The sequence below is a fragment of the Halobaculum sp. EA56 genome, from assembly GCF_051195075.1.
In the GTDB taxonomy this organism is placed as follows: domain Archaea; phylum Halobacteriota; class Halobacteria; order Halobacteriales; family Haloferacaceae; genus Halobaculum.
In genome coordinates this window covers 54,025-108,444 of sequence record NZ_JBNTJX010000008.1, presented here as the reverse complement: position 1 = coordinate 108,444, position 54,420 = coordinate 54,025, and the positions used below count along the sequence as shown (strand labels likewise).

General features: G+C 71.8%; 56 protein-coding genes (2 of these 56 cut by a window edge). 14 read left to right on the top strand and 42 right to left on the bottom strand.

Features of this window, described 5'->3' with window-relative positions:
• On the bottom strand, window positions 1–286 hold the 5' end (the start) of the coding sequence (gene ligA, locus ACQUQ1_RS14315; protein WP_435064983.1) for an ATP-dependent DNA ligase LigA. Its footprint begins 1,601 nt before the window's first position; only the first 286 of its 1,887 coding nucleotides appear in the window; it begins with the start codon at window positions 284–286; its stop codon lies off the left edge, out of view.
• Window positions 287–358: 72 nt separating this feature from the next.
• The gene (locus ACQUQ1_RS14310) at window positions 359–868 is read right to left on the bottom strand and encodes a DUF6884 domain-containing protein (RefSeq protein WP_435064982.1); all 510 of its coding nucleotides are present in this window, start codon (window positions 866–868) and stop codon (window positions 359–361) included.
• A 112-nt stretch (window positions 869–980) separates the two neighbouring features.
• On the opposite strand from ACQUQ1_RS14310, the gene ACQUQ1_RS14305 reads away from it, so the two are divergent.
• Window positions 981–2,549, top strand: a complete 1,569-nt coding sequence (locus tag ACQUQ1_RS14305) for a hypothetical protein (RefSeq protein WP_435064981.1) — start codon at window positions 981–983, stop codon at window positions 2,547–2,549.
• Window positions 2,550–2,618: 69 nt separating this feature from the next.
• On the opposite strand, the gene ACQUQ1_RS14300 is transcribed toward ACQUQ1_RS14305, so the two are convergent.
• The 5 genes from ACQUQ1_RS14300 to ACQUQ1_RS14280 all read right to left on the bottom strand — a co-directional run bounded on the left by ACQUQ1_RS14300 (window position 2,619) and on the right by ACQUQ1_RS14280 (window position 4,829).
• On the bottom strand, window positions 2,619–3,035 hold the full coding sequence (locus tag ACQUQ1_RS14300; RefSeq protein WP_435064980.1) for a Rieske (2Fe-2S) protein: 417 nt from the start codon (window positions 3,033–3,035) through the stop codon (window positions 2,619–2,621).
• 112 nt (window positions 3,036–3,147) lie between these two features.
• A complete protein-coding gene (locus ACQUQ1_RS14295) occupies window positions 3,148–3,360 on the bottom strand; it encodes a hypothetical protein (RefSeq protein ID WP_435064979.1) in 213 nt (70 codons plus the stop codon).
• A gap of 28 nt (window positions 3,361–3,388) precedes the next feature.
• Window positions 3,389–4,114: an archaeal proteasome endopeptidase complex subunit beta gene (gene psmB / locus ACQUQ1_RS14290; protein WP_435064978.1), complete on the bottom strand. Its 726-nt coding sequence runs from the start codon at window positions 4,112–4,114 to the stop codon at window positions 3,389–3,391.
• A 64-nt stretch (window positions 4,115–4,178) separates the two neighbouring features.
• A complete protein-coding gene (locus tag ACQUQ1_RS14285; RefSeq protein WP_435064977.1) occupies window positions 4,179–4,400 on the bottom strand; it encodes a hypothetical protein in 222 nt (73 codons plus the stop codon).
• 249 nt (window positions 4,401–4,649) lie between these two features.
• A complete protein-coding gene (locus ACQUQ1_RS14280) occupies window positions 4,650–4,829 on the bottom strand; it encodes a DUF7317 family protein (RefSeq protein ID WP_435064976.1) in 180 nt (59 codons plus the stop codon).
• 261 nt (window positions 4,830–5,090) lie between these two features.
• Here ACQUQ1_RS14280 and ACQUQ1_RS14275 point away from each other — a divergent pair, with 261 nt between their 5' ends.
• Together ACQUQ1_RS14275 and ACQUQ1_RS14270 are read left to right on the top strand one after the other, a co-directional pair.
• Window positions 5,091–5,459 carry a DUF555 domain-containing protein gene (locus ACQUQ1_RS14275; RefSeq protein WP_435064975.1) on the top strand — a complete coding sequence of 123 codons (369 nt, stop codon included), beginning with the start codon at window positions 5,091–5,093 and terminating at the stop codon, window positions 5,457–5,459.
• Window positions 5,460–5,517: 58 nt separating this feature from the next.
• Window positions 5,518–6,057 (top strand): CBS domain-containing protein, encoded by a 540-nt coding sequence (locus ACQUQ1_RS14270; RefSeq protein ID WP_435064974.1) that lies wholly within the window; start codon window positions 5,518–5,520, stop codon window positions 6,055–6,057.
• Between the two features lie 46 nt (window positions 6,058–6,103).
• Here the strand turns inward: ACQUQ1_RS14270 and dnaJ are convergent, their stop codons facing one another.
• The 5 genes from dnaJ to ACQUQ1_RS14245 form a co-directional block, all read right to left on the bottom strand.
• The gene (gene dnaJ, locus ACQUQ1_RS14265; protein ID WP_435064973.1) at window positions 6,104–7,261 is read right to left on the bottom strand and encodes a molecular chaperone DnaJ; all 1,158 of its coding nucleotides are present in this window, start codon (window positions 7,259–7,261) and stop codon (window positions 6,104–6,106) included.
• A gap of 397 nt (window positions 7,262–7,658) precedes the next feature.
• Entirely contained in the window at window positions 7,659–9,584 is a 1,926-nt protein-coding gene (gene dnaK / locus ACQUQ1_RS14260) for a molecular chaperone DnaK (RefSeq protein ID WP_435064972.1), read from the bottom strand.
• A 198-nt stretch (window positions 9,585–9,782) separates the two neighbouring features.
• Window positions 9,783–10,484 (bottom strand): hypothetical protein, encoded by a 702-nt coding sequence (locus tag ACQUQ1_RS14255; protein ID WP_435064971.1) that lies wholly within the window; start codon window positions 10,482–10,484, stop codon window positions 9,783–9,785.
• Window positions 10,485–10,554: 70 nt separating this feature from the next.
• Window positions 10,555–11,181 (bottom strand): nucleotide exchange factor GrpE, encoded by a 627-nt coding sequence (locus ACQUQ1_RS14250; protein WP_435064970.1) that lies wholly within the window; start codon window positions 11,179–11,181, stop codon window positions 10,555–10,557.
• 82 nt (window positions 11,182–11,263) lie between these two features.
• Window positions 11,264–11,464, bottom strand: a complete 201-nt coding sequence (locus tag ACQUQ1_RS14245; protein WP_435064969.1) for a hypothetical protein — start codon at window positions 11,462–11,464, stop codon at window positions 11,264–11,266.
• Window positions 11,465–11,664: 200 nt separating this feature from the next.
• Here ACQUQ1_RS14245 and ACQUQ1_RS14240 point away from each other — a divergent pair, with 200 nt between their 5' ends.
• Window positions 11,665–12,447: a YihY/virulence factor BrkB family protein gene (locus tag ACQUQ1_RS14240; RefSeq protein WP_435064968.1), complete on the top strand. Its 783-nt coding sequence runs from the start codon at window positions 11,665–11,667 to the stop codon at window positions 12,445–12,447.
• Window positions 12,448–12,458: 11 nt separating this feature from the next.
• On the opposite strand, the gene ACQUQ1_RS14235 is transcribed toward ACQUQ1_RS14240, so the two are convergent.
• Genes ACQUQ1_RS14235 through ACQUQ1_RS14225 form a run of 3 tightly spaced genes read right to left on the bottom strand, consistent with a single transcriptional unit; the run spans window position 12,459 to window position 14,000 of the window.
• Window positions 12,459–12,794 (bottom strand): HalOD1 output domain-containing protein, encoded by a 336-nt coding sequence (locus tag ACQUQ1_RS14235; RefSeq protein WP_435064967.1) that lies wholly within the window; start codon window positions 12,792–12,794, stop codon window positions 12,459–12,461.
• Entirely contained in the window at window positions 12,791–13,204 is a 414-nt protein-coding gene (locus tag ACQUQ1_RS14230) for a DUF7344 domain-containing protein (RefSeq protein ID WP_435064966.1), read from the bottom strand. Before ACQUQ1_RS14230 ends, ACQUQ1_RS14235 begins: the two co-directional genes overlap by 4 nt.
• Window positions 13,205–13,259: 55 nt before the next feature.
• Entirely contained in the window at window positions 13,260–14,000 is a 741-nt protein-coding gene (locus tag ACQUQ1_RS14225; protein ID WP_435064965.1) for a winged helix-turn-helix transcriptional regulator, read from the bottom strand.
• A gap of 150 nt (window positions 14,001–14,150) precedes the next feature.
• Between ACQUQ1_RS14225 and ACQUQ1_RS14220 the strand changes: the two genes are divergently transcribed.
• Window positions 14,151–15,539, top strand: a complete 1,389-nt coding sequence (locus ACQUQ1_RS14220; protein ID WP_435064964.1) for a DEAD/DEAH box helicase family protein — start codon at window positions 14,151–14,153, stop codon at window positions 15,537–15,539.
• Between the two features lie 55 nt (window positions 15,540–15,594).
• Here the strand turns inward: ACQUQ1_RS14220 and ACQUQ1_RS14215 are convergent, their stop codons facing one another.
• Entirely contained in the window at window positions 15,595–16,008 is a 414-nt protein-coding gene (locus tag ACQUQ1_RS14215) for a hypothetical protein (RefSeq protein WP_435064963.1), read from the bottom strand.
• Window positions 16,009–16,132: 124 nt separating this feature from the next.
• Here ACQUQ1_RS14215 and ACQUQ1_RS14210 point away from each other — a divergent pair, with 124 nt between their 5' ends.
• A complete protein-coding gene (locus ACQUQ1_RS14210) occupies window positions 16,133–17,653 on the top strand; it encodes a DUF790 family protein (RefSeq protein WP_435064962.1) in 1,521 nt (506 codons plus the stop codon).
• 11 nt (window positions 17,654–17,664) lie between these two features.
• Here ACQUQ1_RS14210 and ACQUQ1_RS14205 read toward each other — a convergent pair whose 3' ends face one another.
• From ACQUQ1_RS14205 to ACQUQ1_RS14195, 3 genes are read right to left on the bottom strand one after another with little or no spacing between them, the layout of a single operon-like run.
• Window positions 17,665–17,991: a hypothetical protein gene (locus ACQUQ1_RS14205; RefSeq protein WP_435064961.1), complete on the bottom strand. Its 327-nt coding sequence runs from the start codon at window positions 17,989–17,991 to the stop codon at window positions 17,665–17,667.
• A gap of 44 nt (window positions 17,992–18,035) precedes the next feature.
• Complete coding sequence (locus tag ACQUQ1_RS14200) at window positions 18,036–18,575, bottom strand: DUF7122 family protein (RefSeq protein WP_435064960.1); 540 nt, start codon at window positions 18,573–18,575, stop codon at window positions 18,036–18,038.
• 49 nt (window positions 18,576–18,624) lie between these two features.
• The gene (locus ACQUQ1_RS14195; RefSeq protein ID WP_435064959.1) at window positions 18,625–19,572 is read right to left on the bottom strand and encodes an RsmB/NOP family class I SAM-dependent RNA methyltransferase; all 948 of its coding nucleotides are present in this window, start codon (window positions 19,570–19,572) and stop codon (window positions 18,625–18,627) included.
• A gap of 111 nt (window positions 19,573–19,683) precedes the next feature.
• Here ACQUQ1_RS14195 and ACQUQ1_RS14190 point away from each other — a divergent pair, with 111 nt between their 5' ends.
• Window positions 19,684–20,427: a proteasome assembly chaperone family protein gene (locus ACQUQ1_RS14190; RefSeq protein WP_435064958.1), complete on the top strand. Its 744-nt coding sequence runs from the start codon at window positions 19,684–19,686 to the stop codon at window positions 20,425–20,427.
• 118 nt (window positions 20,428–20,545) lie between these two features.
• Window positions 20,546–21,349, top strand: coding sequence for a polysaccharide deacetylase family protein (locus ACQUQ1_RS14185; RefSeq protein ID WP_435064957.1), 804 nt, complete (start codon window positions 20,546–20,548; stop codon window positions 21,347–21,349).
• A gap of 51 nt (window positions 21,350–21,400) precedes the next feature.
• Here ACQUQ1_RS14185 and ACQUQ1_RS14180 read toward each other — a convergent pair whose 3' ends face one another.
• Genes ACQUQ1_RS14180 through ACQUQ1_RS14170 form a run of 3 tightly spaced genes read right to left on the bottom strand, consistent with a single transcriptional unit; the run spans window position 21,401 to window position 24,121 of the window.
• Window positions 21,401–22,249 (bottom strand): ABC transporter ATP-binding protein, encoded by an 849-nt coding sequence (locus ACQUQ1_RS14180; protein ID WP_435064956.1) that lies wholly within the window; start codon window positions 22,247–22,249, stop codon window positions 21,401–21,403.
• A complete protein-coding gene (locus tag ACQUQ1_RS14175) occupies window positions 22,246–23,046 on the bottom strand; it encodes an ABC transporter permease (protein ID WP_435064955.1) in 801 nt (266 codons plus the stop codon). The genes ACQUQ1_RS14180 and ACQUQ1_RS14175 overlap by 4 nt, the downstream gene beginning before the upstream one ends.
• A 4-nt stretch (window positions 23,047–23,050) precedes the next feature.
• Window positions 23,051–24,121, bottom strand: coding sequence for an ABC transporter substrate-binding protein (locus tag ACQUQ1_RS14170; protein ID WP_435064954.1), 1,071 nt, complete (start codon window positions 24,119–24,121; stop codon window positions 23,051–23,053).
• 247 nt (window positions 24,122–24,368) lie between these two features.
• Between ACQUQ1_RS14170 and ACQUQ1_RS14165 the strand changes: the two genes are divergently transcribed.
• Window positions 24,369–25,487 carry a pyridoxal phosphate-dependent aminotransferase gene (locus ACQUQ1_RS14165; protein WP_435064953.1) on the top strand — a complete coding sequence of 373 codons (1,119 nt, stop codon included), beginning with the start codon at window positions 24,369–24,371 and terminating at the stop codon, window positions 25,485–25,487.
• Between the two features lie 73 nt (window positions 25,488–25,560).
• Here ACQUQ1_RS14165 and ACQUQ1_RS14160 read toward each other — a convergent pair whose 3' ends face one another.
• Window positions 25,561–26,742 carry a redox-regulated ATPase YchF gene (locus ACQUQ1_RS14160; protein WP_435064952.1) on the bottom strand — a complete coding sequence of 394 codons (1,182 nt, stop codon included), beginning with the start codon at window positions 26,740–26,742 and terminating at the stop codon, window positions 25,561–25,563.
• A 233-nt stretch (window positions 26,743–26,975) separates the two neighbouring features.
• Between ACQUQ1_RS14160 and ACQUQ1_RS14155 the strand changes: the two genes are divergently transcribed.
• Window positions 26,976–27,170: a DUF5800 family protein gene (locus ACQUQ1_RS14155; RefSeq protein WP_435064951.1), complete on the top strand. Its 195-nt coding sequence runs from the start codon at window positions 26,976–26,978 to the stop codon at window positions 27,168–27,170.
• 48 nt (window positions 27,171–27,218) lie between these two features.
• Here ACQUQ1_RS14155 and ACQUQ1_RS14150 read toward each other — a convergent pair whose 3' ends face one another.
• Window positions 27,219–27,494 carry a hypothetical protein gene (locus ACQUQ1_RS14150; protein ID WP_435064950.1) on the bottom strand — a complete coding sequence of 92 codons (276 nt, stop codon included), beginning with the start codon at window positions 27,492–27,494 and terminating at the stop codon, window positions 27,219–27,221.
• A gap of 102 nt (window positions 27,495–27,596) precedes the next feature.
• Window positions 27,597–28,388 (bottom strand): ribonuclease H-like domain-containing protein, encoded by a 792-nt coding sequence (locus ACQUQ1_RS14145; protein ID WP_435065040.1) that lies wholly within the window; start codon window positions 28,386–28,388, stop codon window positions 27,597–27,599.
• A 313-nt stretch (window positions 28,389–28,701) separates the two neighbouring features.
• Here ACQUQ1_RS14145 and ACQUQ1_RS14140 point away from each other — a divergent pair, with 313 nt between their 5' ends.
• Together ACQUQ1_RS14140 and ACQUQ1_RS14135 are read left to right on the top strand one after the other, a co-directional pair.
• The gene (locus ACQUQ1_RS14140; RefSeq protein WP_435064949.1) at window positions 28,702–29,436 is read left to right on the top strand and encodes an SOS response-associated peptidase; all 735 of its coding nucleotides are present in this window, start codon (window positions 28,702–28,704) and stop codon (window positions 29,434–29,436) included.
• Window positions 29,437–29,500: 64 nt separating this feature from the next.
• The gene (locus ACQUQ1_RS14135; protein WP_435064948.1) at window positions 29,501–29,914 is read left to right on the top strand and encodes a DUF2391 domain-containing protein; all 414 of its coding nucleotides are present in this window, start codon (window positions 29,501–29,503) and stop codon (window positions 29,912–29,914) included.
• 486 nt (window positions 29,915–30,400) lie between these two features.
• On the opposite strand, the gene ACQUQ1_RS14130 is transcribed toward ACQUQ1_RS14135, so the two are convergent.
• The 11 genes from ACQUQ1_RS14130 to ACQUQ1_RS14080 all read right to left on the bottom strand — a co-directional run bounded on the left by ACQUQ1_RS14130 (window position 30,401) and on the right by ACQUQ1_RS14080 (window position 45,499).
• Window positions 30,401–31,465, bottom strand: a complete 1,065-nt coding sequence (locus tag ACQUQ1_RS14130; RefSeq protein ID WP_435064947.1) for a tyrosine-type recombinase/integrase — start codon at window positions 31,463–31,465, stop codon at window positions 30,401–30,403.
• A gap of 10 nt (window positions 31,466–31,475) precedes the next feature.
• Window positions 31,476–31,937: a DUF5805 domain-containing protein gene (locus ACQUQ1_RS14125; RefSeq protein WP_435064946.1), complete on the bottom strand. Its 462-nt coding sequence runs from the start codon at window positions 31,935–31,937 to the stop codon at window positions 31,476–31,478.
• A gap of 193 nt (window positions 31,938–32,130) precedes the next feature.
• The gene (locus tag ACQUQ1_RS14120; protein WP_435064945.1) at window positions 32,131–33,111 is read right to left on the bottom strand and encodes a methyl-accepting chemotaxis protein; all 981 of its coding nucleotides are present in this window, start codon (window positions 33,109–33,111) and stop codon (window positions 32,131–32,133) included.
• A gap of 272 nt (window positions 33,112–33,383) precedes the next feature.
• Complete coding sequence (locus tag ACQUQ1_RS14115) at window positions 33,384–35,834, bottom strand: DUF2309 domain-containing protein (protein ID WP_435064944.1); 2,451 nt, start codon at window positions 35,832–35,834, stop codon at window positions 33,384–33,386.
• Window positions 35,824–37,305 carry a proton-conducting transporter transmembrane domain-containing protein gene (locus tag ACQUQ1_RS14110; RefSeq protein WP_435064943.1) on the bottom strand — a complete coding sequence of 494 codons (1,482 nt, stop codon included), beginning with the start codon at window positions 37,303–37,305 and terminating at the stop codon, window positions 35,824–35,826. The genes ACQUQ1_RS14115 and ACQUQ1_RS14110 overlap by 11 nt, the downstream gene beginning before the upstream one ends.
• Before the next feature lie 241 nt (window positions 37,306–37,546).
• On the bottom strand, window positions 37,547–38,032 hold the full coding sequence (locus tag ACQUQ1_RS14105; RefSeq protein WP_435064942.1) for an Lrp/AsnC family transcriptional regulator: 486 nt from the start codon (window positions 38,030–38,032) through the stop codon (window positions 37,547–37,549).
• Between the two features lie 199 nt (window positions 38,033–38,231).
• Window positions 38,232–39,563: an ABC transporter ATP-binding protein gene (locus ACQUQ1_RS14100; RefSeq protein WP_435065039.1), complete on the bottom strand. Its 1,332-nt coding sequence runs from the start codon at window positions 39,561–39,563 to the stop codon at window positions 38,232–38,234.
• Window positions 39,564–39,661: 98 nt separating this feature from the next.
• Complete coding sequence (locus ACQUQ1_RS14095; RefSeq protein WP_435064941.1) at window positions 39,662–40,741, bottom strand: ABC transporter ATP-binding protein; 1,080 nt, start codon at window positions 40,739–40,741, stop codon at window positions 39,662–39,664.
• Entirely contained in the window at window positions 40,741–42,201 is a 1,461-nt protein-coding gene (locus ACQUQ1_RS14090; protein ID WP_435064940.1) for an ABC transporter permease, read from the bottom strand. Before ACQUQ1_RS14090 ends, ACQUQ1_RS14095 begins: the two co-directional genes overlap by 1 nt.
• 4 nt (window positions 42,202–42,205) lie before the next feature.
• The gene (locus ACQUQ1_RS14085) at window positions 42,206–43,252 is read right to left on the bottom strand and encodes an ABC transporter permease (RefSeq protein ID WP_435064939.1); all 1,047 of its coding nucleotides are present in this window, start codon (window positions 43,250–43,252) and stop codon (window positions 42,206–42,208) included.
• A gap of 93 nt (window positions 43,253–43,345) precedes the next feature.
• Entirely contained in the window at window positions 43,346–45,499 is a 2,154-nt protein-coding gene (locus tag ACQUQ1_RS14080; protein ID WP_435064938.1) for an ABC transporter substrate-binding protein, read from the bottom strand.
• A 194-nt stretch (window positions 45,500–45,693) separates the two neighbouring features.
• On the opposite strand from ACQUQ1_RS14080, the gene ACQUQ1_RS14075 reads away from it, so the two are divergent.
• On the top strand, window positions 45,694–46,659 hold the full coding sequence (locus tag ACQUQ1_RS14075; protein ID WP_435064937.1) for a metallophosphoesterase family protein: 966 nt from the start codon (window positions 45,694–45,696) through the stop codon (window positions 46,657–46,659).
• Window position 46,660: 1 nt separating this feature from the next.
• Window positions 46,661–47,656: a carbohydrate kinase family protein gene (locus ACQUQ1_RS14070; RefSeq protein ID WP_435064936.1), complete on the top strand. Its 996-nt coding sequence runs from the start codon at window positions 46,661–46,663 to the stop codon at window positions 47,654–47,656.
• Window positions 47,657–47,755: 99 nt separating this feature from the next.
• Here the strand turns inward: ACQUQ1_RS14070 and ACQUQ1_RS14065 are convergent, their stop codons facing one another.
• The 6 genes from ACQUQ1_RS14065 to ACQUQ1_RS14040 form a co-directional block, all read right to left on the bottom strand.
• On the bottom strand, window positions 47,756–48,571 hold the full coding sequence (locus ACQUQ1_RS14065; RefSeq protein ID WP_435064935.1) for a BtpA/SgcQ family protein: 816 nt from the start codon (window positions 48,569–48,571) through the stop codon (window positions 47,756–47,758).
• 233 nt (window positions 48,572–48,804) lie between these two features.
• Window positions 48,805–50,649 (bottom strand): response regulator, encoded by a 1,845-nt coding sequence (locus ACQUQ1_RS14060; protein ID WP_435064934.1) that lies wholly within the window; start codon window positions 50,647–50,649, stop codon window positions 48,805–48,807.
• 96 nt (window positions 50,650–50,745) lie between these two features.
• Complete coding sequence (locus tag ACQUQ1_RS14055) at window positions 50,746–51,645, bottom strand: hypothetical protein (protein ID WP_435064933.1); 900 nt, start codon at window positions 51,643–51,645, stop codon at window positions 50,746–50,748.
• Window positions 51,646–51,705: 60 nt separating this feature from the next.
• The gene (locus tag ACQUQ1_RS14050; RefSeq protein ID WP_435064932.1) at window positions 51,706–53,475 is read right to left on the bottom strand and encodes a hypothetical protein; all 1,770 of its coding nucleotides are present in this window, start codon (window positions 53,473–53,475) and stop codon (window positions 51,706–51,708) included.
• A gap of 123 nt (window positions 53,476–53,598) precedes the next feature.
• Window positions 53,599–54,045, bottom strand: a complete 447-nt coding sequence (locus ACQUQ1_RS14045; RefSeq protein ID WP_435064931.1) for a universal stress protein — start codon at window positions 54,043–54,045, stop codon at window positions 53,599–53,601.
• Window positions 54,046–54,178: 133 nt separating this feature from the next.
• Window positions 54,179–54,420, bottom strand: partial view of an MBL fold metallo-hydrolase gene (locus ACQUQ1_RS14040; RefSeq protein ID WP_435064930.1) — the end only. It continues 610 nt past the right edge of the window; only the last 242 of its 852 coding nucleotides appear in the window; the start codon falls outside the window, past its right edge — the gene reads right to left on this strand; its stop codon occupies window positions 54,179–54,181.

Genomic DNA, 54,420 nt, shown 5'->3' with positions numbered 1-54,420 from the left:
CGGCGACTGCGCCGATCTCGCCCGTCTCCGCGAGCCGCTCCTCGACGTCGGCGGCCGTGACGTTCGCGCCCGCGGCCCGCGCGAGCGCCGCGTGACACAGCGACGGGCCGACCGACAGGGTCCGGCCGTCCCACCCCGGGAACACCGCCCCGCGGAGGAACCGGGCGACGATAGCGAGGTCGTCGCCGGCGGCCGCGAGCGCGTCGGCGACGAGCGCGACGGTCGCGAGGTCGCCCTCCTCGGCGGCCATCGCCTCCGCGCGCTCGGCGAAGGTCGCGAACTCCATGCCCGACCGGAGTCGAGCGGGGCGAATAACTCCGACGACTCGCCGCCGCCCCCCGGGTCCCCCGGCCCTCGCTCAGCCGGCCTCGCCCAGGTCCGCCTCCAGGTCGGCGTCCGCCGGCTCGCCGTCGCCCGTGCGGATCTCGAGCTGCTCGTCGAGCCACCGCTCCTGGCGCTCGCGTCCCCCGATGCCGGCGAGGGGCTCGACCGTCTCGGCGCCCGCGGCGGCCACCCGGCTCAGGAGGCCGCCGCGCTCCTTCAGCGCGTTCCGCATCGGCCGGTCGGCGAACACGACGACGCGGTCGTACTCGTGCTTCCGGACGCGGGAGACGACCTCCGCGACCACGTCCATCGACCAGCGGGCCCGCGCGGCCGGCTCCAGCTCCGTGAACTCCCGGTCGACCCCCTCGACCTCCTCGTCCGGGTCGATCACCCGGTGGCGCTCCGAGAGGACGACCCACTCGTCACAGACCAGCTCGGCCAGCTCCGCCTTCTTCGTGAAGAAGGCGGTCGCGTACCGGTCGGCGGCCCGTCCGCGTCCCCGGAACGGGCAGGCGCCGGCCTGGACGAGCCCGAACGTGTCCATGCGCACCGATCCGGACTAGTATTTATAAATCTTGGTTCTCGGATCGGATATCTGGATCTCGATCGGCGGCGGACGCGACGGCTTCAAGTCCGATGCGCGAGCAGGCGGCCACATGACCGACGGCGACGACGACCTCGCGGCGCGCGTGCGGGACGTGCTGGCGGTCGACGCCGAGGAGTTCCGTCACCGGGCGGCCGCCGACGCCGAGACGGTGAAGGCGGAGCTCGGGGAGGGGACCTTCGACAACCACCAGTCCATCGTCGGCCTCGAGTACGAGTTCTACGCCGTCTCGGAAGGCCGCTGGCGCGAGGGCGACCCCGGCGCCGGGCCGCCCGCGGACAACGAGGCGTACCACCTCAGCCGGGTGCCGCGGCGGCTCCTGGAGCTCATCGGCTTCGAGAAGGAGCTGGGGCTGCACAACGCCGAGATGACGACCAGCCCCCAGCCGCTCAACGAGGACGGCCTGCGCGCGCAGGCCTCGGAGGTGCGCGCCCGGCTCCAGGCCGCGCTCGACACCACGAGCGCGGAGGGGATGCGCCTCGTCTCGGACGGCCTGTGGACCATCCCGCCGGTCGGGGAGACCGCGCGCGAGTACCTCGCCGACTCCATCGAGGACGACGGCGTCCGCGTCGCGACGAACATGAGCGACGCCGTCCGCTACCACGCGATGGCCAACAGCGCCGACGCGGACGCCTTCTCCGTCGAGGCGCCACACGTCGACCTGACCGCCGACACGGTGATGCCCGAGAGCCTCATCACCTCCATCCAGCCGCACTACCAGGTCGCCCGCGCCGAGGACATCCCCGTCTACCACGACGTGGCGCTGCGCGTCGCCGGGCCGCTGCTCGCGCTCGGCGTCAACGCCCCGTTCTTCCCGCCGGACCTGTACGAGGCGGACGCGACGCCCGAGGATATCCTGCGTGACGGCTGGCACGAGAACCGGGTCGCCGTCTTCGAATCCGTGCTCAACGAGGAGGGCGCCGAGAAGGTGACGTTCCCCGGGGACCTCGACAGCGTGGAGGAGGCGGTCGACCGGGTCGCCGCCGACCCGGCGATGGTGCCGATGCCGGTCGAGGCCGGCGACCGCTTCGACGACGCGTTCGCGACGCTCCGCCGGAAGCACGGCACCTACTGGCGGTGGGTCCGCCCGGTGTTCGACGGGGCGACCCGCTCGGCGGCGAACGCCCGCATCGAGTTCCGTCCCATCCCCGCCCAGCCGACGGTCCCCGACTCGATCGCGTTCCTCGCGGCGTTCGCGGGCCTGATGGAGAGCCTCCCCCGCCGCCGGCACCCGGTCGCCGAACTCGACTGGGAGACGGCCGAGGCGAACTTCTACGCGGCCGTCCGCGACGGCGTCGACGCGGACCTCTCGTGGGTGACGACCGACGGCGTCGAGACCGAGGACCGGGGCGAGATATTCGACGACCTGCTCTCGCACGCCGAGGCGGGCCTCGAGGACGCCGGCCTCCCGGAGGCCGAGGCGGAGTCGTACCTCGCCCCCCTCCGCTGGCGGGCCGACCGCGGCGTCACCCCCGCGGCGTGGAAGCGCCGGCAGGTGCGGCGCCGGCTGGACGACGGGGCCGACTTCGCCGACGCCGTCCACGCGATGCAGCGCGCGTACGTCGACAACCAGACCGAGACGCTGTTCGACGGGACGCTGGCGGACTGGGTCGGGAACTGATACCCGAGGCGGGACGTCGCCGACGGGACAGACGACGCCGCCGCCGGCGGCTCCGACCGACCGTCCGCCTCAAAACGACAGGTGGGAGGTCGAACTCGGCCCGCCGCCGTCGTCGATGCCGCCCTCGTGACGGAAGGTGTAGTCGTCGTCCGCGAGGAACACCTCGCCGTCCTCGACGGCGACCTCGACGGCCGGGAGCGTCGTCCCCGCCGCCTCGCCGTTGTCGCACTCGCCCGAGCAGGCGTCGAACATGGAGCCGTGCTTCGGGCAGATGATCTCCCCGTCGCGCATCGCCGCCCCGCGACCCCGGTCGAGGCGCTGGAACTCGTGGGGACAGGTGTTGATCCACGCGCGCACTCCCGGCTCCTCGTCGCACCTGACGAGGATCACCTCCCGGTCGGTGGCGTGGCGGTCGGCCGCGGTGAACAGGTACGACCCCCGTTCCGGGACGTCGTCGAGGGACGCGACTCGCGTGCCGGTGGCCATCGTCGCCGGCTACTCCCTCCCGCAAGAAAACGATGACGACGCCGGGGCCGGAGCGCGAGTGACCCTCGGAGAGGGGACCCGCGACGACGACGGCGTCGCGGCGACGGTCCCCTCAGCGCCGCGGTTCGTACTCCGGGGCGTCGCCGACGCCGTATCCGAGGGCGGTACACGCCGCGTACGCGAGCACCGCCCAGGCGACGGCGACGGCCACGCCGGCGACGACGACGGGCGGACGGTCGAGCGCCGCCCCCGCCGCGACCCCGACGGCGATACTCGTCAGTGCCGGCGCGACGGTTATCCAGAACCTGGTCTCGAACTCGAACATCGCCGCCGGGCCGGGAGTCGGGCCCCCGTTACGCGGTCAGCTCGTCGATGTCCTTGTGCTTGGTGACCTCGACGCCGTCCGCGGTCACGACGCACATGTTGATGCCGTTGCCGGAGGCGGTGTCGCGCTCGACGGCCGACTTGATCGCGCGGGCGGCGACGCGCTCGGCCTCCTCGATCGACAGCTCCTCGTCGTACTCCTGCTCGAGCACGCCCAGGGCGAACTGGGAGCCGGACCCGGTGACGGTGTACTCCTCCTCGGTCATGCCGCCGGCCGCGTCGATGGAGTAGACGTGGGCGCCCTCGTCGTCGACGCCGCCCAGGATGGGCTGGACGATGAAGAACGCGCCCGAGCGCAGGAGGTTGCCGGTGAGCGTCGACAGCGCCTGCATGCTCATGTCCTTGCCGCGGCGGGCCTCGTAGAGGTTCGTCTCCGCCTTCAGCGTCTGGATGAGGTTCTGGGCCGCGGAGACGGACCCCGCGATGGTGAGCGCGCCCGTCGGGTGGATCTGCTCGACCTTCTGGACGTCCTTCGAGGAGACCATCCGGCCCAGCGAGGCGCGCATGTCGGTCGCCAGCACGACGCCCTCCTCCGTTCGGAGGCCGACGGTCGTCGTGCCGGTCTTCATCTCGCCCTCGCCGGTCGCCTGGGCGCGGCGCTCGTCTGCGTTGGGGAACTCCCCGAGTTCCGGCCCGAACACGGTTTCGTCGGCCCCGGTGGCGTCGAAGTCCGCGAGGTCACTAGATGGTCGCATTGACTCGCGGTAGGGCTCGGCCGCTGATAAATGCACCCTTTCAGGAACTCGGCCGACGGCCGCGCTATCGCTCGGTCTGGTCGCCCTCGTCGGCGGTGGGGGTCGCGCCGTCGGCGGCGGCGTCGTATGCCTCGTGGATCCGGGCGACGACCCGGCCGATCGGGAGGGTCACCCCGGCCCGACGGCCGAGGAGTGCGACGGGGAACGCGAGGATCCCCGCGAGGACGGTGAGGTGGTGGAGCGCGTTGAGTCCGGCGTGGCGGACGGCGCGTGCGGCGTGCGTCATGACCGTTGACGGGGAAGGGCCGTCTCCCGGTAATAAGCGTTTCGGGCCGTGGATCCCGGTGTATCCCTCCGCAGTCGTGCGGTTTCCTCGATATCCGTCGAACGCGACGCGGGCGCCGAGTCCGGCCCGCGAGAACCGGCGCTTTCGGAGGACCGACGCGGGGGATTCTCATAACTTACGGGAAACTCCCGAGTGTCGTGCGGGTTCCCATCCCCGCCGCTCGGCGGCGTCGGGACGGGGCGTCCGCGGTCAGTTGGGCGTGCGCTCGGTCGGGGACCCGCGCTCCCCGTCCGGGGTCCGGATTCCCTGTGCGCGGAGGTGCGATTCCAGTTCGGCCGGCGGGATGCCGCTCTGTGCGGCCGCCCGGTCGACGGTGAGCGACGTGCCGCGATACAGCGTCAGGGCCGTGGTCAGCGATCTCAGGGACATCGGTTGCGTACACGCTCACGATACGGTTCGTGGTATTAACTCTTTCTAGAGAATATCTGTGCCAATAGAATAGTGATCGCGCTGAAAAGACGACGTTATGGGTATAAAATACGAAATACACGAACGATTGTTCGGACACGGGTGTCGGGGAGGTCCCTCGCGGAGGCGCTCGCCCCGGTCGATCTGACGACGGCGCGATCCCCGCGGGCGGCCGCCCCCGGAATCAACGGGTTATTGTCCACAGGTCGGCGATGGTGGTGTATGAGCAACTATCTCGTCGCGCTCGAGGCGGCCTGGTTGGTCCGAGACGTCGAGTCGGTCGACGACGCCATCGGCGTCGCCGTGAGCGAGGCGGGTCGCCGCCTCAACGAGGCGGACAAGGAGTTCGTCGACGTGGAGGTCGGGGCGACGCCGTGTCCGGCCTGCGGGGAGCCGTTCGACTCGGCGTTCATCGCCGCCTCGACGGCGCTGGTCGGCCTGATGCTGGAGATCGACGTCTTCAACGCCGACAGCGAGGAGCACGCCACCCGGATCGCCAAGAGCGAGGTCGGCGGCGCGCTCCGCGACGTCCCGCTCGACGTCATCGACGTGATCGAGACCGAGGCCGACGAGGAGGAGGAGGACCGATAGGGCGTCCGGGGGCCGGAGCGACCGAACGCTTTTTAATTACCTCGGGTAATTCCACGGTATGGAACTCCCGACGCCGCAGGACCTGCGCGAGCGGCGGACCGCGCTGGACCTCACCCAGAGCGCGCTCGCCGAGCGCGCGGACGTCTCGCAGCCGCTGATCGCCCGGATCGAGGGCGGCGACGTGGACCCCCGGCTGTCGACGCTCCGGCGCATCGTCGAGGCGCTCGACGAGGTCGAGGGCGACGTGGTTCGCGCCCGCGACATCATGCACGAGGACGTGATCAGCGTCGCCCCGGACGACTCGGTGCGCGAGGCCGTCGAGCTGATGGAGAGCGAGGCGTACTCGCAGCTCCCGGTGATCCAGAACGGGACGCCCGTCGGCTCCATCTCGTTCTCGGACGTGAACCAGGCGGGCGACGACGTCGCGGAACTGCCGGTGAGCGAGGTCATGTCCGAGTCGTTCCCGCCGGTGAGCCCCGACGCGACCGTCGACGAGATCCGGAACCTGCTGGAGCACTACAAGGCGGTCGTCGTCACCGAGAGCGGCGAGGCGGTCGGGATCATCACCGAGGCCGACCTGGCGGCGCAGCTGTCCTGAGGGCCGAGTCGGGACCGCGGCTGCCGAGGGTCCGTCGGCCGCCAGCCTACAGCGACTTCCTGATCTTCTCGAAGAACCCCTCGTTCACGTCCACCTCCTCGCCGCCGGCCTCGGCGAACGCCTTCAGGGCCTCTCGCTGTTCCTCGTTGAGGTCGTCCGGGGTGACGACCTGCACCTGTACGTAGAGGTCGCCCTTCCCCCGGCGGCGCAGTCGGGGCATCCCCTTCCCCTTCAGCCGGAACGTCTCGCCGCTCTGGGTGCCGGCGGGCACCTCGAACTCGACGGCGCCGTCGAGCGTCTCCAGCTGGATCGTGTCGCCGAAGACCGCCTGCGGGAACGACACCGGCTCGGTCAGGTAGAGGTCGGCGCCGTCGCGCTCGAAGCGCTCGTCGCCCTCGACGCGCACCTCGATGAGCAGGTCGCCGTCGCGGGCGCCGGGCTCGCCGGGGGCGCCCTCGCCGTCCATCCGGAGGGTCTGGCCGTCCTCGATGCCGGCGGGCACGTCGACGGTGAGGGTGGCCTCCTCGCGCGTGACGCCCGAGCCGTCACAGACCGCGCAGTCCTCGGAGTACAGTTCGCCCTCACCCTCACAGCGCGGACACGTCCCGGTCTGCTGGACGCGCCCGAGCGGCGTCTGCTGGACCTGTCGGACCTGCCCCCGTCCGTTGCACTGGGGGCACGTCCGGACGTCGGCGTCGGCGGGGTGGCCGTCGCCGCCGCACTCGTCACACCGGGTCGGCCGCGCGACCGAGAACTGCTTCGTGACGCCGTCGTGGGCCTCCTGGAGGTCGATCTCGAGGTTCGTGCGGAGGTCCTTGCCCGGCCGGGGGCCGCCCCGGCCGCGGCCGCCGCCGCCGAAGAACTCCTCGAAGATGTCGCCGAGGCCGCCCATGCCGCCCCCGCCCATCCCGCCGCCCATGCCGCCGAACGGGTCGCCCCCCATCCCGCCGGCGCCGTCTTCGAAGCCGCCGCGCTTCTCGGCCTGCTCGAACTGCTCGTGGCCCATCCGGTCGTACGCCTCGCGCTTCTCCTCGTCGGTGAGGACCTCCTTGGCCTTCTTCACCTGCTTGAACTTCTCCTCGGCGTCGGGGTCGTCGCTGACGTCGGGGTGGTACTCGGTGGCCTTCTGGCGGTACGCCTGCTTGATCTCCTCCTCGGAGGCGTCCCGCGAGACCCCCAGGACGTCGTAGAAGTCCTCGCTCATTGGTTGTTCGTTGGTTGGTCGCTCGTGCTATTTCAATCGCGTGGCTCGCGGGAGGACTGATCGGGACGGGTCGCGCGGGGCGTGGGCCGCCACGAGGGCCGGCCGGGACTGGCGCCCTCGAATCGCGCGTGGAAACGGAAAAAGGGGTCAGCTGGCTCCGGCAACGCGCTCCTCGTCGTCCACGTTCACGAGAGCGACGCTCTCGTGAGCAGACGAGACGAGTCTACGACTCGTCTTCGTCCACATTGAGAAAGCGAGCAAAGCGAGCTTTCTCAAACTACGGAAGACTCACTCCGTTCGCCTTCCGAGTTGACGACTCGTCAGACTCTACGAGTCTTCCTCGTCGTCGACTACGTCGGAGCAAGCTCCGACGAGTCTCGGACGATTCCTCGGACGCTTACGCGTCCTCGTCCTCGTCCTCGACGTCCTCGAAGTCGGCGTCGACGTACTCCTCGCCGTCGCCGTCGGCGGCCGCGCCAGCGCCGCCGGGGCCCTGACCGCCCATGCCGCCCATGCCGCCGGGTCCGGCGCCCGCGGCGCCCTCGGGGCCGCCGGCGCCGCCGGGCCCGGCCTGGGCCTGCTGCTGGTACATCTGCTTGCCGATCTCCTGGAGCGCCTCCGAGAGCGACTCCGTGGCGTCCTCGATCTCCTCGGTCTCGGCGTCCTCGTCGGCCAGCACGTCCTCGAGGTCCTCGATCTCCTCGCGGATGTCGGACTCGAGGTCGTCGTCGATGTCCTCCTCGTTCTCCTCGAGGAGGGTCTCGGCGCGCTGGACCGCGCTCTCGGCCTCGTTGCGGGCCTCGATGCGGCGGCGGCGCTGCTCGTCCTCCTCGGCGTGCTGCTCGGCCTCCTGCTGCATCTGCTCGATCTCCTCGTCGGAGAGGCCGACGCCGCCCTCGATGGTGATCGACTCGGCGTTGCCCGAGCCCTGGTCCTCGGCCTCGACGTTCACGATGCCGTTCTCGTCGATGTTGAACGACACCTCGATCTGGGGGGTGCCCGCGGGCGCCGGCGGGATGCCGGTGAGTTGGAACTCGCCGAGCAGCTCGTTCTCCTCGGCGATCTCGCGTTCGCCCTGGAAGACGCGCACCTGCACCGACGTCTGGTTGTCGGCGGCGGTGGTGAAGATCTTCGACTCCTCGGTCGGGATGGTGGTGTTCTTCTCGATGAGCCGCTCGAAGAGGCCGCCCTTCACCTCGATACCGAGCGAGAGCGGGGTGACGTCGAGCAGGACGAGGTCGTCCACGTCGCCCGAGAGCACGCCGCCCTGGATGGCCGCGCCCAGCGCGACCGCCTCGTCGGGGTTGACGTTCTTCTTCGGCTCGGTGCCGAGGATCTCCTCGACCTTCTCTTGCACCTGCGGCATCCGGGTGGAGCCGCCCACCAGGATCGCCTCGTCGATGTCGGAGGCGTCGTAGCCGGCGTCCTCGAGCGCCTGCTCGGTCGGACCGACCGTCCGCTCGATGAGGTCCTCGGTGAGGCTCTCGAACTTCGCCCGCGTCAGGGAGGTCTCGAGGTGGACCGGCCCGGAGTCGGTCGCCGTGATGAACGGGAGGTTGACGTTCGCCTCCTTCCGGCTCGACAGCTCGATCTTCGCCTCCTCGGCGGCGTCCTTCAGGCGCTGGAGCGCCTGCCGGTCCTCGCGGAGGTCGATGCCGTGCTCGTCCTCGAACTCGTCGGCGAGGTGGTCGATGATCGCCTCGTCCCAGTCGTCGCCGCCGAGGTCGTTGTCCCCGTTGGTGGCGACGACCTCGTAGACGCCGCCGCCCAGGTCGAGCACGGACACGTCGAAGGTGCCGCCCCCGAGGTCGTACACGAGGACGGTCTGGTCGGACTCGTCGTCGAGGCCGTACGCCATCGAGGCGGCGGTCGGCTCGTTGACGATGCGCTCGACCTCGAAGCCGGCGATCTCGCCGGCGTCCTTCGTCGCCTGGCGCTGCTTGTCGTTGAAGTAGGCGGGGACCGTGATGACCGCCTTCTCCACGTCGTCGCCGAGGTACTCCTCGGCGTCGCGCTTGATCTTCTGGAGGATCATCGCCGAGATCTGCTCGGGCGTGTACTCCTCGTCGTCGATCTCGACGGTGTACCCCTCCTCGCCCATGTGGCGCTTGATGGACTGGATCGTCCGCTCGGGGTTCTGCACCGCCTGGTTCTTCGCGGGCTTGCCGACGAGGCGCTCGCCGTCGTCGGTGAACGCGACGACCGACGGCGTCGTCCGGTCGCCCTCGCCGTTGACGATGATCTCGGGGTCGTCCCCCTCCATCACCGCGAACGCGGAGTTGGTGGTCCCGAGGTCGATCCCGAGGATCTTGTTTGTCGCCATCTTGGCCCGTGATAGCGCCGCGAGTCCGTTAAACGTTACTAGACAGAGCGTACCGCGGACGCCCCCGATATCGACGCTGTCTTGCGATTAGCCGCGATCGACGCTCGGCCGAGTGGCAACGCTTATCACGAACCGCGAATCCAGGCGACCCGACCGTCCGCCGCTCCCCTCGGGGTACCCCCGTCGCCCCGCCGGACGCTACCGCAGCGCCGCCGGTCCCTCCCGGAGCGCCGCGACCGCGTCGTCGATCACCGCGTCCCGCCCGGACGACGCGAAGCACTCGTGGCCGCCGTCGTACAGCCGGATCCGCTCGGCGGGGAGTCGCTCGCCGATGGCGTCGGTGCCGACGAGACCGTCGGTCAGCGTGCAGAAGGCGACCTCCTCGGGCCCGGCCGCCGGGAGCGACGCCTGTCCGCGGCGGATCTCGCGGACGAACGACGGGGCCAGGCCGGTGTCCTCGCGCGAGCCCGCGTCGGCGAGGTCGCCGAGCACGTTCGGGTCGGACTCGGTCGAGATCAGCGCGCGACTCGTCGGGATCCGCCCGAGGATCCGGAACGGGATCCGCTGGCTCGGGTGGAGTCCCCACCACGGGCTGAGGTGGACGGCCCGTCCCGGCAGGTCGCCGCGGCGGATCGCGTGGGCGGCGATCAGCCCGCCGGTGCTGTGCGACAGCGTCGCCGTGAAGTCGGGTGCGTCGGCGACGTACTCCGAAAGCGGCCGGAGGTACTCGTCCTCGAAGCTCGTCACGGTCGTCGGGATCTCGGCGGCGTGGGTGCGGAAGCCGGCGTCGCCGAGGGCGTCGAGCAGCCAGCGGACCGCGGGCTGGTTCGGCGCGTTCCCCCACCCCAGCACGAGACACAGCGGGCCGCCGTCGGCGTCGCCGTGGACGGTGAACTCCATGGGGACCGCTCGGCCGACCGCGACAAAACGCTACGGGCACCCCGCGTGTCGGCGTCCGGCCCCGCCCCGCTCACTCGTCGTCGCTGACGGTGACCTGCGCCTCCTCGATCACCTTGTCGGCCATCTCGTACCCCTGCTTGTACACGTCGGCGACCGTGCCGGCCGGCTGGTCGGAGTCGACGCGCATCATCACCTCGTGGCGCTCGGGGTCGACCTCCTCGCCCGGGTCGGGGTCGATGACCGAGACGTTCTCCTCGGCGAGGACCCGGTCGAACGTCTCCAGCGTCGATTCGACGCCCGGACGGATGTCGGCGTCACCGTCCTGGTCGAGCGCGCGCACCAGGTTGTCCCTGACCTCGGTGAGCCGGCTCACCAGCGACTCGGTCGCTCGGGCCTTCTGCTGCTCCTGGCGCTTCTTGGCGCGCTTCTTGTAGTTCTGGAAGTCGGCCTTCGTCCGCTTCAGGCTCGACTCCAGCTCCTCGACGCGCTCGGCGGCCTCGGCGGCCTCCCGTTCGAGTTCCGCCACCTCCTTCGCCAGCGCCTCGTCGTGCTCGGCGACGGCGGCCGCGAGCGCCTCCCCCTCCGCGGCGTCCGAGCCCGCGGCGTCCGCGTCGGCGCCCTCGTCGGCGGCCGCGTCCGCCGGCTCGTCGGTCGGCTCCTCCGGTTCGTCGTGTGCGGCGTCGACCTCGTCGCTCATACCCGTTCGGAGCGGGCCCGCGGAGATACGGATTGCGGATCCGGGCGCGCCGGCGGGAGCCGCGGACGCCGGTCCGCCGGCGTCACTCCTCCCCGTCGTCCTCGGCAGCCGCGCGGAGGTCGTCTATCCGGCTCGACAGCACCGAGAGGGCGGCGTCGGCGTCGACGTACCCCCGGTCGTACTCGTCGTACACGTCGTCCGCGCCCGCGAGGAAGGCGGCGACCGCCTCGTTCAGTTCGGCCCCGTTCGACCCGGTCGCGTCGCCGTCGGCGTCGTCGCTCATGCGCGTCGCTTCGGCGGTCTGCCTTGTGTGGCTTGCGGGCGACGCGGTAGGCTCGGCGGTTCGTCCGGTAGGGTCGGCCCGACGCGGCGTACGACGGCCATAACCAAGGCCGGCGGTCGACGGACGCCGGACACGGGGATGGACGTGTTCGGACGGCCCGGACGACCCGGGACGAGGACGTCGCCGGCGGGTGCCCCCGGATGAGCGTCGACGCCGTTCGCGACGCGTTCGCCGCGCTCCGGGCGGTCGTCGCCCGCGGTCGGAGCGCCGGGGTCGGGTTCCTCGCCGCCGCCATCGCCTACTACGCGCTCGTCTCGCTCGTCCCGCTGACGGCGCTGGTCGCGCTCGCAGTCGCGGTCGTCGCCGGCGACCGGGTGGCCGGCCTCGTCGTGACGCTCCTCGGCGACTCGCTGTCCGGCGCCGGCCGCGAGGCGGTTCGCGAGGTGCTCACGAGCGCGACCGGGCGCTCGCGGGCCACGGCCGTCGGCCTGGCGGTCCTGCTGTGGGGCGCTGGCCGGCTGTTCCGCGGGCTCGACCGGGCGTTCGCCCGCGTGTACCGGACCCGCGACCGCGACGGCGTCCTCGGGCACCTCCGCGACGCGGTCGTCACGCTCGCCGGCGTCCTGGCCGCCGCGGTCGCCCTCGCCGGGATCGAGTTCGTCCCGGTGGTCGGGACGGCGGGCGGGGCCGTCGGCGCCGTCGTTCGGGTCGCCCTGCTCGGCCTCCTGCTGTTCCCGGCGTACTACGTCCTGCCCGACGCGCCGGTCGGGGTCCGGGAGGCGGTCCCCGGGACGGTGCTGTGCGCGGTGGGGTGGGCGGCCCTGTACGCCGCCCTCGACCTGTACGTCGCGGCCACGGGCGGGCGTGCCCTCTCGGACATCGTCGGCGCCGTCGTGCTCGTCGTCACCTGGCTGTACGCCGCGGCGTTCCTGCTGCTGGTCGGCGCGACGGTCAACGCGGTCCTCGCGGACCGGCGGGACTGACGGTCAGCCGGTCAGTCCTCCGTGCCGGCCACGCGCAACACCCCGGTTCCGTCGAGGGTGAACCGGTACCCGGCGTAGGCGAACGTCGCCTCCGCTCCGGTGTCCGGGGTGCAGATCCCGTCGAGCGCGGTCGGGTCGAGCGAGTAATGGAGGGCCGGAAGCGTCTCGGGGGCGGCGTCGCGGAGCGCCGCGACGGCCAGCGGGACGAGCAGGCTCGGCGGCAGCGCGGTCGGGTCGAACTCCGCCCGGTAGGCGCCCGTCTCCGGGTCGTACCGGAGGACGGTGTCGCCGTCGACCGGCAGGTCGGTCGGGTCCGACCGTTCCCCGTCCGGCTCCCGATCGGTCATCCGGAGACGCGAGTCGAGTCGCCGGCGGCGGCGAGTTCCCCCGCCAGGCACTCGATCCGCCTGAGCGACTCGACCGTCCCGGGACCGAACCCCTCGAACCGGACCGTTCCGGCGTCGGGGTCGTAGTCGACCACGCCGCTGTCCGCCAGTTTCGGGAGGTGAACGTGCGCCAGCGCGATCGACACCTGCTCGACGACAGCGGGGCCGACGGAGCCGTCCGTGGGGGCGGCCTCTGTGCTCCCCTCGCCCCCACGGGCGGCCTCCATCGACGCGACGGCGGCGGCGAGCCGTTCGACCTCGAGGTCGCCGATCCCGTTCCTGCTCCGGAGGTACCGGAGGACCGCCCGCCGCCGTCGGTGTCCCAACAGCGCGAACACGTCGTCGGTCGTCTCTCCGCGTGCTGTCGTCACACCCGGTTCGAGGGTACCCGCCGAAAAAGTGGTTCTGACGGACCCGTCGAAAGGGTCAGTGACGGCGTCGGAGCACGTCACGGACCGCGTCCGTCAGCGCCGTGACGACCCGTTCCCCGTCGCGGTCGCGGACGACGAGGTCGTCCTCGGCCAGCCGGCTCAGGTGGTGACAGACCGTGCTCGGCGCGCGGTCGAGCCGCTCCGCCAGTTCGCTCACGGTGGTCGGCTCGTTGTGCCACACGGAGTGCAGCACGGTCCGGCTCGCGCCGTCGGCGAGCGCGGCGTCCAGCGTCCGGCTCCGTTCCCCGCCCGTCGCGGGGAACAGCCGCTTCTTGCCGCGGATCTTCTCCGTCTCGATCACGTCCTCGCGTTCGAGGACGCGGCCGTGGTACCGGACGGTCGACACCGGCTCGTCGACGGCCTCGGCGAGGCCGGCGAGGTGAATGCCGGGCGTCTCCGCGACCGTCTCGTGCATCCGACGGCGCGTCTCGTGGTCGAGCGGGTCGGAGCTGTCGCCCCCGAACCGGCTGTATCCCGCGACGGGGAGCACCACGTGCGGCGCGTCCGTGGCCGCCGCCGTGGCCTGCGTCCCGAGCGCCCGCACGTCGACCGTCCCGTCGTCGACGAGGCGTTCGACCGCCCCGACGCCGTCGGTCGCGCCGCCGGCGTCGACGCCGACGGCTCCGGCTCCCGGAACGGGTCCCGTGGGGACCGCGGTCGCCGGACCCGCGGCGACGAGGCCGACGGCGACGAGCACGAGCACGAGCGTCTCTCGTGGCCGCGTTGGTCGGGTCATGGTTCGTTCCCGGACGGAGCGTCCCGTCCGATCGGGACGCCGCCCGGAAGGGGGGTATCGGACGATGTGAGAAAAGCGACCGTGCCGAACGGCTTCCGATCGGTTACCGGTTGGTTTCCGTTCGCACGGTCGGCCCCCGACGGCGGACTTATGCGCCGCGGGGACCCACGCCCGGCCGTGTCGTCGGTCACGCTCACCTACGAGGACGGGACGGTCCGGGTCGACGCCGCGGCCGACGCCGACGTCGACGCGGCGGCCCTCCCGGGCGTGGAGTCCGACCCCCGCACGGGCACCCTCCGGGCGCCGGCCCACCGCTACCGCGAGGTGCGCGAGGCCCTCCGGGACCGCGGCCGCGACGTGACCGACAGCGTGCTCGACCTCGCGGACCTCCCGCCGCTCTCCTCGGGCTACGTCCTCCGCGACTACCAGCGCGAGGCGCTGGACGCCTGGGAGGGGAACGGCCGCCGCGGCGTGCTCGAACTCCCGACGGGCAGCGGCAAGACCGTGATCGCGCTGGCGGCCGTCGCCGCGGCCGGAACCCCGACGCTCGTCGTCGTCCCCACGGTGGACCTCCTGGAGCAGTGGCACCGCGAGCTCTCGTCGACGTTCGACGTCCCGGTCGGCCGCCTGGGCGGCGGCGAGCAGACGGTCGAGGCGCTCACCGTCTCGACGTACGACTCGGCGTACCTCCGCGCCGACGACCTCGGCGACCGCTTCGGCCTCCTCGTGTTCGACGAGGTCCACCACCTCGGCGGCGAGGGGTACCGGGACGTCGCCCGGCTGTTCGCCGCGCCCGCCCGGCTCGGTCTCACCGCGACGTTCGAGCGGCCCGACGGCGCCCACGAGGCGGTCGCCGACCTCGTCGGGCCGGTCGTGTACGACCTCGACCCCGACGACCTCGCGGGCGAGCACCTCGCGGACTACGAGGTCCGCCGGGTCGAGGTCGAGTTGACCGACGAGGAGCGCGAGCGCTACGAGGAGGCGCAGGGAACGTTCCTCGAGTACGTGCGCGAGGCGGGGATCACCTTCCGGTCGGGTTCCGACTACCGGGAACTGGTGAAGCGCTCGGGGACCGACCCCCGGGCGCGGGAGGCGCTCCTCGCGAAACAGCGCGCCCGCGAGGTGATGATGAACGCCGACGCGAAGCTCGCGGAGCTGGCGCGGATCCTCGACCGCCACCGCGGCGAGCGCGTCATCGTCTTCACCGCCCACACGGACCTCGTGTATCGGATATCCGAGCGGTTCCTGATCCCCGCGATCACCGCCGAGACGGGTGCGAGCGAGCGCCGGGAGGTCCTCTCGCGGTTCCGCGAGGGTTCGTACTCGCGGGTCGTCGCCGCGAACGTCCTCGACGAGGGCGTCGACGTGCCCGAGGCGAGCGTCGGCATCATCCTCTCCGGCTCCGGGTCCGAACGGGAGTTCACCCAGCGCCTGGGTCGGATCCTCCGCCCCGGCGCCGGCGGCGCCGGGACCGCCGTGCTGTACGAGCTCGTGACGAACGAGACGGCCGAGGAGCGGGTCGCGCGGCGACGGCGGTAGGCGACGGCCGGCGACCCGGCGACGACTGACGACGAGCGGAAGCGGGACCGTCGGCTCAGTCGATCTCGACGCGCATCGACCCGCCCCGGCTGAACTCCTCGTACGACAGCGAGGTGGCGAGCGTCACCTTGACGCGGTCGCCGGCGGCGACGCTCACGTCCTCGGAGACGGTCTCCTCCTCGCTCCCGTCCTCGCCGTTCACCCTCGCCCTGACGACGACCGTGCCGGAGCGCTCCTCGCTGCTCCGGTTCTCGACGGTGACGCGCACGAGCAGGTTCCCCTCCTCGCCCTCCACGTCGGCGAAGTCGACGACGACGAGCCCCTCGTCGCCCGTCGCCGTCGCCTCCGGCGAGCGCGGCGGCGTCCGCGGCCCCGACGGCGACGCCGGGGACGTACAGCCGGCGACGCCGACGGCGCCGGCCGGGACCGAAAGGCGGGCGAGCGACCCGAGGAACCCACGTCGGTTCACGTCCACCCGATTTCGGGGATCCGGTATGAGCCTTGTCCATCCACGCCGGCGGCGGAGAGGGTCCACCGCCCGACCACACCGTCGCCGCTTTACCGTCCGCCGGCGTAGCCGCCCCCGAACGGCCGTGCTCAGGAAGGACCTCCTCCGGGTGAGCCGCCGCGGCGGCTACCGCCCGCAGTTCGTCGCGGGCGATCCCGACGCCCGCCGGCTCGCCGCCCGCCTCATCGGCGTCCACCAGGGACACGTCGGCGAGCGGCGCGCCGCGCTCGACGACGCCGTGACGGACCTGGAGCGGGAGGCCGACGACTACAAGCTTGTCCGGGGGCTCGCGTCGCTTTTGGAGCGTGAGGCCGCGTTCGAGACGCGCGCGCCGGTCCCGCCCGAGCGCGCCCGCCGCGTCGCCTTCGAGAGCGCCGAGGCGGTCGGCGTGGCCGGCGACGCCGAGCGCGAGGCGGCGCTCGCGCGGGCGGCCGACCGCCTCGGCGTGGGCCCCGCCGACATCGAGGCGTCGCTGTACGCCGACCGCGACGCGAACCGGGTGCTCGCCGGGTTCGACCCGCGGTGGGACCCCGAGGAGCTGCTCGTGCAGTACGACCTCTCGCTCGCCCAGACGGCCCTCTTCGACGCCACCGAGGTGCGCGTGCGCTCGACGGACCCGAAGGCGCTCGTCTCCGCGGCCAAGCGCCTCGGCCTGCTGTACGATATCAGGGTGCGCGAGGACGAGGGACCCACGGATCGCGAGGTGGTACTCACAGGCCCGGACGCCCTCTTCCGCCGGACGCGACGGTACGGCACCGCCTTCGCCCGCCTCCTGCGAACCGTCGCCGCCACCGCCGGCGAGTGGACGCTGGAGGCGGACATCGACGACCGCGGCCGCGAGTACCTGCTCGAACTCTCCGACGGCGACGTGTCGGTCCCGGGGGTCGAGCCGCTCGCGGAGCCCGCCTTCGACTCCGGCGTCGAGGCGGACTTCGCCGCCCGCTTCCGCGCGCTCGACCTCGACTGGGACCTCACCCGCGAGCCGGAGCCGCTGCGCGTCGGCTCGCGCGTGATGATCCCGGACTTCGCCTTCGAGTACCGCCACGCCGACTTCCGCGTGTTCTTCGAGGTAATGGGGTTCTGGACGCCGGAGTACGTCGAGAAGAAGCTCGGACAGCTGGCCGACGTGGAGGACGTCGAACTGGTCGTCGCCGTCGACGAGAGCCTCGGCGTCGGCGAGGAGGTGGCCGCCCGCGACCACCGCGTCGTCACCTACTCGGGCACCGTCCGCGTGAAGGAGGTGGTCGACGTGCTCCGCGAGTACGAGGCAGACCTGGCGGCCGAGGTGACCGCCGGCCTCCCGGCGGAACTCGTCCCCGACGCGGACGTGGTCGCCGTCGAGGACCTCGCCGCCGAGCACGGCGTCCCGACCGACGCCCTCGACGACGTGGCGTTCCCGGAGCACGAGCGCCTCGGCGGAACGTTCGTCCGACCCGAGGTGCTGGCCGCCGTCGGCGACGACATCGAGGCCGGGATGGCCTACGGCGACGCGGAGGACGCGCTCGCGGACGCGGGCCTCACGGACGCGAGCGCGGCGCTGTCGGCGCTCGGCTACCGCGTCGAGTGGGAGGGGCTCGGCGGCGGGACGGTCCGCGAGAAGGGGTAGCCGGGGGTCGGCTACCGCCCGTCCGCGTCCGGTTCCGCTCCCGTCTCCCCCTCAGCCTCGGCCCCGTCACCGTCCCCGCCCCCGGTCGCGCGTTCCCCGCCGCCGTCGCCGCCCGGCGCGGGCGAGGCGTCGGTGGCGTGGGAGGCGCCGTCCGCGACGAGCGACTCCCCCTCGGCGGCGCGGAGCCGTTCGCCCGCCCGGTACAGTTCGTAGCCGAGCAGCGCCATGCCGAGGACGGTCGCCGGCGGGACCAGCAGGACGACGCCGAGGACAAGCCGCCACCGCGGGACGTACGCGATCCGCGCCTCGACCTCCTCGATCACGTTTCGATCGCTCATCGCCGATCGATCCCGCCCCGGCGTCGAAAGCGTTCCGGGCGCGCTCACTCCCCGAGATCCGGCAGGTCCTCCCGGTACCCCTTCGGGATCACCGACCGGAGTTCGCCGTGGAGGTACAGTCCCACCCCGATCGGCACGCGCTCGCCCGCGAGGCGGTGGGTCGCGATCAGGTAGCCCCAGTCGCCGTCCCACGCGGGGAGGTCCTGGTCGTGGCCCGCGGCGAAGGCCGTCGCCTGCCCCGGCGAGAGTTCGATCACGTTCCGCGTCGCGAGGTGGCCCCACTTGCGCGCCGCGGTCGTCGTCGGCTTCCAGTGCTCCTGGCGGGTGCGAAGCGCCGTCATCCCGACGCCCTCGCGCTCCTGCGGGCTCGGGAGGTCGCCGGCGAACGCCCAGATCTTGCCCTTCCCCTTCTCCCAGAAGGTGTGATCCCCGAACGTCTCCGGGGGGACGCCGAAGCGCTCGTCCCACCAGTCGAGCACCTCGGCGCGGGTCGCGCGGCCGGGGGACTCCCGCTCGTCGGCGGTCGCCGGCAGGCGGTCGAACTGGCTCCCGTCGTTGCCGGGGGCGCCGTCGCCGTCGCTCACGCGGACCACCCGTCCCGGTCCGCATGCGTTCGTCGTGAACCGGCGTCGGTCACGCCGCCACCTCCGACCCCTCGCCGCCCACGCGCAGTTTCGCGAGGAAGAACCCCCCCGTGTCGTTGTGGTGGGGGTAGATCCGCGTCGCCCGCTCGACGCTCGCGTCGAACGTCTCGCCTTCCCACTCGGTCACCCCGGGCGCCGACTCCAGCGGGCAGTCCCACCCGACGATCCGGCAGTCCTCCTCGCGGAGGACGTGATCCAGCACCGCCTCGTTCTCCTCGGGCGCGAACGTGCACGTCGAGTAGACGACCGTCCCGCCGGGCCGGGTCGCCTGCACCGCCCGCCGGAGGATGCCCTTCTGGACGCCCGCGACCTCGCGGACGTGGTCCAGCGTCCAGGTGTCGAACGCGTCGGGGTTCTTGCGGATCGTCCCCTCGCAGGAGCAGGGGGCGTCGACGAGGGTCGCGTCGAAGGCGTCGAAGCCCAGGCCGTTCAGCGAGTAGTTGCGCGCGTCCTGCCGGTCGACGACGAGGTTCGTCACGCCCAGGCGCTCGGCGTTGTGCCGCAGCGCCGAGAGCCGGCCGAGGCTGGTGTCGTTGCCGACGAGGGTCCCCTCGTCGTCCATCAGCGCCGCCAGGTGGGTGGTCTTGCTCCCGGGCGCCGCGCAGGTGTCCCACACGCGCGTCCCGGGATCGGGATCGAGCGCGAGTGCGGGGAGACACGACACCTCCTCCTGGCCGTGGACCCAGCCGTGGGCGTACGGCCACGTCGTCCCCGGCGATCGGTCGGCCATCCGGAACAGCCCGTCGTGCCAGCCGGCGCGCTCGTAGCCGGTGCCCTCCTCGTCGAACGCGCGGGCGACGCGGTCGGGGTCGGCCGCGAGCGTGTTGACGCGCACGACCGACGGGAGCGGCCGCCCGCAGGCGGCCCGGAACGCCGCCTCGTCGTCGACGAGCGGCGCGTAGCGATCGAGCGGGTGCGGGTCGCCGTCCTCGTTCATACCCTCGGATCCGCGCCGCGGCGGTTGTCCCTTTCGGACGGCGACGACCGGCGCACCGGCGTCCCGAACTGCCGGCGTACCTTTATGCCCCGGTCGGAACCACTCGGGGGTATGGGACACATCGACGTGGTCTCCGAGCGTTCGTTCGACCACCCGGTGCTCGTCGAGGGACTGCCGGGGGTCGGCCTGGTCGGGAAGATCGTCGCCGACCACCTCGTGGAGACGCTCGACATGGACCTTTACGCGACGGTCCACTGCGACGGGCTCCCCCCCGCGGCCGCCTACGCCGCCGGCGACCGCGCCGTCACGACCCCGGTGCGGCTGTACGCCGACGCGGACGCCGACCTGCTCGTCCTCCAGTCGGACGTCCCCGTCTCGCCGGAGGCCGCCGAGGAGTTCGCCGGCTGCATCGAGGGGTGGTTCCGGGAGGAGTCGGTCACGCCGCTGTACATCGCCGGCCTGCGCCGCGAGGGCGGCGCCGAGGGCCCCCCGGCGCTCGCGGCGCTGTCGGTCGCCGACGGCGACGCGCTGCTGGAGGGGCTCGACGTGGCAGCCCCCGAGTCGGCGGGGCTCGTCTCCGGCCCGACCGGCGCCCTGCTCGCGCACGCGCTGGAGACCGACCTCCCGGCGGTCGGGCTCGTCGTCGAGGTCGACCCGCAGTTCCCCGACCCCGTCGCCGCCCGGGTGGTGCTGGAGTCGGCCGTCGAGCCGATCGCCGGGGTCGACGTGAACGTCGCGAAGCTCGACGACCAGGCCGAGCGCATCCAGCGCGCGAAAGAGCAGCTCGCCTCCCAGCTCCAGCAGCAGGAGCAGGAGAACATCTCGCAGGCGCAGCGCCTCCGGATGTATCAGTAGCCGGGCGGGACATCGCGGCGGTCCCGCGGGATCGACGCCCGCCCCTGTCACCCTCGCCCCTCCGGGCTCCCGCGGGCTCCGTCGGGAACGCTTAGTGGCCGGCCGCCCAGGATCGCCCGTGCCGGCCGACACCGTCTGTCTCACGTTCGACTTCGACGCCGTCTCCCCGTGGATCCACGTGGGCGACGGGCGAAACACGCCGACGAACCGCTCGCGGGGGCTGTACGGCGCGGAGGTGGGCGCCCCGAACGTCCTCGACTTCCTCGCCGAGCGCGACCTCCCGGCGACGTGGTTCGTCCCGGGCCACACGATAGACAGCTTCCCCATGGTCTGCGAGCGCGTCGCCGACGCCCACGAGGTCGCCCACCACGGCTGGAGCCACACCCCGCCCGGGGACTACGACTCCCGCGCGGACGAGCGCGCGGATGTCGTCCGGGGCATCGAGTCCGTCGAGCGGCTCACCGGGTCGCCGCCGGCGGGGTACCGCTCGCCCTCCTGGGACTACTCCGAGCACACGGTCGACATCCTCCTGGAGCTGGGGTTCGACTACTCCTCCTCGGGGATGGCCCGCGAGTTCGCGCCGTACCGGGCTCGCCGGGACGCGGCGCCCGCGGACGGCCCCTACGAGCGCGGCGAGGCGCTCGACCTCGTCGAGGTGCCGGTGTCGTGGGCGCGCGACGACTACCCGCCGCTCGCCTTCTCCGGCGATCGGGGGTACACGCCCGAGCCCGCCGTGTTCGCCGACTGGCGCGCGCAGGTCGAGCACGCCCCCGACGACGGCGTCGCCGTCTACACGATGCACCCGCAGGTGATCGGCCGGCCGGACCGGCTCGCGAAGCTCGGGGCGTTCGTCGAGCACGCCCGGGAGGCGGGGGCGACGTTCGCGGAGGTGGGAGAGGTCGCCGCGGGGGCCGACGTGTAGGGGGTGCGGCGGGCCCGTCCGGATCCGGGTCGGCCGGGGCGACGCGAGCGTCTACTCGCCGATCAGCCCGCGGAGCCGCTCGACGTACTCCACGAACCCGGGGTCGGTCCGCTCGCGGGGGCGGTCGAGGTCGACGTCGACGACATCGCGGATCCGGCCCGGGTCGGCCGCCATGACGACCACGCGGTCCGCGAGCGTCACCGCCTCCTCGACGTCGTGGGTGACGAACAGCACCGTCTTGCGGGTCTGCTCCCACACCTCCAGCAGTTCGTCGTGGAGCATCGAGCGCGTCTGGGCGTCGACGGAGCCGAACGGCTCGTCCATCAGGAGGAGTTCGGGGTCCACCGCGAGCGCGCGCGCAAGCGCGACGCGCTGTTTCATGCCCCCGGAGAGCTGTGAGGGGTAGCTGTTGGCGAACCCCTCCAGCCCGACGAGGTCGATCATCTCGTCGACGCGGGCCTCGCGCTCGTCGTCGGTCACGTCGGCCTGCTCCAGCCCGAAGCCGACGTTGCCGCGGACGGTCCGCCAGGGGAACAGGTGGTACTCCTGGAAGACGATACCCAGGTCGCGGCTCGGCCCCTCTACCGGGTCGCCCGAGAGGTACACCTCGCCGTCGGTCGCCGGCTCCAGCCCGGCGATGATGCGGAACAGCGTCGTCTTCCCGCAGCCGGAGGGGCCGACGATGCAGACGAACTCCTCGCTCTCCACGTCGAAGGTCACGTCCGCGAGCGCCCGGACCGGGCCGTCGTCGCCGCGGAACGTCTTCGAGACGCCGTCGACGGCGACCCGGCGCGAGCGGTCGGCGACCGTCCCGCGCTCGCCGCGGGCGGTGCCGGCGGCGTCGCTCCCGACCTCCCGCTCCGACGTGGATCGGGCGTCCTCAGGTGTCTGATTGCTCATGCGCGCCACCTCAGCACACGGTCCTGGACGGCTTGAAAGGCGGTGTCGAGTACGAGGTACACCAGACTCATCACGAGGATGTACGCGATCACCACGTCGACCGCGAGGTTGGACGCGGCGGTGAGGATGCGGTTGCCGACGCCGGCGACGCCGATGGTCTCGGCGGCGATGATGAGCATCCAGCAGCGGCCCACGCCCGTTCGGATCCCGGTCAGGATCTCCGCGGACGCGGAGGGGAGCACCACCTTCCGGATCAGCCCGACGTCCGAGCGGACGCCCAGCGAGCGCGCCACGTCGAGCAGGTCGTCGGAGACGGACTGGACGCCCCCGTAGGCGGCGTAGTAGTTGATCCACAGCGCGCCGGCGGCGACGATGAACGCCGCGCCGGTGTGGTTGATGCCGAACCACGCGATGGCGAACCCGGTGAGCGCCAGCGGCGGCACCGGCCGGAGCAGTCGCACCAGCGGCGCCGCCGAGTCCTCCGCGACGCCGCTCCACCCGAGCGTCACGCCGAGACCGATCCCGAGCACCGTCCCCACGACGGTGCCCCAGAACCAGTGGCGGACGCTGCTCGCGAGCGCGCCGAACACCCGCCCGGACCGCACCTCCGTGAGGAACGTCTCCCCGGTCGCCAGCGGCCCCGGGAGGACGTACGACGGGCTGTACCGGGCGGCGACCGCCCACACGCCGACGAAGGCGGCGAGGCCGAGGAGGCCCCGGACGGCCCGGCGGCCGGTCGCGCCGCCGGCGTCGACCTCGAACTCGTCGGCCAGGTCGGTCTCCAGGTCCGCGCTCATCGGCTCAGTTCCCGCTCACGGCGTCGTACGGGCCGTAGTCGAACACCTGGTCCGTCGAGAGCTCCGCGTCGGTCTTGCCGAGGCGGTGTGCGTACTCCGCGAAGATCTCGGTGCCGGACTCGATGCTGTGAGGGTCGGAGATGAAGTTCGACAGCGGCGACTCCATCGCCTTCCGCGCGGTCTCGACCGGGAGGTTCTGCTCCCCGATGACGGCGCTGGCGTGTTCGGCGGCCGTCTCCGGGTTCTCGTTCGTGAACTCGGTCGCGCGGACGTGCTGTTCGACGAACTGCTCGGCGAAGGGTGTGTCGCGGACCCCGTCCTTCATCAGCGTCACCGCCGCGGGCTGGCCGGGCATGAACTCCCCCGCCAGCGCCAGCGGCTCGTACGGCAGCCCCTCCACCTCGACGCGGGTGGGCACCGGCTCCATGATGCTGGTGCCGTCGACCTCGCCGTTGGCGAGCCCCTGGAACACCGCGGAGGCGCCGCCGAGGCCGAGCACGTCGGCCGCCTCCCCGGGCTCCAGCCCGTGGGTGTCGATGAGCCAGTAGCGCAGGAGGATGTCCGGCACCGACCCCTCGGGGAAGGTGCCGAACTGGAAGCGCTCGCCGGTCTCCGCCTCCCACTGCGCGAAGGCGTCGGCCGGGTCGTTCCCCTCCCACATCGGGTGGAAGTCCTCGTGGGCCATGATCGCCATCGGCTCCTCGATGTTGGCGGCGACCACCTTCGCCGCGATCCCCCGGTCGATGACGATCATCGCGGGGACGATGCCGAACATCGCCACGTCGATGTCGCCGGAGGCGAACGCCTTGACGATGTCCGGGCCGCTCGGGAACTGCTGGCCCTCGACCTCGCGGTTGATCTCGTCGAAGTACCCCTCCTCCTGCATCACGAAGTACTGCATGTCGGGGTAGATCGGCATGTACGCGACCGTGACGGGGCCGTCACCGCCACCGCCGCCGCCGAGACAGCCGGCCAGCCCCGTCAGCCCCGCGGCGCCGGCGGCGCCGACGCCCCGCAGATACGACCGTCTGGACGGGCTCCTCGCGCGTCCGTCGTCGCGTCTGTCGTCGTTCATGCTCCCCCGTTCGTTCCCGGCGCCTTTCCGCCCCGCGTCGTCGGTAATACCCATCCCCGTTCGGTTGCGCCCGCCCACACCTCAATGGGCGGCTCGGGCGCGCTCCCCGTGCACAACACCGAAACCGGCGCACAGGACGCGTCATAGCTGGCGGCATAAATATCCTCTATCGGGTCGGGTGGACGCGTCCGCGTCGGCCGGCCCCGATGGGGAAACGCCTAACACCGCCGCAGCCGCCGGTTCCCACATGACGAGGTTCTCAGACCGCGTGGAGCGCATCTCCATCAGCGGGATCCGCGAGGTGTTCGAGGCCGCCGGCGAGGACGCGATCAACCTCGGGCTCGGCCAGCCCGACTTCCCGACCCCCGAGCACGCCGGGCACGCCGCCGTGGAGGCCATCGAGGCCGGCGACACCGACGGCTACACGAGCAACAAGGGGACCCGCGGGCTCCGCGAGGCCATCGCCGACCGGCACGCCGCCGACCAGGGCGTCGACGTGGCCCCCGACGACGTGATCGCGACCGCGGGCGGGAGCGAGGCGCTCCACCTCGCGATAGAGGCGCACGTCGACGCCGGCGAGGAGGTGATCATCCCCGACCCGGGGTTCGTCGCCTACGACGCCCTGACGAAGCTCGCGGGCGGCGAGCCCGTCCCGGTCCCCCTCCGCGAGGACCTCACGATCGACCCCGCCGCCGTGGAGGAGGCGATCACCCCGGACACCGCGGCGTTCGTCGTCAACAGCCCGGGCAACCCCACCGGCACGGTCTCCCCGGAGGCGGACGTGCGCGAGTTCGCCCGCATCGCCCGCGAGCACGACGTGCTGTGCATCTCCGACGAGGTGTACGCCCCCTTCGTGTTCGACGGCGAGCACCGCTCGCCGATGGAGTTCGAGCGCGAGCACGTCGTCGTCGTCGACGCCTGCTCGAAGCGGTACTCGATGACCGGCTGGCGCCTGGGCTGGGTGACCGGCGCGACCGACCGGATCGAGCGGATGCTCCGCGTCCACCAGTACGTCCAGGCGTGCGCCTCCGCCCCCGCGCAGTACGCCGCCGAGGCCGCGCTCACGGGGCCGCAGGGCGTCGTCGACGAGATGCGCGCGGCCTACGAGCGCCGGCGCGACTTGGTGCTCGAGGGCCTCGCGGACGCGGGACTGGAGTGCCCGACCCCGCAGGGCGCCTTCTACGCCATGCCGCGGGTGCCGGAGGGCTTCGTCGAGGAGTGCATCGACCGCGGGGTGATCGTCGTCCCCGGCGAGGCGTTCGGCGAGCACGGGGCCGGCCACGCGCGCATCTCCTACGCCGCCGGCGAGGCGGAACTGGAGGAGGCGATGGGGATCATCGCCGAGGCGGCCGAGGCGGTCCGCTGAGGGGGCGAGCGGCCGGCGGTCGAGCGCGACCTGCGACTCGCGGGCGTCGGCCCCGACGGCGACCGCGACCGGGTCACGACGCCGTGGAGACGACCTTGATCACGTCTCCCTCCTCCAGTTCCGTGTCCTCGCCGATCCGGCGGTCCGCCCGGGCGTCCACCGCGTGGAGGTAGCCGTCGCCGATGTCCGAGTGGACCGCGTACGCGAGGTCCCGCGGGCCGCTCCCCCGCGGGAGCAGGAACGCGTCGGGGAGGACGTTCCCCTGTCCGTCGGTCCAGTGCGTCTCGTTCTGGACGGGGAAGGCAGTGATCAGATCGAGCAGGCCGTACACCGCCTCGTTCAGCGCCGCCTGGACGCCGGTGCCGCCGAACTCGGCCATCACCTCGCGGACGCGCTCCAGCCCCGCCGCCTGCTCGTCGGTGAGGTCGCCCGTGATCCGGAAGTCCGCGTCGCCGGGGTCGTACTCGATCGCGCCGGCCTCGGCGGCCCGCCGCAGCGCGAGTTCGCCGTCGGCGGTCGCCGGGACCACCGGCTTGTCGGTCTCGCGCAGACGTTCGACGTTGCCCTCGGGGGCGATGTCGGCCTTGTTGGCGACGAGCACGATCGGCTTGGTCCGCGCGCGGACGACGGCGGCCAACTCCTCGCGGTGCTCGTCGGTCCACTGGATCGGGTCCTCCGGGTACTCCATCCCCCGGAGGACGACGGTCACGTCGTGCTCGGTCGCGCCGAACCCGGTCAGCAGGTCCGTCAGCGCCTCCTCGATGTCGAACTCCGGCGAGCGGGACTTGCGCTCGACGGACTCCCAGTTCCGGTCGAGGATGCCCGCGAGCCACGCGTCCATCTCGGCCTCGACGAAGTCCACCTCCTCGACGGGGTCGTACTCGCCGACCTCGACGGGCTCGCCCTCGGCGTTCGTGGCGCCGGCGGCGTCGACGACCTGGAGGATCACGTCGGCGTCGGTGAGCGCGTCGAGGAACTGGTTGCCCAGCCCCTTCCCCTCGTGGGCCCCCGGCACGAGCCCGGCCACGTCGAGCAGCTCGACGGGGACGTACCGCTTGCCGTCGCGGCAGTCCTCGTCGCCGCAGCGCTCCTCGCGCGACAGGCAGGGGCAGTCGGTGCGGACGTGGGTGACGCCCCGGTTCGGGTCGATGGTCGTGAACGGGTAGTTGCCCACGTCCACGTCGGCCATCGTCGCGGCCGTGTAGAAGGTGGACTTGCCCGCGTTCGGCTTGCCCGCGAGCGCGACGGAGATCATACCCGCGGATCGGCCGGGCCGCCGAAAGGCGCTTTCGGTCCGACGGACGGCGTGTCGTCGCTGTCGCCGCCGCCGTCGCTGTCGGCGCTGTCGCTGTTGCTGTCGCCGTCGTCGTCCGGGTCGTCGCCGCCGTCGCGGGCGGGCGCCGGATCGGCCGCGTTCCCGCGGCCGACGACCGCGTCGCCCCCGGCGGGTGCCGTTCGCTTAAATACGTTCGCCGGCTACGGTCGCGTATGACCGCGCTGTCGTTCGACGAGACCGGCGTCGACGTCGTCTACGAGGGGACCGAGTTCCGCCTGGAGAAGGACCTGATCGAGGAGGCGACCCGCAAGTCGTACGTGGACGTGACCGACCACGAGGTGCTCCAGATCGTCGAGGACTCGCCGTCGCTGTCGGGCGAGCCCCGGCGGATCGGCGACATCGTCTGAGGGGGCCGGGGCCGCCGGGACCGGTACGGCGAGCGATGCCGGCGCCGCTCACCCGAGCCCGCGCTGGTCGGGCTCCTCCTCCAGCGTGCTGGCGCGCTCGACGAGGTGGTCGATCAGCCGCGTCGCCGCCTCCTCCACCTCCCCGAGGTCGTCGTCGGCTTGCCCCTTCACGCGGACGCTCACTTGGTAGAGCCCGAGCTCGACCTCCGGGACCGTGTCGGCGCCCCCGGCGTCCTCCGGGCGGGCCCGGTCGGCGTCCTGCGCGTCCGGGTCGACGGCGTCGCCGGCCTCGCCGTGGTCGCTGGGGTCTGCGGTATCACTCATTGGCCGTGGGCCAGTCGCCGGGCTCAAAAGCGTGCCGGCTCCCGCGACGGCGGCCGCGGGACCCCGGACCCTCGGCCGGCCGACGCGACCCCCGGAGCGACGCTATCGGTCGTCGCCGTCCGGGCGGAGCGGACCGTCCACGGCGGCCCCCTCGGGGACCGTCTCCCGGTGGAGCCGGCGGGCGACCTCGTCCGCGAGCGACCGGAGGTTCACCGTGTCGTCGCGGTTGTACGAGACGAGCCGCTCCAGCGCCCGTTCGTCGCCGTCCTCGTACTCGTACCACAGCCGGACGGCGTCGCGGCCGGTCAGCTCCGGGCCGTCGCGGGCGATGCCCAGCTCCGTCTCGATGGGTTTGAGCCCGCCCGTCAGCCCGAGCGTCCGGCAGGGGTACATCAGGTCGAGGTGCGGCGTGTCGACCTCCAGGTCGAAGGAGGTCTCGAGGAACGGCACGTCGAAGCGCTTCCCGTTGAAGGTGACGAGGAGGTCCGCCGCCGCGAACTGCTCGCGCAGGGCGTCGGCGGTCAGGTCGCGGCCGCGGACCAGCGTCTCCGTCTCGCCGTCCCGGTGGAACGAGACCGTCGTGACCCGGTCGCGGTCGTGCGAGAGGCCCGTGGTCTCGATGTCGAAGAAGCAGGCGCCGTCGCGGAAGTCCTCGTAGAGGCGCCAGCGCTCGCCCGAGGGGAACGCCCGGTCGAAGTACGAGGCGTCGCGGTCGTCCAGGCGCTCGCTCGCCTCGTCGATGAACGACTCGATGCGCGAGGCCGTCGTCGCGCCCACGCCCGGCGCGCTGTCCCGCCGGAACTCCCCCCACTCGCGGACGCCGTGCTCCCACAGCCGGCGCTCCGTCGTCTCGCCGACCCCCTCGACCGGAATGAAGCTGTTTCTGATGCGCATGGTCTCCGTGTGGTCGGGGCGTCCCCGGTCGACGCCCCGCCGACTCATCGGTAGTGGGGGCGTACCCGGGCTAAAGGGTTCGGGTGTGACGCGCCCCGCTCCGTCCCGCTCAGGCTAGCTCTGCCCCCGCCCTGCCCCGCTCAGGCTAGCTCTGCCCCGCTCTGGCTGGCTCCGTCCCGCGACCGGGCCGGACCGCGGGTCGCGGGTTCGATATCGCGACAGCCGGTGTACGCGGTCCCCCGGGACCGACCGACCGGGGCGGCGGCCGTCCCGTCGCGGCAGGGTTAACGGCACCTCGCCCGTGGATCCGGCCATGTGCGGACGCTACTCGCTCACCCTCGGGGCGGCCGACCTCGCCGAGCGCTTCGACGCCGCGCCGCCCGACGGGTGGGAGCCGCGGTACAACTGCGCGCCCGGGCAGGACCTCCCCGTGCTCGCGGACGACGCGCCCGACGAGTTCCGACGGATGACGTGGGGGTACACCCCGCCGTGGGCCGACGAGTCGTTCGACCTGATCAACGCCCGGGTCGAGACCGTCGACGAGAAGCGCACCTTCGCGGAGGCCTTCGAGTCGCGGCGCTGTCTCGTCCCCGCGGACGGCTTCTACGAGTGGAGCGACCACGTCGGCGAGAAGCGCCCCTACCGCGTCGCCTTCGAGGACGACCGCGCCTTCGCGATGGCCGGCGTCCACGCCGTCTGGGAGCCCCCGACGCCGGGCCGTCAGGCCGGCCTCGGCGAGTGGGGCGGGGGGAGTGCCGACGGCGACGGCGACGCGGCCGACGAGCGCGTCGAGGCGTTCGCCGTCCTCACGACCGAGCCGAACGACCGCGTGGCCGACCTCCATCACCGCATGGCGGTCGTGCTCCCCCGCGAGCGCGAGCGCGACTGGCTCGCCGGCGACCTCGGGAAGGCCGACCTGCTGGAGCCGTACCCCGGCGACGACCTCCGCTGGTACCCCGTCTCGACGCGGGTGAACTCGCCCGCGAACGACGACCCCTCGCTGGTCGACCCGGTCGACTCGGACGGCGACGCCGACGCCGGCGCGTGAGGGCGCCGGCCGACCGCCGGGGGCGTCCCCCGGATACTTTGCCGGTCCCCGACGAGAGGTCCGTATGACGCGCCGGAGTCGCGTTCGGTTCGACCTCGCGGACGCCGCCCAGCAGGCCGTCGGGGCGGTGGTCCTCGCGGGCGGCCTGCTGATCCCGGGCGACGTCTGGGTCGTCGCCGCGGGGATGACCCTCGCGCACGCCGTGACCGCCGTCACGCTGGGCCTCGGGCTCACCTACGTCGCGCTGTACACCGCCGTCGAGCGCCGCGACCCGGACGTCGAGCGCTCGGTCGCCGGGCTGCCGGTCCGCTTCCTCTCGACGGTCGCCGTCGCGCTGGCCGTCTCCGTCGCGCTCGTGGGGCTGTACGGCCTGCCGCTGGAGGGCGACCGCTCGACGGTCGAGGCGGTCAAGGCGGTGCTCGTCGCGACGTTCTTCACCTCGCTCGTGGCGGCTGTCGCCGACGCCGCGCTGGAGTGAAGGCCCCGCCCGGTTCGTCCCTCGACCCCGAGACCCGACGGCATGGCCGTCCTTCGGGGTGTTCTGTCTCCCCAACCCTCGGCCGTTCACGGGATCCACAACCTCGGAGGATGGCTTTGATGTGTGCCTTCTGTTCGCCCAGATATGCTGTGAAAGGGGAGCAGTCATGCGGTTCTTATTTCACATCAGTCAGAAAACTTTTCTGAATGACATACTTCGTGGCTGTCTACTAATCACCAGACGCAAGCCCATCCATCCACAGAAAGCGTGAAAATAAGCCACACATCAGATCCCACCCTCCGAAACTGTGGGGATCGGTCGGGATACAATTCGATATAGCGAAATACAATATATACGACGCCGGCCAGTCCGGGTAGCATCGATAAATCTGTTTGAAGTTTCAACACCGGGGCCGGGTAGTCTGTGGTTTCCGGAGCGGCGTCCGCCCCTCTCCCCGGGACACGCGGAACACGGTCCGGCGGCGGCTCACTCCAGCAGCGAGTAGATGTGCCGCTCGTACGTCTCGCGGACGTTGTCGCCCCAGTTGTGGGTGTAGGTGTCGATGATGTCGTCGGCGACGTCGCCGCGGAGGTACTTCACGACCCCGCGGTCGCCGGTTCGGTCCCGGAGGTGGGTGGTGAAGAAGTGTCGGAAGTAGTGGGGCGTGACGTTCTCGGTCGCGCCGGCGCCGCGTTCGTACCAGCCGGCGTCCGCGGCGTGCTCGCGGACGACCCGCCCGACCTGTTCGGGGGTGAGGCGCTCGCCCCACCCGCTCCCGGTGCCCACGAACAGCGGCTCGGCGGGCGAGACGGCGTCCGGCCGCACGGCCAGCCACCGCGCCAGCGTCCCGGCGAGCTCGTCGTCGACGGGCACCACGGTCCCGCGTTTCCGCTTGTTCGAGGCGGTGCGCTCCTCCCCGTTGTACCGCTCGCCGACGGCGGGCTCGCTGGCGACGTACAGCGAGTCGGGTCGCCCGTCCAGCAGCGCTCGCCCGCCGAGGTCGTAGTCCCCGAGGTCGACCGAGAGCCGCAGGTCCCGCAGGTCTAGGTTGCACAGCTCGCCCACACGCATTCCCGTCTTCAGCAGCGTGACGACGAGCGCGCGCTCCAGCGGGTGGGCGATCCCGGCGACGAACGACCGCATCCGCGGCACGGATATCTCCCGCCGGGCGGGGTCGGCGTCGATGCGCTCGTCGAGCTCCTCCATCACGAGCGCCATCGGGTTGGCGTCGAAGGCGCCCACCTGCGTCATGTACGCGAAGAAGCGGTGGAGGTACGCCGCGTACGTCGCCGTCGTCGACTCCGCGAGGTCCGGGTCGCGACGGAGGGCGTGCACGAACGCCATGCAGTCGCGGTGTGAGGCCTCCCCGGGCGCGCTGGCGCCGCCGGCCGGCCCGCGTTCCCCGTCGGCGAGGAACGCCTCGAAGCGCCGGAGGACGCGCCCGTACTCCGCGCGGGTCCGGTCGCTCTTGCCGTGCAGCTCCATGTCCCGCAGGAAGTACCCGACCGGGTCGTCGTCGACGCCGTCGTCGGCCCCCTCGGCCGCGCTCATCTCGCCGCCCTCATCGCTCCACCAGCGTGTACCCGCCGTCGCGGCCGCTGTAGCGGACCCGGCCGCGCGACTGGAGGTCGCCCATCGCCTCGTCGACGCGCGCCTCGACGTCGCCGGCGACCGCCTCGACGAGTTCCTCGAACGACATGACCTCCCCGTCCGCGAGGGCGTCGAGGAGGCGGTCTTCGAGGCCGCCACCCCCGGGGTCTACGGGCGGAGAACCGCCCTCCACGGTTCCGGAACTCCCTGCCGGTTCCGGGGAGCCGGCGTCGCTCGCATCGTCGGCGCCCTCCGGCGGGCCGAACTCCTCGGCGATCCCGAGGTCGCGGCGGCCGGCCTGGACCATCGTCCGGAGGAACTCCGACTGCGACATGTCCAGGCGCTCGGCGTCGGCGACCCACGCCTCCTTCTGGTAGGCCGGCACCCGCGCGGTCACGGCGACCCGCTCGGTGTCGGCGTCCGCCTCGCTCATATCCGCCCCTCCGCCGCGTGGTACATCAATCTGGTGCACTCCCGTGTCCTAAAGACATAATTCTGTATTCTTCATCAACAGCTATTCCGGCTTGAAAAACGCTGAAACGCAGATATCTGCCGGTTTAACGGTGAACCAGCGGACCGCGTGTGTGAAGCAAAACAGTGTCTTTGATTTCTGGCGGCGGCCTCGGTCAGGCGGCCTCGACGTGGTTCTCCACGAGCCGATCGATGTCCCTGTCGATCTCGTCGATCTCGTCGGTCTGTTCGTCGACGGCCTCGGCGATCTCGCTCGTCCCGGCCGCCGTCTCCTCGGCCGACTCGATCACCTCCTCGACCATCGTCGTCACCTCCTCGGTGCCGGCGGCCTGCTCGTCCGTGGCGCGCGCGACCTCGTCGATCCCCTGGTCGACCTCCTCGACGACCTCGTCGATCTCCTCGAATATCTCCGTGGCCTCCTCGACGGCCGTGACGCCCCGCTCGATCCGCTCGTTGTTCTCCTCTAGGCTTTCGACGGCGGCCTCGGTCTTCGTGTGGATCCCGTCGATCATCGACTCGATGCTCGCGGCCTGCTCCTGTGAGTCCTCCGCAAGCGACTTGATCTCGTCGGCGACGACCCCGAACCCGTCGCCGCCGTCGTCCACGCGTGCGGCCTCGATAGACGCGTTGAGCGCCAGCATGTTCGTCTGCTCCGTGATCCCGTTGATCACCTCGATCACCTCGTCGATCCGCCGCACGCTCTCCTGAATGGCCTCGACGTCGGCCGTGACGCTCTCGGCCGCGGCACTGATCGCCGTCATCGCCTCGCCTATCTCGTCGGCCGACTCCGCCCCCGAGGCCGCCAGTTCGCGGGCGTCGGAGCTGGCGTTCGCGACCTGCTCGGATGAGGCGGCGATCTGCTCGACGGCGGCGCTGAGGCTGCCCACCTCGTCGCCCACCTGTCGCATCGCCTCGTGTTGCTCGGCGACCTGGTTCCGGATCGCGTCCACCTCCTGGGCGATCTCGACCGAGGACCCCTGTAGCTCCGCGATCGAGGTCTGGATCTCGCTTGCGGCCTCGACGTCGAAGCCGTCGTTCCGGTCGACGCCCTCCCTGATCTCCTCGTCGATGTCGACGTCGATGTCCTCGTCGATACCGTCCTCCGTGACCGGTCCATCGGAGTGTTGAGACGACACACACGCGCCAGCGGAGCCTCCGACAAAAGTCCGGCGCGCGAGCTATCGGTATCGATTACGGTTCGGCGAGCACGGGGGTGCCCGCGACGGATTCGCCGCGCGTAAACCGCATATCGCGATATCCAAATCGGACCGCACCGGGGTCGAACTCACGACGGGTTCTGCGAACCCTCTGGTCGTGGATGCGGGCGGAGAGGTGGCCGGGAGTCCCCGTACCGGAACGTACACGCTGACTCCGCGGCGACTCGGGGTCCGACGTGGGGACGCCCCGGTCAGTCGTCCGCGACGGCGGGGGCGTTCGGCGTCTCCGGCCCCGCTTCGGCCCGTTCGTACCCCGGCGCCCACTCCAGTTCCTCCTCGTAGTGGAACGCGCGGTGGTCCCGGGTCGGGTCGACGACGGTAAGCGAGAGCCAGTCGTTGTCCAGGAGTTCGGTCACCTCCTCGTGGTCGGCCAGGACGTCGGCGACGCGGTCGACCGGGGCGTGGACGACCGTCGAGAGGCGGAGCGGCTGGTGGTACGGGTCGTCGTCGGCGGCCATCAGCGACTGGAGGGGGAGCCCGGTCATCAGGTCGCCGCCGTTGCCCTGGTAGACGCCGACGTTGCCGACGGGGTTCTGGGTCACCTTCGACCCGCTCCCGTAGACGGCGTTGTCGACCGTCGAGAAGTAGTACTGGGCGTTGATCCACTGGGTGACGACCATGGGTCCCGTGAGGATCGCTTCGAGCGCGTCGCCCTCGGGGTCCGTCGACCAGTCGTACGAGTGGAGGAAGGCGCGGCCGTCGAGGTCGAGGTCGCTCGTCAGTTCGCGGGGGCCGACGACGAAGCCGGCGTTGCCGGCCAGCCCCCACTCGGGACGCGTCTCGGCCCAGTCGGCGGCACGCCGTTCCGTCTCGTCGACGCCCGTCGAGGCGGTGCCTCCCATCGACTCAGCGCGCTCGGCGGCCGCGTGCTCGCGTGCCGTGGCGAGGTCCGCGCGCAGCCGTTCGAGGTCCGCCGCGTGGCTCTCGGGGACGTCGCCGTCGTACAGTTCGACCTCGTCGGTCGTGGTGTTGTGCTGGCCGGCGAGGAAGACGGTGTCCTCGGGGATGTCGAAGCCCCGGTCGCGGAGGTCGGCCCTGACGTCGTCGTCGTTACAGATCGTCGCGAGGACGCGGGCGTTCGGGCCGCCGGGGTTGCCGGCACAGGCGCCGCAGTCCAGACTCGAGTCGAAGGGGTTGTTGGCCGTCTCGCTCGCGTGGCCCGTGAAGACGACGAGGCGGGCGAACCGGTCCCAGCCCATCAGGTCGAAGGCGGCCGCGGCGTACTCGACCTGCTCCTCGTGGGTCAGCCCGACCGGCAGGTCGCCGGCGTAGGAGTGCTGGTGGTGGACGACCTGCTCACAGAACTCGTGGGTGTCGGGGACCGCGTCGCCGGCGGCGTCGAGGAGGTCGCGGACGCGGCCCGGAAGGAGGGTCCGGGCGGCGAGCGCCAGGCCGTACCCGCCGCCGGCGCTCTCGACGAAGCCGAACGCGGTGGCGGGGTTCGTCTTCAGCGTCCCGACCACCTCGCTCGCGGCCTCGCGGAGCCCCGACCGGCGGTCGTGCGTCGCCTGCGTGTCCCTGTCGGTCGGCACCTCGGGGACGCGGTGTTGTGGCTCGAGGATCGGCGGGCAGGCGTCGACCGACACCTCCGAGTCGTATCCCCGGTACTCCATCGGGATGCCGAAGAAGCCGGCGTAGCCGTGCGTCTCGTAGTCGCCGGCCTCTTCGACGTGACGGCGGAGGACCTCCGAGCGCGTGTCGATGCAGAAGACCAGCTGTGCGTCCGGGCGGCCGGCGTCGTCGTCGTCGGCGGCGAGCGCCTCGCTCTCGTCGGCGACCGCCTCGACGACCTCCGTGCGGTAGCTCCGTTCCCAGGCGCTCAGGAACGCCTCGGCGAGGTCGTCGGCCTCCTCGGTCCCGGCGCTGTCGGCGCCGGTCGACGGCTCGACGTCGACGCCGAAGGCGTCCAGCAGCGCGAGGCGGACCGCGAGATAGCCCTCGAGCGTGGCGGGGTACGCGGACTGCCAGGCGCCGTCGTCGGCGGCGCGCTGTTTGAGGAAGCCGGTCCACCCGGGGAGCGCGGCGAACTGCTCCTCGAAGACGGGCACCCACTGGCTCTCGGGGTACGGCTCCAGCACGGACTCGATGGCCTCGATCGGCGACTCCGGCAGGTCGGCGACGACCCCCTCGTCGGGGATCCGACCGTCGTACGTCGCCACCGACCGGAAGGCGCTGTAGAACCCGTCCTCGCGGTTCGGCATCGGCCACTTCGCCCGGCCCTCGTCGAGGAACGCCGAGAGCCACTTCGTCAGCACGTGGTCGGCCCGCTGGGCGTCGGCGGTCGGGCGCTCCGACTCGACGCCGGTGTCCATGCGCTCCAGCAGCGTCTCGGGGTCCTCCTCGTAGCCGCGCTCGGCCAGTTCCGACTCGAGTACCCCGGGGTCGATCTGTCCGTCGTCGAGGGCCGCCCGGAACGTGTCCGGGCTCGGGTAGCCGCGGCCGCCGAGGAGGTCCGCGGCCTGGGTGACGGCCTCGCCGAACGGCATGTCCTCGAAGCCCGAGAGCGGGTTGGCCGTCACGAACGAGTGGATCGGCCAGACCGACCCGACGGTGGTCGCCGCCTTCTCGATGCCGTCTTCGACGGTCGCCTCGGTGCTCTCGACAGTTCCTTCGGTGTTCTCGATAGGTCCGTCAGTACTCATTGTAGTCCTCCGTGGCGGTCAGCACCGTATCGGAAGCCGGTTGGCTGGCGTTCACCAGCGCGACGTAGAGGCGGCTGCTGCGCTCGTGGACTCCGGTCTCTATCGCGACGTACACGGCGAGGAAGCCGACGGCGACGAGCACGTGGAGCGCGCTCAGTTCGGTCGGGGCCGAGACGACCGGGAGTCCGGACAGGACGCCCGTAACCGCCTCGTAGACGAGCGCGTAGACGGTGATCGCCGGAACGAAGACCAGCGGGACCGCGACGTAGCGGGCCGTCCTCGGAAGCGAGGCGTGGTCGACGGCGGTGCGAGCCGCGTGCAGCGTCGTGAGCACGACGAACAACACGAGCAGGAGCCCGCTGTCGAGGCCGGTTCCCTTCCCGGTGAGCGCCGCGAACAGGGCGCCGCCCGCGAGGCCGGTCGCCAGGACGACCGCGGCGCCCGCGAGACTCGTCCCGCGGGGATCGCCTTCGGTCGGGCCGGTGTGTTCGACCCGTCCGCCCGCGGAGAGGAAGTGATACGCCTTGTAGAAGCCGTGCAGGACGAGGTGGGTGACGGCGGCCCCGAAGAAGCCGAGGCCGGCCTGCATGATCATGAAGCCCATCTGTCCGACCGTCGAGCAGCCCAGTTCGGTCTTGACGTCCGGCTGGACGGCTTTGAGCAGCTTTCCGAGCAGGGCGCTCGTCGCCCCGACGACCACGATCCCGAGCATGAGGGCGGCGTCGGCGGTCACGACCGGGGCGAACCGGGCGAGCAGGATGCCGCCCGCGTTGACGAACCCGGCGTGCATCAGCGCCGAGGCGGGCGTCGGGGCGGTCATCGAGGAGAGCAGCCAGCCGTGGAACGGGACGAGCGCGGACTGGATCATCGCCGCGAGGACGAGCGCGGCCGCGGCGACCACCCACACCGGCCCTCCGAGACCGTCGGCGGCGACGATACCGGAGACCGTCGTCGCGCCGGTCGCCCACCACAGCGCCGCCAACGCCACGCCGAGGAGCGCGCTGCTGGCGAGGAAGGACCTCCGGGCGACGCGCGCGGCGGCCCGCGCCTGCGGCCAGCCGTCGACGGTGCCGATGAGTTCCGCCATCAGCAAGCCCATCGCCAGCCACAGGGCCGCGAACAGGGCGACGTGGTCGGCGGCCACGAGCCCCATCACGGCGGCCGTGAACCCGAACACGGCGAGGAAGAAGTCCGTCTCGTGGGCGCTCCCGGCCATGTAGCGGCGCGAGTAGCTGTGAACGATACCGCTGAAGAAGGTGACGACCACCCACATCAGCACGGTCAGGCCGTCGACGGCGACCACGGCCGGGACCTCCCACGGGCCGCCGAACCGGACTCGGGCGACGAGGGCGGCGAGGCTCGCCGCGAACAGCGACCACACGAGCCACGTCAGTGCACCGGGCACGGACGACGATTCCGCCGTCGTGTCCGGGAGCGCTCCGACCGTCCGTTTCGAACTGTGTCCTGTCATCGTTCAAGCCAGCGTACGACCGTCCCGCCGACCGGGGAGAGAACGGATCCCGATTCCGGTCGTCATCGTCTCACTGAAGAACAGAATGCCTATTAATTCTATCTATATTCACAAACCGTTCGAAGAACGCCCATTATAGAACATTATGTTTTCCGGAGGGAACGAGGGAGACGGTCGGCGTCGCAGGTCGGGGCCGGGGTCTCTCGACACGAGCCGGCGTGTCCGTCGAACGGGCTCCCGGTCAGGGATCGTCTTCCTCGCGCTTCTCGGGATCGAACTTGCCGAAGGGGGTCGTCTCATGGGTTCGCACGAGCACCTCGTCGGCGACGGTGAGCCCCATGTCGATGAGCTCCTGGGCGACGGGTGTGATGTCGCTGTCCGTCTCGCCGACGACCGTCACGAGGAGGTTCTGTTCGCCGGTGACCAACTCCTGGACCGAGACGACGCCGTCGATGTCCAGGATGTCGGGGATCCGGTCACCGCGTTCGGAGATCGAGGCGGTACAGAAGAGCAACATCCGGAGCGGATAGCCCGACCGCTGATAGTCGACGCTGGCGCTGTACCCCTTGATCACGCCGTCCGATTCGAGACGCTGGATACGCTTGCGGACGGTACTGTCAGAGGTACCGGTCCGCTCCGCGATGTCCCCCGAGGACATGCTTCGGGCGTCCTCCTGGAGCGCATACAGGATCGCCTTGTCGACGTCGTCGATCTCCTCGTCGGCCATGTCGGTGTGTCCGAGAGGCAGGCACTTTACCTTTTGACGTCGGGTACCTCGGCCGAGTTCTCCGCCTGCGCCCGCCTGACGGCGGATCTCGGCGCCGATACCGAACGACGGCGGCCGCGTCGGGAACCCTCCGGCGTACACGACCGACGCATCGGGAACGCCGGGCGCGACGTCCGGCGGTCCCGCCGTCGGCGCGGGCTCAGTCGTCGCCGCCGTAGCGTCGGGCCATGACGGGCCCGGGCGACTCGTACTCCTCGCCGTGTCGGACGCAGGCGCTGACCCGGCCGGCGTCGTCGACGGCGTGGCGGTCCGGGCGGCGCTCGTCGCAGACGGACCCGAACGTCTCGGCGAGGATCGCCGTCGCCTCCCTGTCGTTCCCGCGGCGTGCGGCGTCGACGGCGGCCTCGACGGCGGCGCGCGCGTCGCCCGACAGGAGCGGTTCGTCCGGGCCGACGCCCTCGGCGGCCGCGCCGCCGTCGGGGTGCCACCCGAACAGGTCCGCGACCACCTCGTCGATGTCGTCGGCGCCCGCCGCGAGCCCGAGGCGACGCTTCACCAGCTCCGTCAGCCCGGTCTCGGCGTTCGCGCGCTCGCGGAACACGGTGTGGAGCGCGTCGAGCCGTTCCCAGGCGGTCCCCGAGAGGTGGTCGAACTCGTCGGGTCGGACCTTCGCGGGGCAGCGCGTCGCGAAGCGACACCCCGACGGCGGGTCCCGCGGCGACGGGGGCGTCCCGCGCAGCGTCACGCGGTCCCGGTCGGTCCCCGTGTGGCTGCCGGGGATGGCCGACAGCAGCGACCGGGTGTACGGATGCGCCGGGTCGGTGTACACCGCCTCCGTGTCGCCCAGCTCGACGATGTCGCCGAGGTACATCACGGCGACGCGGTCGGCGATGTGGCGCACGACCGAGAGGTCGTGGGCGATGAACAGGTACGTCAGCCCGAGGTCCTCCTGGAGGTCCTCGAGAAGGTTGATCACCCGCGCCTGCACGCTCACGTCGAGCGCGGACACCGGCTCGTCGAGGACGATGAACTCGGGTTCCAGCGCGAGCGCGCGGGCGATGCCGACGCGCTGACGCTGTCCGCCCGAGAACTGGTGGGGGTAGCGGTAGTAGTGCTCCTCGTTGAGCCCGACGAGGTCGAGCAGCTCGAACACGCGCTCCTTGCGCTCGGATCCGGTCCCCCAGTCGTGGGCGTCCAGCGGTTCGCGGACGATCTCGCCGACGGTCATCCGGTCGTTCAGGCTCGCCTCCGGGTCCTGGAACACCATCTGGGCGTCGCGCTGCCACTCCCGAAGCTCCCGTCCCGAGAGGCTCGCGACGTCGCGGCCCTCCGAGACGACCTCGCCGCCGGTGGCGGTCTCAAGCCCGAGGATGGTGCGGCCGAGCGTCGTCTTCCCGCAGCCGGACTCGCCCACAAGCCCGAGCGTCTCCCCCTTCCGGATGTCGAAGGAGACGCCGTCGACCGCCTTCACCGGGTCGCCGCCGAGGAAGCCGTCGTCGTCGTAGTACTTGCGCAGGTCGCGCACCTCCACGAGCGGGTCGCCTGCGGCGGTCGAGCCCGTCCCGTCGGCTCCCGCCCCGGGGTCCGGCGCGACTGGCCCCGTCCCGCCGTCGGCGTCGTCGCTGCGACTCACTGCCGCTCACCCCCGTCGGCCGCGGCGTCGTCGCCGTCGGCCGCGGATCCGGAGTCGTACGCGACCTGATCGCGGTCGTACCCCTCCTCGTGGAGCAGGCACGCCGCGGTGTGGTCGGGGGCGACCCGGATCGGCTCCGGGTGGACGCGTTCGCAGGCGTCGAACGCCTCCGGACAGCGGTCGGCGAACCGACAGCTCGTCGGCTCGCTCGTCGGCGTCGGGACCTCCCCCTCGATAGTCGGGAGGCGGTCCCCCTTCGCGGTCCGCCCGGGGATCGACCCGAGCAGTCCCCGCGTGTACGGGTGCGCGGGAGCGTCGAACAGCGTCCCGACCGGCGCCGACTCCACGATCTCGCCCGCGTACATGACGTTCACGCGGTCGGCGGTCTCCTCGATGACGCCCATGTCGTGGGTGATGAACAGGATGGCGAGGTCCTCCTCGCGCTGAAGGTCGTCGAGGAGCTCGAGGATCTGCGCCTGGATCGTCACGTCGAGCGCCGTGGTCGGCTCGTCGCACACCAGCAGGTCGGGGTCGCACGCCAGCGCCATGGCGATGACGGCCCGCTGGCGCATCCCGCCGGAGAACTGGTGTGGGTACTCCGTCACGCGCCGGGGGGCGTCCGGGATGCCGACCGCCTCCAGCAGCCGGACGGCCTCCTCGCGGGCCGCACCGCCGCGCAGCCCCTGGTGGATCCGCAGCGCCTCGCGGATCTGGTTGCCGACCGTGTACACCGGGTTCATCGAGTTGATCGGGTCCTGAAAGACGATCGAGAGGTCGCCCCGATGGGGATCCCAGTTCCCGCCGGTGAGCTCCTCGCCGCGAAAGCGGATCGAGCCTGACTCGATCACGCCCGGCGAGTCGATCAGCCCGAGGATCGACCGGGCAGTCACGGACTTGCCGGACCCGGACTCGCCGACGACGCCGACGGTCTCGCCCTCGCGGACGGTGAAGGAGACGCCGTCGACCGCGCGGATCGTCTCCTTGTCGGTGTGGAACACGGTCGTGAGGTCCTCGACGGCCAGCAGCGGCTCGCCGCCCCCGCCGTCGTCGGCGCGCCGGCCCGCGGTCGGCGCCATCAGGCACCACCCCCGCGGCCGCCGGCCTCGCCCTCGGCGGAGTCGGACTCCGGATCGATCGCGTCCCGGATGCCGTCGCCGAGCGCGTTGAACCCCGTGACGACGAGCGTGATCAGCAGCCCGGGGATCAGGCTGATGTGCCAGGACGCGGTCGTGACGTAGTCCTGCCCGGCGTTGACTGCGCGCCCCCACTCGGGCGTCGGCGGGTCGACGCCGAGCCCGAGGAACGACAGGCCGGCGATCGCGATGATCGCGCCGCCGAGCGTCATCGACCCGTAGATGAGCAGGTAGCCCGTGATGTACGGGAGCATGTGCTTGCGCATGATCGCGCCCGGCGACTGCCCGAACGAGCGGGCGGCGTCGACCCACTCCTGCTCGGAGACCTGTAGCGCGGGCCCGCGCAGCGACCGCCACATGTACGGCCACCCCGTCCCCGCGAAGATGAGCGCGAGGACGAACGCGCCGCTGTAGAGCTTCCCGATCCACGTGCCCGCGAGGACGACAGACAGCATGATCAACAGGAGCAACTGCGGCATCCCCATCACGGAGTCGGACAGGAGGACGAGGCCGTCGTCCACGCGTCCCTTGTAGTATGCCGACAGGAGCGCGAACACGGTGGCGATCCCCGCCGACAGCCCGACCGACAGCAGCCCGATCACCAGGGAGATGCGCGACCCGGCCGCGATGAAGGTGAAGAGGTCCTTGCCCGAGGGCAGGGTGCCGAACGGGTGGAACCGGCCGTAGTCGTCGTAGCTCCACGGTCCGACGTTGGTCTGGAGGGTCCCCTTCGACTGCGAGCCGAGGTTCGCCTCGCCGACGGACGCCTCGGCGACCTCCGACCCGGTCCAGTACTGAACGGTGTGGCTGTAGGGGTTCGCGAGGTTCTGGTCGACGGTCGTCGGCCCGAGCGCGGGCGCGAACACGGCCATCGTCACGAACATGAACACGACCGCCAGCCCGAACAGCCCCCAGGTGTGGCCGCGGAGGCGGTCGACGGTGTCGTCGCGCGGGGTCCAGTCGGCGACGCGGTAGTAGGTCCGGTACCACTCGAAGCCGACGTACGCCCAGATCAGACAGGCGAACGCGTAGGCGTACACGAGGCTCACACGGACCAGCCACGCCCAGGCGGGCTGTAGCCCCAGGAACGTGCCGACGTACCGCGAACCGTTCCAGTAGCCCTGGTTCGGGATCGTCTCGCGCGACAGCAGCGTGGGGACGTTCCCGGCGGCGTCCGCCAGGCCCGCGACGGCGCCGGGGTCGTACGCGCCGGGGATCGCCTTCAGCAGGTCCGCGAGCAGCCGGAGGGTCACCTCCGCGACAGCTCCGGCCTCGACTAGGAGGAGGAGCACGGCGACGCCCACCCAGACCGCCGCGGGCCGGGGGTACGCCGCGAGCCGCGACCGGAGGGGATCGGCGTCCGCGTCCGCGAGCACGGACTCGGAGCCTGTGATCGAACTCATCGGTTCAGGCCTCCTCGTACCCGACGCGCGGGTCGATGATCGTGTACAGGATGTCCTGTGCGATGTTGATGACGAGCATGAGCACGATGAATACGAACATGAGCGTTCCGACCAGCGGGAGGTCGCCCTGGATCGCGGCCTTGAAGAACAGGAAGCCCATCCCCTGGATCCCGAAGACCGACTCCACGAGGACGGAGCCGCCGATGAGCAGGAACGCCTCGCTGGTGATGATCGGGACCAGCGGCACGAGCGCGTTGCGGAGGATGTGTTTCCAGACGAGGACGCGACGCGAGACGCCCTTCGCCCTCGCGAGGTCGATGTACTTCTCGTTTCGCGTCTCCAGGACGGCCGTGCGTCCGATCCGCATCTCGTTGCCCATCGACGCGGACCCGAGCACGAGCGCGGCTGGGAGGATCTTCTTGATCGCCGCCAGCGTCTCCCCCGGCTGAGTGACGAGCGCCCACGGCTGCCCGGCCATGTAGCTCAGCTGCGGGTTCCCCGTGACGCCGGAGGGGAGGTCGATCAGGAGCGTGTCCCAGTCGAACCCGAACAGCGTCTCCGAGGACACCAGAAGCGACAGCAGGATGACCGCGAGCCAGAAGTTCGGCATGGCGCGCCAGACGATGCCCGAGACGGACGCCAGGTAGTCGGCCAGGGTGTTCGAGCGTAACCCCGCGTAGAAGCCGAGCGGAACGCCGACGAACACGGCGATCACCACCGACCAGAAGCCGAGCCAGACCGTCCGCGGGAGGAAATCCATCACCAGGGCGTTCACGTTCGACCCGGGGTACAGCAGCCACGTCTGGCCGAGGTCGAGCGTGAACAGGTTCGTCATCCAGTCGACGTAGTGTTCCAACGGCGGTCGGTCGAGGCCGAGCTGCTCGCGGGCCGCCTCGTAGCGCTCGGTGTTCTGCGTCTGCGTGTTGCTGAGGACGTTCGCCGCCGGGTCGATGGGGCCCTGGAAGATGATGTACCAGGTCATGCTGGTGCCGAGCCACAACACCGGCACCGACATCAGCAGTCGTTTCCCCAGGTATCTCCACTTGCTCATTTGTCAGAGTCGTTTGAAGGGTATCGGGACGTTCGGACGCGTCCGAAAAAACGTTGTCAACTCCGCACGGTTCGACGGGAGGGACACGGGACCTTACTCCCGTTCGATGGTGACCGTGTTGAACGTCTGGTCCTCCATCGTGCCGGCCATGCGGACGTCGACGTCCTGCGACCAGAGGCGCTGGGTGACGGTGTGGGTCGTCGGCAACTCCTGAACCGTCTCCCAGTTGATCTCCTCGAGGATGTAGTACGCCACGTTGCGTGCGCGCTGCTCCTCCTGGCCGGGGCCCTTGTTGGGCACGTAGTTGTTGAACCACCCCTCGTCGGCGATCTTCATGTACTCCGTGAAGTCCGGGCCGCTCGCGGTCGGCGTCGAGGACGAGTAGCCCGCGGCGTCGATGGCGTTCGCGAACTCGTCGGGCGTGACGTCCTCGATGAACACCGAGGCGGTCCCCTGGCCGTCGGTGTCGGAGGCGGGCGTCACCGAGACGTGGTTCGACTCGACGGCGTCGGGCAGCTCCCCGAGGAGGTCCTCCTTGATCGTCTCGGGGTCGTTGCCGTTGAAGTCGAGCCCGGGCGCGTCGACCCGGTAGGTCCACCGGGTGAACATGAACGAGGGGTCCTCGTACGGGTGGAGGAACCGCAGGAAGTTGTCGGACTCGGGCCACTCCATCCCGTCGCCGAGCGAGAACATGTCCATCTCCCCGTTGATCGCCTTCGAGATGATGGTGCCGAAGTCGGCCTTCGTGATGTCGATCTCGATGTAGGCCGCCTGTGCCTTGTCGCGGATGCGCTTGGCGATGGAGTCCCACGCCGAGTTCCCCGAGAAGACGGTGAACTCCATGCTGTAGGTGTTGTTCTCGCCGTACCCGGCCTCCTCCATGACGGCCTTCGCGTCCTCGATGCGCGTCTCGCCGATACCGTAGGGGTAGCCGTCGGAGCCCACGTCGAGTTCGCTTCGGAACCCCTCCTCCGCGTGTTTGTCGTAGTTCTCGACGGGGTCCTCCTCGCCGCGCTTCATGAACACCGGCGGCGGCGTGAGGTGGTACGCCGGCTTCGGGAGCCCCTTGTACACCTGCTGGGCGATCTGCTCCTGGTTGAGCAGGTACGCGATGGCCTTGCGGGCCGGCTTCTCAGTTCGAGCGCAGTTGAAGACGATGTAGTCGGTGTCGAGGGCGGTCGCCTCGCCGTAGTTCACCGTCCGCCCGTCGTCGAGCGTGTACGTCCCGGTCCGGTACGTTCCCCGGTTGCGTTCGATGCTGCGGTTGTCCGGGTTGAACTGCGCGGTCGGGAAGTCGTTGAGGATGTCCAGGTTGTCGTTGACGAACCGCTGGTAGCGCGTGTTCGCCGAGCCGATCACGGTGTAGGTGATCTCGTCGATGTACGGGCCCTCCCCCCAGTAGTCCTCGAACCGCGAGAGGGTGATAGCGTCACCCTTGCTCCAGGAGTCGACCTTGAACGGGCCGGTACCCGCGAACTGCGGGCCGTCCCCCGAGGTAGAGAAGTACTCCTGGTACTCGTACTCGCCCTCGTACATGAGGCCGTCCAGCCCGTGTTTCTCGTAGTCCTTCGGGTACGCGACCGAGTTCGCGGGGATCACGCCGAACGCCCCGCCCGCTATCTGTGAGATCACCGCGTGGAACGGCGTCTCCATGTCGAACTCGAAGGTGTAGTCGTCGACCGCGCGGACCGCCAGGGAGCCGGGGACGTAGTTCGTCACCGACTCGCCGGTGTTGCCCTCGTGCTGGAGGGTGAACGTCGAGCCGACGATGTCGTCTGCGTTGCGGGTCTCCTTCGCGCCCGCGAGGCGCTCCCACGAGTAGACGAAGTCCTCGGCGGTCAGCTCCTGGCCGTCGTGGAACGTCACGCCCTCGCGGAGGGTGAACGTGTAGGTAATCCCGTCGTCGGAGACCTGATAGTCCTTCGCGAGCGACCCGACCGGCGGGAGGTCGCCGTTCGGGAACGTCATCAGTGACTCCTGATACTGGTTGTAGCCTGCCCCCGACCCCTTCGCGTTGACGGGGTCGAGCGTTTGGATCGGTCCCGGCGAGGCCATCCGGAGCGTCCCGCCGGTGTAGGACTTCTCCGGCTCCGGTGTCGCCGTCGCCGTGTCCACCGGCGTCTGCGTCGCGGTATCTGCCTCCGTGGACTGTTCGTTCGGTTGGTTGCCGGAGCAGCCCGCGAGCGCCGCCGCAACGCCCGATCCTGCCGCCGTGAGGAAGCGTCGCCGGGTGGTGTCCTCGGACATCACCTGCATACCCGGACAGGTATCCGAAATACCTTTTCATCGATCGGTACAGACGACTATGTTCGTGTGTATAGCCCGCTGTATCGCGGATCGACGGCTCGCGTCTCGGTTTCGATAGCCGACGGGCGGAAGGATCGTCCGACGACCGCTCCCGCATCGGCGGTGTTTTCCCGTCCCCGTCCGGACGCCGCCACATGGCATCCCCCGTCGAGCGCCCCGGCGCGCCGAGCGGTTCGGTCATGGCCCGCCTCGCGCGCCCCCGCACGGACGAACGGACACGCGTCGCCGTCATCGCCGACCCGCACCTCTCGACGGAGGAGCGCGGAACCTCGAAGCTGTTCGACCGCACCGAGGCGCACGTCGCGAACGCCGTCGCCGACATCGCCGAGCGCGACGTGGACGCGACGCTGTGCGTCGGCGACATCACGAAGGACGGCGAGCCGTGGAACTTCGACCGGTTCGACGAGCTGATCGCCGACCTGGAGGCGCCGTTCTACTCGATCCCCGGAAACCACGACGTGCCGAAAGAGGGGTACGACCACGAGAACCTCCCCGTGTCGGCGTTCGCCGACCGGTACGCGCCGGCGGGCGAGGGATTTCCGTTTCACGTCGCCATCGGGGGGTTGGACGTGATCGGACTCAACACGGCCGGAACCGCGGAGTGGCTCTACGACTCGCACGCCGGACGCGTCACGGACGACCAGCTGGCCTGGCTCGACGAGACGCTCCCGGAGACGGAGACGCCGCTGGTGCTCGCGCACCACAACCTCCCCGCGATGTCCGAGCAGGTGCACGAGCACCGCGACCTGGCGGAGCCGGACATGTTCGTCCCGCCGGAGATGGAGGACCCGGAGCCGTTCGCGGAGACGCTGGGACGCCACGACGTGCCGCTGCTGCTGACGGGTCACCTCCACATGCCCTCGGCCGCGCGGCAGGGGTCGCTCCGGGAGCTGATGATGCCGACCACCTGCTCGTTCCCGCAGGGCTACTGCCTGCTCGACGTCGGTCCCGAGGGGACGGAGGTCCGGTTCGTCCCCGTCGCGGACTTCGAGGGGACGGTCGTCGGCCACCGGGAGCGGTCGAGCGACTCCGTGACTGCGCGGGGACTGACCGCCATGGCCGCCGCACGGCTGGCGCAGTTCCCGCTCGTCGAGGAGTAGGGTGGCCGACCCCGACAGCCCCCCCGCGGACGACGGCGCCGGGCGGGACCGGGACCGGCCGGACCCGCCGGAGGTCGTCGCCGTCGGCGCCGCCACCGTCGACCGGACCTACCGCGTGAGCAACCTCCCGGAGGCCGACGGCGGCGCCTACGCCGACCGCGTCGAGGAGTCGTTCGGCGGCGTCGGCGCGAACGTCGCCGTCGCCGCCGCGCGCCTGGGCCGCTCGGCCGGCCTCGTCGCCCGCCTGGGGGAGGACGACGTCGGCGCGCGTGTCGCCGCCGACCTCGCCGACCGGACCGTCGAGACGGCCCGCGTCCGGCGGGCGGCCGGCACGAGCACGCACTGCGTGATACTGCGCGACGGCGACGGGAAACGGAGCATCGTGACCGCCGGCGACTCGGCCCGGCGCCTCCGGCTGGACGCCGCCGACCGCGCGTACCTCGCGGGGACGGACGCGGCGTTCCTCACCGCGTACAACCCCGAGCCGGTCCACCGCGCGGCGCTCGACCTCGCCGCAGGTGGCGACCCCGGGGCGCCGCCGGTCGTGTTCGACCTCTCGGGGCCGCTGGCCGAACTCGAGGGACGGGGGGCGACCGAGGCGACGGTCGACCGGTGGGTCCGGGCCGCGGACCTGTTCGTCGTCGGCGAGGTGGCCGCGGAGGCGTACCTCGGGTGTACCGGCCGCGAGGCGGCCGAGGAACTGCGCGCCCGCGGCGCCGACCGCGTGGCCGCCACCCGCGGCGAGGCGGGCGCGTTCCTCGCGGACGACGACGGCGTCCACGAGGTGCCCGCGTTCGACGTGGACGTCGTCGACGAGACGGGCGCCGGCGACGCCTTCGTCGCCGGCCTGATCGACCGGTGGATCCTCGCGGGCGAGGAGCCGCGCGACGCCGGCCGGGTCGCGGCCGCGGCCGCGGCCCTGAACGTCACCGCGGCCGGGGCGCGCGGCGGCCTTCCCCACCGGGCGGAGGTCGAGGCGTTCCTGACGGAGCGGTAGCTCCGATTCGGGCCGCAGTCGGTCGGTTCTCGCGAGACCACGGTCGAAGACAGATCCGACCGACGCGGAGCCGTGCCGATGCATCGTCGTCGACGCGGGCTACTCGTGGCCGCGGGCGGCGTCGACGAGGTCGCGCACGCGCGACTCCGAGACGGGGTTGCCCACGTCGCCGTCGTCCTTGAGCGCGGTGCCGACGATGACGCCGTCCGCGAGGTCGAGCAGGTCGCTCACGGAGTCGGCGGTCACGCCGCTGCCGACGAGCACCGGCGTGTCGAGGTCGTTCGCGTCGCGGCGCTCGACGGCGTGCTCCAGGTCCGAGCGGTCCGTCTCGTGCCCGGTTCCGGTGCCGCTGACCACGACCGCGTCCGCGAGGCCGCGCTCGACGCCGTCGGCGACGGACTCTGCCGTGAACCCGCGGGCCGCGATGGGCGCGGAGTGTTTCACGTCGTGGTCGGCGAGGACGGCCACGTCCGCGTCGAGCCGCTCGCGCAGGCGCATCGTCTCGTGGGCCTTCCCCTCGATGACCCCCTGGTCCGTCACGCGGGCGCCGGTGTGGACGTTCACCCGCACGAAGTCCGCCCCGGCGGCCGCCGCGACCGAGAGGTCGGCCTCGGCGTCGTTTCGGAGGACGTTCACGCCGACGGGCACGTCGACCGTCTCGACCACCGCGCGCGTCGCCCGGGTCATGCTCGCGACGACGTGCTTGGGCACGTCGTCCGGGTAGAACGGCGCGTCGCCGAAGTTCTCGACCATGACGGCGTCGACGCCGCCGGCGGCCAGGCGGCGGGCGTCGCGCTCGGCCGCCTCGAGGATCCCCGCCCGGTCGCCGTCGAACCTCGGCGCGCCGGGCAGCGCCGGCAGGTGGACCATCCCGATCACCGGCCGTCGACCGTCCGCGAACAGCGAGTCGAACATGGTGCCCGGTTCCGGGGGTCCGGGCGTGAGTCTGGCGGTTCCGCGCGCTATCGTGTCGTTCGTCGATCGACTGAATACCGACCGGGCCGGACCGGATACATCCTATTTCGCGATATCGAATGTACGGGCCGCGGACGATCCGGTTCCCGGGCAACCACCTGACGCTCGGGAGTCGGCGATCGACGTCCGGAACCGCGGTCGGTGGTGTCGGCAGACACCGAGCCCGCCCCCGATCAGGAGACGAACGAGTCGATCGTCTCCGGCCGGAACTCGAACCTCGCCCCCCCCTCTGACGACTCCGTGACGGTCACGTCCCACCCGTGGGCGTCGGCGATCCCGGCGACGATGCCGAGGCCGAGGCCCGTCCCGCCGCCGGCGGAGAAGCCGAACTCCAGGACGCGCTCGCGGTCGTCCTCGGGGATGCCGGCCCCGTCGTCGGCGACGGCGAAGCCGTGGTCCGCGGGGAGGTCGTCGACGACCGCCGTCACGTCCCGGCCGCCGTGTTCGACGGCGTTGCGGAGGAGGTTCTCAAGCAGCGTCCGTACCCGCTTGGGGTCGCCCTCCACGACGGGGTTCGCCTCGACGCGCAGGTCGGCCCCGTCGGCGTCGACGGTCGACCAGGCCGCCTCCGCGGCGTCGCCGACGGCGACGGGTTCGGGGTCGGTCACCGGGTCGTTGACCCCCCGGAGCGACTCCAGCGAGACGACCAGTTCGTGCAGGCGGTCGACGCCGCTGGCGACGGAGTCGAGGTGGCGACGGCTCCGCTCGGCGCCGTCGGGGAGCGCCTCCCGTGCGAGGTCGGCGCGCCCGTCGATCAGCTGGATCGCGTTGCGCGCGTCGTGCGCGACGGTGCTCGCGAGCGACTCCAGCCGGTCGCGCTCCTCGCGGAGGAGGCGCTCGCGCTCGGCGAGGTCGGTCACGTCCTGCCAGACCCGGACGACGCCGCCGGCGTCGCCCGGGCCGCCCCCGTGGGGAACGTGGACGACCTCGAAGGACCGGACCCCGTCTTCCGCGTCCATCTCGACGCGGTGACGCCGGTGGGATCCTTCCTCGATGGCACGGTCGGAGCGCTCCCGCACCTCGTCGGCGACGCCGTCGGGGAGCACCTCCCGGTCGCTCGCGCCGAGGATCTCCCCGCGGGGGCGGCCGAGCAGGTCGGCACAGGCGCCGTTCACGAGGCGGTAGCGGCCGTCCTCCAGCACGGCCATCGCGTCCGTTGCGTTCTCGACGAGGAGTTCGTACCGCTCCGCCTCGGCGCGCCTGTGCTCGGACTCGGTGACGTCGGCCACCGTGACGACGACGAACCGGGGATCGCCGTTCGCGTGGACCGGCGCCGCGTCGACGACGATCAGCCGCCGGGTACCGTCGGGGAACTCGATCGCGTGGTGGACGTCGTAGACCGGTTCGCCGGTCGACACCGCCGTCCGGTAGGCGAGTTCGTCGTCCGCGTACCGCCCGTCGAGGTCGACGATCTCCCAGTCGGGATCCGGGTACGGCCGCGCGTCCGCCGTCGAGGAGGGATAGCGGGCGGACTCCCCCTCGGGGTCCAGTCGGAGCAGCTCCCGGGCGCGCTCGTTCGCGTACACGATCCCGTCGTCGGTCACGTCGACGAGCAACACCCCGTTCGGGTTCGTCTCCAGCACCGTGCCGAAGAGGCGCCGCTCCGCGCGGAGGGTCTCCTCGGTCCGGTACTTCTCGACGGCCTCGCGGACGCGGTTCGCGAGCAGCGTCGTCGCGTCGGCGTCACCCTTCCGGACGTAGTCGGTGACGCCCGCGGAGATCGCCTCGCTCGCGACCGCCTCGTCGCCCTTCCCCGTGAACAGGAGGAACGGGAGGTCGGGCTCGGCGTCGCGGACGGACCGGAGGAGGTCCAGCCCGTCGCGGTCGGGCATGTCGTAGTCGCTGACGACGCAGTCGACGCTCGGCTCCGCGTCGGCGACGATCGCCTCCGCCTCGGCGGCGGCGGCCGCGGTCGAAACCGTCACGTCGTCGAGTTCCTCGGTCAGGACCCTCGCGAGGAGGTCGCGGAACCCCGGCTCGTCGTCGACACAGAGGACGTGCACGGGGCGTGCTGTCATCTCCTTCCGGTTGCGACCCCCTTCAAATAACGTTGGTCATCCCGACAGCGTCGGCCGGACCGCCGGCGGGAGACCCGCCGCGACGAACGTCCCCGGTCACTCGGGCGCGAGCGCGGTGTCGACGCCCTCCGCCAGCGCGATCTCCAGCGACCGCGTCGCCCGCGTCGCCTCCGCCTCGTTCTCCATCAGCACGGTCTCGCTCGGGAACAGGTCCTCCCCGAGCACGAGGCCGTGTTCCCGGGCCGTTCCCCCAGTCACCGTCAGGTACACGCCGAGGCCCGTCTCCGCGATGGCGGCCTCCTCCTCCTGGCCGGGGTCGGGGTAGACGAACTCGACGCCGTCGAGCGCGTCCGTCCCCAGCACCGCCTCGACGAGGCGCTCGTACCGCGGAGAGATGCACAGCGGGCCCTCGTAGTCGGCGACGAACGACCGGTCGAGGTCGACGCCCGCGGGGAGCGTCTCGGGCGTCGCCATCAGCGTGTGGCGGACGGTGTCGCCCAGTCCGGTCGCCACCCGCACGTCCGTGTCGCGGGGGTCGATCCGGGCGTTCACGTCCGAGAGGTCCGACAGCCCCTCGCGCTCGATGCCGACGACCTCCTCCAGCACCAGGTCCGCCGAGTCGAACCCGAGGGCGAACTCGTGGGTGCGCAGCGCCCGGAACGGCTCCTCGCGGCCGACGAGCAGCACGTCGCGGTCGTCGACGGCCACGAGCGCGGAGTCGAAGACGACGCGTCGCGGGTGGCCCTCGCGGTCGTCGCGCATCAGGGTGTACTCCGGGCCGCGACCGGCCGCGTCGCTGTACTCGGCCAGCCGGTCGTACACGTCCCGTTCGTCGCGGTTCCTGCCCTTCGTGACGGCCTTCTCGTACCGCAGGGTCGAGGACACGTCGTCTGCCAGCGCCGCCGCGTCGTCGCCGGCGACCGCCGCGATCCGTTCGAGGGCGGCCTCCAGCGGCCGCCCCTTCCGGGGCACGGCGACGGAGACGGGTCTGCTCATTGGCGGACTCTGGGTGCCCCCGTGCAAAAGCGGCGCGTTTCGTCCGGGCCGGCGGCCGGGCTACTCCCCGTGGTCCGCGTCGGCGTCGTCGCCCCCCTCGGCGGCGGCGCCGCCGGGACCGAACACCGACGAGAGCCGCTCGCGGAACTGCTCGAACTCGGCCAGCTCGTCGTGGACGGCCTCCATCTCCGCGCGCACCTCCGAGAGCTCGTCGTCGACCATCGCCGACACGGACTCCACCTCCTCGCCGAGGTCGCGAAGCTCCTCGCGCACCTCCGCGACCGCCTCGTCCTCGTCGGCGACCTCCTCGGCGAGGTCGTCCAGGTCCGCGCGGACCTCCGCGAGCGACGACTCGAGCTCCTCGCTCGTCTCGGCGAGGTCGTCGCCCCACGAGTCGACCTCGTCCCAGAGGGCGTCGATCTCCTCGTCGGTGGACGCCAGCTCCGAGCGCACCGTCTCGACGTCCTCGTGGAGGTCGGCGCGCTCGTCGGCGGCGTCGTCGAGCTCGTCCCACGCCGTCTCGATCGACTCGTCCAGCTCGTCGAGGTCGGCCTGCAGGCCGTCCATCCACTCGCCGGCGATGCCGTTCTCGTCGATGAACTCCTCCATCGCGTCCGCGTAGGCGGCCATGTCCTCGACCTTCGACTGGAGCCGCGAGATGCGGGCGTCGACGCTCGTGGAGTGGTCCAGTTCGAGTTCCTCCTTCAGCGTCTCGCGGTCGGCCTCCGAGACGGTTCCGGCCCGGAGTTCCTCCGCGAGCGCGGCCGCGACGCCGCCGGCGGCCGCCCCAGCGCCGGCGGCGCCCGCGGCGCCCGCCGAGCCGTCGCCCGGTTCGACGTCCGCCTCGTCGCCTCCGGCCTCGTCGGCGCCCGTGTCCGGCTCGCCGCCTCCGGCCTCGTCGGCCCCGTCGAGGTCCAGCGCGTCGTCGACCCCGCCGGCGGGCTCGGCCGGGTCGGCGGCGGCATCCGCCTCCGTCCCGTCGGCCTCGCCGGCCTCGCCGGCGTCGTCAGTTCCGTCGACGGCCGGCGCGTCGAGGTCGTCCCCTTCCCCGTCCGGCCCGTCGTCGACGTCGAGTTCGAGGACGTCGTCCGCGGCGTCCTCGTCCGAGTCGTCGGCCTCTTCCGCCGGCTCGGCCGCCCCGGCGGCGTCGGCGTCCAGCCCGAGCCCGTCGTCGCTGTCGGCGTCGCCGTCCGCATCGAGGGACAGGGGTTCGTCGGGGGTGTCGGCGGGGGCCGCGTCGTCCTCGTCGGCGTCGTCCGCGAGCGGGTCCGCCTCGTCGACGCCGAGGTCGGCCTCCGCGCCGGCGAGGTCGATCCCGCCGTCGTCGTCCGTGTCCACGTCCGCTTCCGCTTCCGCGTCGTCGTCCGTGTCGGGGTCCGCGTCGTTGCCGGCGAGCACGTCCCGGACGGCCTGCGAGGAGTCGTCGCCGATCACGTCCGCGACGTCGCCGACGGGGTCCGCGTCCTCGGCGACCTCCGCGACGGTCGGCTCGCCGAGGAAGCGCGTCCCCTCGTCGGGGTCGTCGGTCCGGATGCCGTAGACGGTCGTCACCTCCTCGCCGGGGTCGAGCCGGCGCCGGTACTCGACGCGGTGGTCCTGGTACGCAGTCCAGTGTTCGGACTCGTACTCCGGGTGGAAGCCGATCCGGTCCATCGGGAAGTCCTCCGGGATCTCGTCGACGAGGCGGAACTCCGTCGGGTCGTCCCGGTCGGACCGGAGCGTGAACTCGATCGCCGGGACGGGGAACTCGTCGGCGGTGAATCGCTTCTCGACGGTCACACCGTCGGCTTCGACGGTGACGGCGTCGTGCACGTCGGACCCCTGGGTCATGGATACAGGGACCCGGACCCGGTACAAAAACCCACCGGGCCGATTATCGGGTTCGTCAGCCGCGCCCCGCTTGCGGCGGCGGAGGAGGGCCCGACCGGCGGGGGCGGGACGGGGCGCCGCCGGCTACTCGGTGACGACCGTGACGGGGCCGTCCGCGTCGAGGATGAGCCGCTGGGTGTCGTCGCCGAACAGCGCCTTCCCCGCGGGCGAGCGCTTCCGGCCCGCGACGAACAGGTGGTCGCAGTCCCGCCTGCGCGCCTCCGTCAGCACCGACTCCGCCCGGTCGCCGACGGTCCCGACCGCCTCGTACTCCACGTCGACCCCCTCCAGCACCTCGCGGCCGATGTCGGCGGCGTACGCGCGGGCGCCCTCGACGGCCTGGCCGACGCTGTAGGTGGAGTCGCCGCGGGTGATCTGCGCCAGCTTCTCGCGCTGTTCGTCGTACTCGTCCTCGTCGGTGACGTGCAGCAGCGTCAGCTTCGCGTCGACGCCGGCGGCGAGTTTGCCCGCCTCCCGGGTCAGCCGCTTGGCGGTCTCTGTCGGGCCCACGACTGCGAGCGCGTGCTCCATGGCCGGCGTCTGTCGGGTGCGCGTGAAAAATCCCGAGGGTCCGCCGGCGTGTTGACACGCCGCACGTCCGCCGGTCCGCGGTCGCCGCTCGACCGGGAGCCGGCTCCCGTCGGCGTGGCCGCCCTCCCCCGCCTCAGCAGTCGACCCGGTCGCCGATCTCGACGATCTCCAGGCGCTCGGGGTACTCGAAGCTCCTCGCGTGCTCGTGGAGCGCCGTCGGGTCGGCGGTCAGGCCCTTCCACATGTCCCAGTGGCTCGGGAGCAGGCGATCGGCCCGCAGGGCCTCGGCGATCTCGACGGCCTGGTTCTCGTCGCAGTACCACCGCGTCCGCTTCGGCTCGCGCGTCTCCTTGTCCGGCACGCGGCCGACGCTCC

Coding starts and splice junctions, on each gene's coding strand:
- ACQUQ1_RS14165 (WP_435064953.1), top strand. CDS start 24,369: ATGACGAGGTTCTCAGACCGCGTGGAGCGCATCTCCATCAGCGGGATC.
- ACQUQ1_RS14125 (WP_435064946.1), bottom strand. CDS start 31,937: ATGAGCGAGGCGGACGCCGACACCGAGCGGGTCGCCGTGACCGCGCGG.
- ACQUQ1_RS14045 (WP_435064931.1), bottom strand. CDS start 54,045: ATGGAGCACGCGCTCGCAGTCGTGGGCCCGACAGAGACCGCCAAGCGG.
- ACQUQ1_RS14300 (WP_435064980.1), bottom strand. CDS start 3,035: ATGGCCACCGGCACGCGAGTCGCGTCCCTCGACGACGTCCCGGAACGG.
- ACQUQ1_RS14105 (WP_435064942.1), bottom strand. CDS start 38,032: ATGGCCGACGAGGAGATCGACGACGTCGACAAGGCGATCCTGTATGCG.
- ACQUQ1_RS14060 (WP_435064934.1), bottom strand. CDS start 50,649: ATGACAGCACGCCCCGTGCACGTCCTCTGTGTCGACGACGAGCCGGGG.
- ACQUQ1_RS14205 (WP_435064961.1), bottom strand. CDS start 17,991: ATGAGCGATCGAAACGTGATCGAGGAGGTCGAGGCGCGGATCGCGTAC.
- ACQUQ1_RS14150 (WP_435064950.1), bottom strand. CDS start 27,494: ATGAGTGATACCGCAGACCCCAGCGACCACGGCGAGGCCGGCGACGCC.
- ACQUQ1_RS14280 (WP_435064976.1), bottom strand. CDS start 4,829: ATGTCCCTGAGATCGCTGACCACGGCCCTGACGCTGTATCGCGGCACG.
- ACQUQ1_RS14295 (WP_435064979.1), bottom strand. CDS start 3,360: ATGTTCGAGTTCGAGACCAGGTTCTGGATAACCGTCGCGCCGGCACTG.
- ACQUQ1_RS14095 (WP_435064941.1), bottom strand. CDS start 40,741: ATGGCGCCGACCGCGGGCCGGCGCGCCGACGACGGCGGGGGCGGCGAG.
- ACQUQ1_RS14275 (WP_435064975.1), top strand. CDS start 5,091: ATGAGCAACTATCTCGTCGCGCTCGAGGCGGCCTGGTTGGTCCGAGAC.
- ACQUQ1_RS14180 (WP_435064956.1), bottom strand. CDS start 22,249: ATGAGCAATCAGACACCTGAGGACGCCCGATCCACGTCGGAGCGGGAG.
- ACQUQ1_RS14080 (WP_435064938.1), bottom strand. CDS start 45,499: ATGTCCGAGGACACCACCCGGCGACGCTTCCTCACGGCGGCAGGATCG.
- ACQUQ1_RS14190 (WP_435064958.1), top strand. CDS start 19,684: ATGGGACACATCGACGTGGTCTCCGAGCGTTCGTTCGACCACCCGGTG.
- ACQUQ1_RS14285 (WP_435064977.1), bottom strand. CDS start 4,400: ATGACGCACGCCGCACGCGCCGTCCGCCACGCCGGACTCAACGCGCTC.
- ACQUQ1_RS14225 (WP_435064965.1), bottom strand. CDS start 14,000: ATGACCCGACCAACGCGGCCACGAGAGACGCTCGTGCTCGTGCTCGTC.
- ACQUQ1_RS14160 (WP_435064952.1), bottom strand. CDS start 26,742: ATGATCTCCGTCGCGCTCGCGGGCAAGCCGAACGCGGGCAAGTCCACC.
- ACQUQ1_RS14310 (WP_435064982.1), bottom strand. CDS start 868: ATGGACACGTTCGGGCTCGTCCAGGCCGGCGCCTGCCCGTTCCGGGGA.
- ACQUQ1_RS14050 (WP_435064932.1), bottom strand. CDS start 53,475: ATGACCCAGGGGTCCGACGTGCACGACGCCGTCACCGTCGAAGCCGAC.
- ACQUQ1_RS14245 (WP_435064969.1), bottom strand. CDS start 11,464: ATGAGCGACGACGCCGACGGCGACGCGACCGGGTCGAACGGGGCCGAA.
- ACQUQ1_RS14250 (WP_435064970.1), bottom strand. CDS start 11,181: ATGAGCGACGAGGTCGACGCCGCACACGACGAACCGGAGGAGCCGACC.
- ACQUQ1_RS14270 (WP_435064974.1), top strand. CDS start 5,518: ATGGAACTCCCGACGCCGCAGGACCTGCGCGAGCGGCGGACCGCGCTG.
- ACQUQ1_RS14155 (WP_435064951.1), top strand. CDS start 26,976: ATGACCGCGCTGTCGTTCGACGAGACCGGCGTCGACGTCGTCTACGAG.
- ACQUQ1_RS14235 (WP_435064967.1), bottom strand. CDS start 12,794: ATGACCGATCGGGAGCCGGACGGGGAACGGTCGGACCCGACCGACCTG.
- ACQUQ1_RS14240 (WP_435064968.1), top strand. CDS start 11,665: ATGAGCGTCGACGCCGTTCGCGACGCGTTCGCCGCGCTCCGGGCGGTC.
- ACQUQ1_RS14130 (WP_435064947.1), bottom strand. CDS start 31,465: ATGAGCGCGGCCGAGGGGGCCGACGACGGCGTCGACGACGACCCGGTC.
- dnaJ (WP_435064973.1), bottom strand. CDS start 7,261: ATGAGCGAGGACTTCTACGACGTCCTGGGGGTCTCGCGGGACGCCTCC.
- ACQUQ1_RS14145 (WP_435065040.1), bottom strand. CDS start 28,388: ATGCGCATCAGAAACAGCTTCATTCCGGTCGAGGGGGTCGGCGAGACG.
- ACQUQ1_RS14110 (WP_435064943.1), bottom strand. CDS start 37,305: ATGACAGGACACAGTTCGAAACGGACGGTCGGAGCGCTCCCGGACACG.
- ACQUQ1_RS14195 (WP_435064959.1), bottom strand. CDS start 19,572: ATGAACGAGGACGGCGACCCGCACCCGCTCGATCGCTACGCGCCGCTC.
- ACQUQ1_RS14135 (WP_435064948.1), top strand. CDS start 29,501: ATGACGCGCCGGAGTCGCGTTCGGTTCGACCTCGCGGACGCCGCCCAG.
- ACQUQ1_RS14090 (WP_435064940.1), bottom strand. CDS start 42,201: ATGAGTTCGATCACAGGCTCCGAGTCCGTGCTCGCGGACGCGGACGCC.
- ACQUQ1_RS14305 (WP_435064981.1), top strand. CDS start 981: ATGACCGACGGCGACGACGACCTCGCGGCGCGCGTGCGGGACGTGCTG.
- ACQUQ1_RS14065 (WP_435064935.1), bottom strand. CDS start 48,571: ATGTTCGACTCGCTGTTCGCGGACGGTCGACGGCCGGTGATCGGGATG.
- ACQUQ1_RS14220 (WP_435064964.1), top strand. CDS start 14,151: ATGCGCCGCGGGGACCCACGCCCGGCCGTGTCGTCGGTCACGCTCACC.
- ACQUQ1_RS14170 (WP_435064954.1), bottom strand. CDS start 24,121: ATGAACGACGACAGACGCGACGACGGACGCGCGAGGAGCCCGTCCAGA.
- ACQUQ1_RS14085 (WP_435064939.1), bottom strand. CDS start 43,252: ATGAGCAAGTGGAGATACCTGGGGAAACGACTGCTGATGTCGGTGCCG.
- ACQUQ1_RS14115 (WP_435064944.1), bottom strand. CDS start 35,834: ATGAGTACTGACGGACCTATCGAGAACACCGAAGGAACTGTCGAGAGC.
- ACQUQ1_RS14255 (WP_435064971.1), bottom strand. CDS start 10,484: ATGGAGTTCACCGTCCACGGCGACGCCGACGGCGGCCCGCTGTGTCTC.
- ACQUQ1_RS14140 (WP_435064949.1), top strand. CDS start 28,702: ATGTGCGGACGCTACTCGCTCACCCTCGGGGCGGCCGACCTCGCCGAG.
- ACQUQ1_RS14075 (WP_435064937.1), top strand. CDS start 45,694: ATGGCATCCCCCGTCGAGCGCCCCGGCGCGCCGAGCGGTTCGGTCATG.
- dnaK (WP_435064972.1), bottom strand. CDS start 9,584: ATGGCGACAAACAAGATCCTCGGGATCGACCTCGGGACCACCAACTCC.
- ACQUQ1_RS14055 (WP_435064933.1), bottom strand. CDS start 51,645: ATGAGCAGACCCGTCTCCGTCGCCGTGCCCCGGAAGGGGCGGCCGCTG.
- psmB (WP_435064978.1), bottom strand. CDS start 4,114: ATGCGACCATCTAGTGACCTCGCGGACTTCGACGCCACCGGGGCCGAC.
- ACQUQ1_RS14175 (WP_435064955.1), bottom strand. CDS start 23,046: ATGAGCGCGGACCTGGAGACCGACCTGGCCGACGAGTTCGAGGTCGAC.